The sequence below is a fragment of the Pseudomonas sp. FSO-7 genome, from assembly GCF_059579345.1.
Window position 1 is genome coordinate 1435214 of record NZ_CM184193.1, and the last position, 56541, is coordinate 1491754.

Consider the following 56541-nt stretch of genomic DNA (forward strand, 5'->3'; position numbering starts at 1 on the left):
GGTGTCGCGGTCGTCCTTGTATTTCTCGTAGACCAGGCCAAGGCGTGCGTCATCACTGTAATTCCAGCCCAGCTTGGCCAGCACGTTGTTGGCGCGCACGTCTTCCGGGTTGGCGGCGGTGCGGTCCAGGCCGGTGCCGTTATGGCTGCCGTAGGATTCGGTTTCGTGACCGTCACGCTGGCTGTAGTGCAGCAGACCGTCGAAGGGGCCGCTGCGGCCGGCGACGGTGGCGGACTTGAGCCAGCTCTCGTCGGCGGAGCTGTAGCCGGTCTTCAGGCGCGCGCCAACGTCCTCGCCCGGCTTGATGATGTCGTCCGGGTCAAGGGTGAAGTAGCTGACGGCACCGCCAATGGCGTTGCTGCCGTACAGCACCGAGGCCGGGCCGCGGAGGATTTCCACGCGCTTGATGATTTCCGGGTCGACGTAATTGCGCTGGGTCTTGGCGTAGGGGCCGTTGAAGAAACCGCCGGGCACTTCCACGCCGTCGACCTGGGTCAGGATCCGGTTGCCGTCGATGCCGCGAATGTTATAGCCGCTGATGCCACCGCGCTGGCCCGCACCGCCCACCGACACGCCCGGTTCATAGCGCACCAGGTCCTTGAGGGTATTGACGTTGTTGCGGTCCAGTTCCTGGCGGTCGTGGACGGTGACCGTGCTCGGGACGCTGGTGATGTCCTGTTCCTGGCGGGTGGCGCTGATGGTCACCTGTTGCAACTCCAGCGCGCTGCCGCTGCTTTGCTTTTCCAGGACGATGCTGTTGTCGCCCAGTTTGCGGTAGCCCAGGTGGGTCCCCGCCAACAGGCGCTCCAGGGCTTTTTCCGGCGGCAGCGAGCCGTTCACCCCGGGCGACGCGACGCCTTCGGCCAGTTCCGCCGGCATGCCGACTTGCCAGCCGGTGACGGCGGTGAAGGCATTCAAGGCCGAGACCAGCGGCTGTCGGGCGATGGCAAAGGTGTAGTCGCCCATGTTGCGGGCTGGGGATTGTACGGTATTGGCGGCCAGGGCGAGCGGCGCGGTGCCGGCCATCAGGATGGCGGCGGTGAGCAGTGACAGCGTGCAAGAGGGGGCAACAAGAAACCGGCAAGTAAGGCGAGAGGACATCGATAGCGCTCCGTGTCGCATCTGTTATAGGTGCAGATCGCATCGCTGGATGCGAATCAATTGCATTGGCTATAACGAGACGAACCAGCGGAGCCTATCGAGTAAAAATAATTCTCATTTAGTTCAAGATCACCAGCGCCGGGAACTCCTGAAGCCGCGCCGAGGTGATATGGGCCAGGGAGCGGACCACGTCCAACGGCTGATCGAGGCGGTAATTGCCGGTCACCGCGACATTGGCCAACTGTTCGTTACTGTTGATGATCCAGCCGGGGTAGTAGCGGCGCAGCTCGGCCAGTACCTGGCTCAGCGGCCGGTTCTCGAACACCAGCCGCCCCTGGACCCAGGCCAGGTCCGTGTTGGCATCGAGCCGGGCCGGGCGGTCGAAGCCGTTGGGGCCGATGCGGATGCTTTCCCCGGCCGACAGCCGCACGTGGGTGTCGTTGCGGTTGGCCCGCAGGTCCACATCACCGCGCTGCACTTGGACCTGGGCCACGCCGTCGAGGTAACGCACGGCGAACGTGGTGTCGCTGACGCTGGCGGTGACCGGGCCGGCATCGATTTCCAGGGGCAGGGTGCGGTTGCCCGGCACTTCGAAGAAGGCCTCGCCTTTGTACAAGCGGGCCACATGCCGTTGTTCGTTGAACGTGCTGGAGAACGCCGAGTCGGTGTTGAGCAGGACCTTGGAGCCATCCTCCAATTGCAGGCGCTGGCGCTCACCGACCACCGTCAGGTGATCGGCCTGGAAATGCAGGGGCAGGTCGCTGAAGTTGAACAGGCCGAGAAACACCACGGCGGCGGTGGCCAGGGGTTTCCAGTGGGCGCGAAGGCGCGACAGCGCGGTGACCTTGGGCGCGGTTTCAAGTCGGCGGGCACTCTCCATCACCTGTGGGCCGTTCCAGATCGCCTGGGCCCGAGCGAACGCCTCGCCGTGACGTGGATCGGCCGCCAGCCAGGCCTGGAACTGCCGCGTCTGTTCCTCGCTGGGGCTGTCCAGCAGAATCAGCCAGTCCAGCGCCTGCTCCATGGCATGGGCGGTTTCCGGCGTCGGCGCAGGAGAAGGGGGAATGTCCGTCACGGTGAGTTCTCGTATTAGCGGCCAGCACAAGCTACAAGCCGCAGGCAGTAGGAGGCAAGCCTGCACGCAGCTTGAAGTTTATAGGCTGCGTTCAGCCACACCCACACAGATCGCCATGATCAGTTTCAGTTCCTTTTGCACCGTGCTCAGGGACACGTCCAGCCGTTCGGCGATTGCCTGGTAACGGTAGCCATGCAGGCGGCTGAGGATGAAGATCTGCTGTTGTCGCGGGCTCAGGGCCTGCAGGCTGACGTCCAGGCGCTCGAGCAGTTGTTGGGCATGGGCGGCGTCCTCGGCACTGCTCTGGAGAGCGGCGACGTTATGGACGACCTCCAGCGGTACGTCATCCAGCAGGGTTCGGGACTGGATGCGCCGGGCACGCAGATGATCCAGCGCCAGGTTGCGGGCGGTCTGGAAAACAAAGGGTTCGAGGTGCTCGACCGTGCGTTCGGCCAATGCGCGGGTGACGCGCAGGTAGGTTTCCTGAAGCAGGTCTTCGGCGGTACTGGGGTTGCTGACCATGCGCTCGAGGGTACGCAGCAGCGGCGTGCGCTGGGCGAGGAAGACGTGATGAAAGCGCGATTGACTCACGGTAGGGCCCGATCCGGTTTGAGTTGATGATAATGCTTATCATCTACGTTGCGGGTCAAGCCTTCATTTCACCAGCGTTGAAACCCTGTGGGAGCGAGCTTGCTCGCGATGACGGAGTGCCAGTCGCCATTGATGTTGGCTGATACACCGCTATCGCGAGCAAGCTCGCTCCCACAGAAAAGCTCAAGACTGCCGTGTCGGTTACTCGGCGTTACACAATGCCAGGCAGTTATCCAGCATGCGGTTGGAGAAGCCCCATTCGTTGTCATACCAGGCCAGTACCTTGAGCAGCTTGCCGCTGGCCTTGGTGTGGTTGGCGTCGAAGATCGACGACAGCGGGTTGTGGTTGAAATCGCTGGAGACCAGCGGCAGGGTGTTGTAGCCGAGGATCTTCGAATGCTGGCTGGCCTGGCGCAGCAGTTCGTTGACTTCTTCGGCCGACGCTTCGCGCTTGAGCTGCACGGTGAGGTCGACCAGGGACACGTTGATCACCGGTACGCGCACCGCCATGCCGGTCAGCTTGCCGGCCAGTTCCGGCAGCACCAGGCCCACCGCTTCGGCGGCGCCGGTCTTGCTCGGGATCATGTTCTGGGTGGCCGAACGGGCGCGGTACGGGTCGCTGTGGTAGACGTCGGTCAGGTTCTGGTCGTTGGTGTAGGCATGGATGGTGGTCATCAGACCGCTTTCGATGCCCAACTCGCGGTGCAGCACCTGGGCCACCGGGGCCAGGCAGTTGGTGGTGCACGACGCGTTGGAGATGATCTGGTGGGACTGGCGCAGGATATCGTGGTTCACGCCGTACACGACGGTGGCATCGGCGCCCTTGGCCGGGGCCGAGATGATCACCTTGCGGGCGCCGGCGCTGATGTGCGCGGCGGCCTTGGCACGGTCGGTAAACAGGCCGGTGCATTCGAACACGACGTCGATCTTCTCGGCCGCCCAAGGCAGTTCGGCCGGGTTGCGGATGGCGCTGACCGAGATGCGGTCGCCATTGACCGTCAGGCTTTCGTGGTCGTGCTGGACGTCGGCATCGAAGGTGCCATGCACGGTGTCGAACTTGAGCAGATGGGCATTGATGGCACTGTCGCCCAGGTCGTTGATGGCGACGATCTGCAGGTCGCGACGATAGCCTTGGGTATACAGTGCACGGAGGACGTTGCGGCCGATGCGGCCAAAACCATTGATTGCGATTCGAAGAGTCATTAACTGCGCCGCCGTCGATTTGTTGTTGGAATTACAAGATTATTCGCATAAAAATAGAAAACAAGCCTTTTTAATGGCAATATTTTGTTTTATCTACAACGAGTGACCTGAATCAACTGGTCCGAATGGTCAAAAACCGTCTGTCGCCTCGCCTTCCACACAGCGTGGGGCGGGCTTTTGACCAGCATAGACAATCAGGTCGCCACACCCGTTAGCCTGGAGTTCTACACATGCATCCCCGCGTTCTTGAGGTCACCGAACGGCTTATCGCCCGCAGCCGCGCCACGCGTGAGGCTTACCTTGCATTGATCCGTGGTGCTGCCAGCGACGGGCCGATGCGCGGCAAGCTGCAATGCGCCAACTTCGCTCACGGCGTGGCGGGTTGCGGCACCGAAGACAAGCACCACCTGCGGATGATGAACGCCGCCAACATCGCCATCGTGTCGTCCTATAACGACATGCTCTCGGCCCACCAGCCCTACGAAACCTTCCCGGAACAGATCAAGAAAGCCCTGCGCGAGATCGGCTCGGTCGGCCAGTTCGCCGGTGGCACGCCGGCGATGTGCGATGGCGTGACCCAGGGCGAGGCGGGGATGGAACTGAGCCTGCCGAGCCGCGAAGTGATCGCGCTCTCCACGGCGGTGGCGCTGTCCCACAACATGTTCGACGGCGCACTGATGCTCGGCATCTGCGACAAGATCGTCCCGGGCCTGATGATGGGCGCGCTGCGCTTCGGTCATTTGCCGACGATCTTCGTGCCCGGCGGGCCGATGGTCTCGGGCATTTCCAACAAGGAAAAAGCCGACGTGCGCCAGCGCTACGCCGAAGGCAAGGCCACCCGCGAAGAGCTGTTGGAATCGGAGATGAAGTCCTACCACAGCCCCGGCACCTGCACCTTCTACGGCACCGCCAACACCAACCAGTTGCTGATGGAAGTAATGGGTCTGCACCTGCCGGGCGCCTCGTTCGTCAACCCGAACACGCCACTGCGCGATGCCCTGACCCGTGAAGCGGCGTTTCAGGTGACGCGCCTGACCAAGCAAAGCGGCAACTTCATGCCTATCGGCGAAATTGTCGACGAGCGCTCGCTGGTCAACTCCATCGTCGCGTTGCACGCCACCGGCGGCTCCACCAACCACACCCTGCACATGCCGGCTATCGCCATGGCGGCGGGTATCCAGCTGACCTGGCAGGACATGGCCGACCTCTCCGAGGTGGTGCCGACCCTGAGCCACGTCTACCCGAACGGCAAGGCCGACATCAACCACTTCCAGGCGGCCGGCGGCATGTCGTTCCTGATCCGTGAGTTGCTTGAAGCCGGTTTGCTTCACGAAAACGTCAACACCGTGCTCGGTCACGGCCTGAGCCGATACACCCAGGAGCCGTTCCTCGAGGATGGCGAGCTGGTGTGGCGCGACGGCCCGATCGAAAGCCTCGACGAAAACATCCTGCGCCCGGTGGCCCGTGCTTTCTCGCCGGAAGGCGGATTGCGGGTGATGGAAGGCAACCTGGGTCGTGGGGTGATGAAGGTCTCGGCCGTGGCCTTGGAAAACCAGATTGTCGAAGCCCCGGCCATGGTCTTCCAGGACCAACAGGACCTGGCGGATGCGTTCAAGGCCGGTCTGCTGGAGAAGGATTTTGTCGCGGTGATGCGCTTCCAGGGCCCGCGCTCCAACGGCATGCCGGAACTGCACAAGATGACGCCATTCCTCGGTGTGTTGCAGGACCGTGGCTTCAAAGTGGCGCTGGTGACCGACGGGCGCATGTCTGGTGCGTCGGGGAAAATCCCGGCGGCCATTCATGTCAGCCCCGAAGCTTATGTCGGTGGTGCGTTGGCCCGAGTGCAGGAGGGCGATATCATCCGTGTCGATGGCGTCAAAGGCACCTTGGAGTTGAAGGTGGACGCTGAGGAATTCGCCGCGCGCACGCCGGCCAAGGGCCTGTTGGGTAACAACATCGGCACCGGCCGCGAGCTGTTCGGTTTCATGCGCATGGCCTTCAGCTCGGCGGAGCAGGGCGCCAGCGCCTTCACTTCTGCCCTGGAGACGCTTAATTGAAACTGGCTTTGGTCGGTGATATCGGTGGGACCAACGCACGCTTCGCGCTGTGGAAAAACCACACCCTGGAAAACATCCAGGTGCTGGCAACGGCGGACTACGCCTGCCCGGAAGATGCCATTCAGGTGTACCTGAGCGGCATGGGCCTGAAGCCGGGCGCCATCGGTTCGGTGTGCCTGTCGGTAGCCGGCCCGGTGAGCGGCGATGAGTTTCGCTTTACCAATAATCACTGGCGCCTGAGCAACTTGGCGTTCTGCCAGACCCTGCAGGTGGAGAAGCTGTTGCTGGTCAACGATTTCTCGGCCATGGCCTTGGGCATGACCCGCTTGCGTCCCGATGAGTACCGGGTCGTGTGCGAGGGCACCCCGGAGCCGATGCGGCCGGCGGTGGTGATCGGGCCGGGCACCGGGCTGGGTGTCGGTACGCTGCTGGATCTGGGGGAGGGCCGTTTCGCGGCGTTGCCGGGGGAAGGTGGCCATGTCGACCTGCCCATGAGTAGCCCGCGGGAAACCCAGCTGTGGCAGCACATCTACAACGAGATCGGCCACGTCAGCGCCGAAACCGCCTTGAGCGGCAGCGGTCTGCCGCGGGTGTACCGGGCCATTTGCGCCGTGGACGGCCATGTGCCGGTACTCGATACCCCCGAGTCCATCACCGCGGCCGGCCTGGCTGGCGACCCCATCGCCCTGGAAGTGCTCGAGCAATTCTGCCGCTGGTTGGGACGCGTGGCCGGCAACAACGTGTTGACGCTGGGCGGACGTGGTGGCGTCTACATCGTCGGTGGCGTGGTCCCGCGCTTTGCCGACTTCTTCCTCGAAAGCGGTTTCGCCCGCTGCTTCGCCGACAAGGGCTGCATGAGCGATTACTTCAAGGGCATTCCAGTCTGGCTGGTGACCGCGCCATACTCCGGCCTGATGGGCGCGGGCGTGGCGTTGGAGCAATCGACCCCCGTTTAAAGTTGAAATGTGGTCTCCTGTGGGAGCGGGCTTGCTCGCGAAGGCGGTGTGTCAGACAACGGAAATGTTGAATGACACGCCGCCTTCGCGAGCAAGCCCGCTCCCACAGTGGTTTAGCGGTGTTTGTAGTCCTCATCCATCAGGCATAATCGCCCCCAATCCAAACAACAAGGACGAGGCCCGTGAGTTCAGTAAACAAATCGATTTTGTTGGTCGACGACGACCAGGAGATTCGCGAACTGCTGGACACCTACCTCAGCCGTGCGGGGTTCCATGTACGGACCACGCCCGACGGTGCCGGGTTTCGCCAGGCGTTTAACGATGCGCCGAGCGACCTGGTGATCCTCGATGTGATGCTGCCCGATGAAGACGGCTTCAGCCTTTGCCGCTGGGTTCGCCAGCACCCACGTCAGGCCCATGTGCCGATCATCATGCTCACCGCCAGTTCCGACGAGGCCGACCGGGTCATTGGTCTTGAGCTGGGCGCCGATGATTACCTGGGCAAGCCTTTCAGCCCGCGTGAATTGCAGGCGCGTATCAAGGCGCTGCTGCGCCGGGCGCAATTCGGCCAGGAACGTTCCGGCGGTGAAGTGCTGGCCTTCGATGAATGGCGGCTGGACATGGTCAGCCATCGGCTGTTCCACGCCGACGGTGAAGAAGTGATTCTCTCCGGTGCCGACTTCGCCCTGCTCAAGCTGTTTCTCGATCATCCCCAGGAAATCCTCGACCGTGACACCATCGGCAATGCGACCCGTGGCCGTGAACTGATGCCCCTGGACCGGATCGTCGACATGGCGGTCAGTCGCCTGCGCCAGCGCCTGCGTGACACCGACAAACCGCCGCGGCTGATTCGCACGGTGCGTGGCAGCGGTTATCAACTGGCGGCCAGTGTGGTTGCCAGCAATGGTCATTGACTGGATCAGGAAAGTCGCCCGGCGGGTACCGGTACCACGCTCGCTGCTGGGCCGGATGCTGCTGCTGACCTTGCTGGTGGTGTTGTTCGCCCAGACCCTGTCCAGCCTGATCTGGGTTTCGCAACTGCGCGCCACCCAACTCGAAGGCCTGGTCACCAGCGCCCGCAGCCTGGCCCATTCGATGAACGCCAGTGTCAGTTATTTGCGCTCGCTGCCGGTGGCTTACCGGCCGCTGGTGCTCGACCAGTTGCGCAGCATGGGCGGCACGCGGTTTGTCGTCACCCTCAACGACAAACCCCTGGGCATGGACGTGCTGCCGGTCACGCCGCGCAAGCTGGCGGTGCTCAAGGCGGTGGACGAGGTGCTGCGCCAATCCCTGGGCAGTAGCGCCGACATCTCCGTGCAGTTTGTCAGCCCCGATGACCTGCGGATTTTCAACGCCGGGCTCAAGCTCGACGAACTGCCCCGTTCGTGGGCCCACTACGCCTTGACCCTCGAACCGGTGAACCCGCCGGTGCTGGTCACGCAGATCCAGATGGCGCCGGGGGAATGGTTGTACATCGCCTCGCTGCTGCCCGAACCCTACACCAGCCTCGAAGAACAGGACCTGCCCAAGCAACAGGTCGGTTTCATCGTGCTCACCAGCAGCCTGTTGTTGCTGTTCATCGGTTTGCTGGTGCACTGGCAGAGTCGCCCCCTCAAGCGTCTGGCCCGGGCTGCGCGGGACATGTCCCTGGGCGCCGAAGTGGAACCGGTGGCCGAGGGCGGTGGCAGCGAAGTGGTGGAAGTGGGGCGAGCGTTCAATGCCATGCGCGAGCGCATCAGCCGTTACCTGACGGAACGCAGCCAGTTGTTCAGCGCGATTTCCCACGATTTGCGCACACCGATCACTCGATTGCGTCTGCGGGTCGAGCTGCTGGAGGACGAAAACCTGCAAGCCAAGTTCGGCCGTGACCTGGATGAGCTGGAGCTGTTGGTCAAAGGCGCGTTGCAATGCGTCAAGGACACCGACATCCACGAAAACATCGAGCCGGTGGACCTCAACCATGTGCTCGATTGCCTGGTCGAACCTTACCTGGCACCCAACGGCAACGGCCGGGTGACCCAGGATGGCCGGGCGCTGGCGCCGTATCCGGGCAAGCCGCTGGCCCTCAAGCGCTGCATCGGCAACCTCATCGACAATGCCTTGAAATACGGGCAGAACGCCCACCTGCACATCGATGACGATGAAACCGCCTTTATCCTGCACGTTGACGACGAAGGCCCCGGGGTGCCGGAACAGCGCCTGGAGCAAGTCTTCGAACCGCACTTCCGTCTCGCCGGGCAACAGCAGGGTTATGGCCTGGGCCTGGGCATCGCCCGCAACATCGCCCACAGCCATGGCGGCGAGGTGAGCCTGCAGAACCTGCGCGAGGGTGGGTTGCGAGTGACCTTGCAGTTGCCTCGCAGTGTGGATTGATCAGACCGCGTTATCGTTCATCGCGAGCAAGCTCGCTCCCACAGGCGTTTTGTGACCGCCGCAGACCCAGTGTGGGAGCGAGCTTGCTCGCGATGGCGCCAGTAACCTCACCTCATCTCCCAGGTAAATGTCACAAGTTGGTGACATAACTCGCCCCTTTCGTTACCTGCCACCCGCCATCCCTTGTTTAGACTCCCTGCGTCAAAACAACAAAAAAAGGTACCCCTTGATGGACACCTTTCAACCGGCCTTCAGCAGTTGGCTGAATGCCCCTGCCCACCAGCAATGGCTTGCCGATGAAGGCTTGCGGCTGCTGGCGTTCGCCAAGGCCTCGAAGCTGCCGGACGGCTTTGGCAACCTGGATGAGCTTGGGTGCCTGCCGGCCGATGCCCGGGCCGAGACCATGAACACCGCGCGCATGATCCACAGCTTCGCCATGGCCCACATCCAGGGCTTGCCGGGGTTCGCCGAGCTGGTGGACCACGGCATCCAGGCCCTCAATGGCCCTTTGCGCGACGCCGAGCACGGCGGCTGGTTCGCCACGACGCGGCCGGATGAGGACGGTGCCGGCAAGGCGGCCTACCTGCATGCCTTCGTCGCCCTGGCGGCCAGTTCCGCAGTGGTGGCCCAGCGTCCTGGCGCTCCGGCGTTGCTGGACGCAGCGGTGCGGATCATCGATGAGCATTTCTGGTGTGAGGAGGAGGGCGCCCTGCGCGAATCCTTCAATCGCGACTGGAGCGAGGAGGAGGCCTATCGCGGCGCCAACAGCAACATGCACGCCACCGAAGCCTTCCTGGCCCTGGCCGATGCCACCGACGATCCTCGTTGGCTGGTGCGTGCCCTGCGCATTGTCGAACGGGTGATCCACGGCCATGCCGCGGCCAACGATTATCTGGTGGTGGAGCATTTCGACCGCCACTGGCAGCCGTTGCGTGACTACAACCAGGACAATCCCGCCGATGGTTTCCGCCCCTACGGCACCACCCCCGGCCACGGTTTCGAATGGGCGCGGCTGCTGCTGCACCTTGAAGCCGCACGGGTCCAGATCGGCATGCTGACCCCCGGTTGGCTGGCCCAGGACGCGCAAAAACTCTTCGACCAGAACTGCCGCCATGGCTGGGACGTCGATGGCGCGCCGGGCATTGTCTACACCTTGGACTGGGGTAACCGCGCCGTGGTTCGCCACCGCCTGCATTGGGTTCACGCCGAAGCGGCGGCCGCTGCCAGCGCCTTGCTCAAGCGCACCGACGAGGCGAAGTACGAAGCCTGGTACCGGTGCTTCTGGGAGTTCTGTGACAAACATTTCATCGACCGCTGCAATGGCAGCTGGCATCACGAACTCGATCCGCAAAACCGTCCCAGCGCCGATATCTGGCCCGGCAAGCCGGACCTGTACCACGCCTGGCAGGCGGTCCTGATTCCGCGCCTGCCGCTGGCACCGAGCATGGCGTCAGCCCTGGCGCGGTTATCCAGCCCTGCGCCTGTGTAACCATGTCGTGACATTTGCACGTCCCTTCGTTACCTGCGAAGGGATTCCCTCTGATTAGAATCCATGCAGCGCAAGCTCCAGACTTGCATGCATAACAACAAGAAAGGTAATTCTAGATGAATGCGATTTCTCGCCTCGCTACTGTCATTTCTCTTGCTTCCCTGCTTCCCGTCGCAGCCTTCCCTGTCACCACGCTTGCCGCCGAATCCAAAGGTTCCGTGGAAGTCGTCCACTGGTGGACGTCGGGTGGTGAAAAAGCCGCGGTCGATGTGCTCAAGGCCCAGGTAGAGAAAGACGGTTTTACCTGGAAGGACGGCGCTGTCGCCGGCGGTGGCGGTTCCACTGCCATGACCGTGCTCAAGAGCCGTGCCGTGGCCGGCAACCCACCGGGTGTCGCCCAGATCAAGGGCCCGGACATCCAGGAATGGGCGTCTACCGGCCTGCTCGACACCGACATCCTCAAGGACGTCGCCAAGGCCGAAAAGTGGGACAGCCTGCTCGACAAGAAAGTCTCCGACACCGTGAAGTACGAGGGTGACTACGTCGCCGTGCCGGTGAACATCCACCGCGTCAACTGGCTGTGGATCAACCCGGAAGTCTTCAAGAAAGCCGGCATCACCAAGAACCCGACCACCCTCGAAGAATTCTACGCGGCCGGCGACAAGCTCAAGGCCGCGGGCTTTATTCCGCTTGCCCACGGTGGCCAGCCTTGGCAGGACAGCACCGTGTTCGAAGCCGTGGTGCTTTCGGTGATGGGGGCCGATGGCTACAAGAAGGCCCTGGTCGACCTGGACAACAAGGCCCTGACCGGTCCGGAAATGGTCAAGGCGCTGACCGAGCTGAAGAAAGTCGCGACCTACATGGACGCCGACGGCAAGGGCCAGGACTGGAACCTGGAAGCGGCCAAGGTCATCAACGGCAAGGCCGGCATGCAGATCATGGGTGACTGGGCCAAGAGCGAGTGGACCGCGGCGAAGAAAGTCGCCGGCAAGGACTACGAGTGCGTGGCCTTCCCGGGCACCGACAAGGCCTTCACCTACAACATCGACTCCCTGGCGGTGTTCAAGCAGAAGGACGCGGGTACCGCGGCTGGCCAGCAGGATATCGCCAAGATTGTGCTGGGTGAGAACTTCCAGAAGGTCTTCAGCATCAACAAGGGCTCGATCCCAGTGCGCAACGACATGCTGGGCGACATGACCAAGTACGGTTTCGATTCCTGCGCCCAGACCGCAGCCAAGGACTTCCTGGCGGACGCCAAGTCCGGCGGCCTGCAACCGAGCATGGCGCACAACATGGCGACCACGCTGGCGGTACAGGGTGCGTTTTTCGATGTGGTGACCAATTACATCAACGACCCGAAAGCCGACCCGGCTGACGCAGCCAAGAAACTGGGTGCGGCGGTTCAGTCGGCCAAGTAATTAGCGCCGCGGTCCCTTTGTGGGAGCGAGCTTGCTCGCGATGACGGAGTGTCAGCCGGTCAATGAGTCAACTGACAAACCGCTATCGCGAGCAAGCTCGCTCCCACACAGGGAATGTTTTGTAGTCTTTTTCTCTTGTACTGGATCTTCCCATGAGTTCTGTTGCTGTGTTCAGCAAGGCCTCGCCGTTCGATGCATTGCAGCGCTGGCTCCCGAAACTGGTGCTGGCGCCGAGCATGTTCATCGTTCTGGTGGGCTTCTACGGTTATATCCTGTGGACGTTCGTGTTGTCGTTCACCACCTCGACGTTTCTGCCGAACTACAAGTGGGCAGGCCTGGCGCAGTATGCGCGGCTGATGGACAACGACCGCTGGTGGGTGGCGAGCAAGAACCTGGCGCTGTTCGGCGGCCTGTTCATTGGCATCACCCTGGTGATCGGCGTGCTGCTGGCGGTGTTTCTCGACCAGCGCATTCGTCGCGAAGGTTTCATCCGCACCATTTACCTGTACCCGATGGCGCTGTCGATGATCGTCACCGGTACGGCCTGGAAATGGTTGCTCAACCCGGGCATGGGCCTGGACAAATTGTTGCGTGACTGGGGTTGGGAAGGCTTCCGCCTGGACTGGCTGATCGACCCGGACCGCGTGGTGTACTGCCTGGTGATCGCGGCGGTGTGGCAGGCCTCGGGCTTCATCATGGCGATGTTCCTGGCCGGCCTGCGGGGTGTCGATCAATCGATCATCCGTGCCGCGCAGATCGATGGCGCGAGCATGCCGCGCATCTATTGGAAAGTGGTGCTGCCGAGCCTGCGTCCGGTGTTCTTCAGCGCTGTGATGATCCTGGCGCACATCGCGATCAAGAGCTTCGACCTGGTGGCGGCGATGACGGCCGGTGGCCCGGGTTATTCCTCCGACCTGCCGGCGATGTTCATGTATTCCTTCACCTTCAGTCGCGGCCAGATGGGCATGGGCTCGGCCAGTGCAATCCTGATGCTCGGTGCGATCCTCGCAATCATCGTGCCTTACCTGTACTCCGAGCTGAGGACCAAGCGTCATGACTAGTCTCGCTGCCAAACCTTCCATCAGCCTGAGTCGCATCGCGATCTACGCAGTGCTGATCCTCGCCGTGCTGCTTTACCTGGTGCCGTTGGTGGTCATGCTGTTGACCAGCTTCAAGACGCCGGAAGACATCAGCACCGGCAACCTGCTGAGCTGGCCGACCGTGGTCAGCGGCATCGGCTGGGTCAAGGCCTGGGCCACGGTGGACGGCTACTTCTGGAACTCGATCAAGATCACCGTCCCGGCGGTGCTGATCTCCACCGCCATCGGTGCCTTGAACGGCTACGTGTTGTCGATGTGGCGTTTTCGCGGTTCGCAGTTGTTCTTCGGCCTGTTGCTGTTCGGCTGCTTCCTGCCGTTCCAGACCGTCCTGCTGCCAGCCTCGTTCACCCTCGGCAAGATGGGCCTGGCCAGTACCACCACGGGCCTGGTGTTCGTGCACGTGGTCTACGGCCTGGCGTTCACCACGCTGTTCTTCCGTAACTACTACGTGAGCATTCCCGATGCACTGGTGAAGGCGGCGCGACTGGACGGTGCGGGTTTCTTCACCATTTTCCGGCGGATCATCCTGCCGATGTCCACCCCGATCATCATGGTTTGCCTGATCTGGCAGTTCACGCAGATCTGGAACGATTTCCTGTTCGGTGTGGTGTTCTCCAGCGGTGATTCGCAACCCATCACCGTGGCGCTGAACAACCTGGTCAACACCAGCACCGGGGCCAAGGAATACAACGTGGACATGGCGGCGGCGATGATCGCCGGGCTGCCGACCCTGCTGGTCTATGTGGTCGCAGGCAAGTATTTCGTGCGCGGCCTGACGGCCGGCGCAGTCAAGGGGTAATCATGGCAACGCTTGAACTTCGCAACGTAAACAAGACCTATGGTGCCGGCCTGCCGGACACCCTGAAGAACATTGAGTTGTCGATCAAGGACGGTGAGTTCCTGATCCTCGTCGGCCCTTCGGGCTGCGGCAAGTCGACGCTGATGAACTGCATCGCGGGCCTTGAGACCATCACCGGCGGCGCGATCATGATCGGTGACCAGGATGTCAGCGGCATGAGCCCGAAGGATCGCGACATCGCCATGGTGTTCCAGTCCTACGCGCTGTACCCGACCATGAGCGTGCGCGAGAACATCGAGTTCGGCCTGAAAATCCGCAAGATGAACCAGGCGGCCATCGACGAAGAAGTCAATCGCGTGGCCAAGCTGCTGCAGATCGAGCACCTGCTCAATCGCAAGCCCGGCCAGCTTTCCGGCGGCCAGCAACAGCGCGTGGCCATGGGCCGGGCCCTGGCGCGGCGGCCGAAGATCTACCTGTTCGACGAACCGCTGTCCAACCTCGACGCCAAGCTGCGAGTCGAGATGCGCACCGAAATGAAGCTGATGCACCAGCGCTTGAAGACCACCACGGTCTACGTCACCCACGACCAGATCGAAGCCATGACCCTGGGCGACAAAGTGGCGGTGATGAAGGATGGGATCATCCAGCAGTTCGGCACCCCGAAAGACATCTACACCAACCCGACCAACCTGTTCGTGGCGAGCTTCATAGGTTCGCCACCGATGAACTTCATCCCGCTGCGCCTGCAACGCAAGGACGGCCGCCTGCTGGCGCTGCTCGACAGCGGCCAGGCCCGTTGCGAACTGCCGATGGGTATGCAGGACGCCGGCCTGGAAGACCGCGAAGTGATCCTGGGCATGCGCCCGGAGCAGATCATGCTGGCGGGCAGCGAGCCCAATGGCTTGCCGACCATTCGCGCTGAAGTCCAGGTCACCGAGCCTACCGGGCCGGACACCCTGGTATTCGTCAATCTCAACGACACCAAGGTCTGCTGCCGCCTGGCGCCGGACGTGGCACCGCAGCCCGGGGAAACCCTGACGCTGCAATTCGATCCGTCGAAAGTGCTGCTGTTCGACGCCCAGTCCGGCGAACGCCTTGGGGTGGCCGGTCAGCCGCAAACCGATGCCCGGACTGCAAACGTAGCGCAGTTCAAGGGCCGGTGAAGAACAAGTGTGGGAACAAGCTTGCACCCACAGGGAAGGAGTATGCGGTGGATGGGGACATTCGCCGCAATCGTTGTAAACCGCGTTAGATAAAAACAGTTAATAACAATAAATAAAGACGAGGATGTAGGGATGAAAAAGAAAAACAATGCCCAGCTAATCTGCCAGTTGTCAGCCGTTGCGGCGATGATGCTGGCCGGTAGCGCACACGCTGCCGACGCGTTCAGCGCCGATTCGCAGTGGATGACGGGTGACTGGGGTGGCGAGCGGACCAAGCTGATCGAGCAAGGTATCGATATCAAGGCAGACTACGTCGGTGAAATGGGCGCCAACCTGCATGGCGGCTACAACAACGACAAGACGGGGCGTTACTCCGACCAGTTTGGCCTGGGCGTGGCGCTGGACCTGGAAAAACTGTGGGGTTGGGATAACACTCAGGCCAAGATCCAGCTCACCAATCGTAATGGCGAGAACATCTCCAACGACCGTGTTGGCGATCCGCGTGCCGGGACCTTGAGTTCCTCCCAGGAAGTCTACGGTCGTGGCCACATGGTCCGTCTGACCCAGTTGTGGATCAAACACCAGTTCCTCGATAACAAACTGGACGTCAAGGCCGGTTACTTCGGCGAGGGTGAAGACTTCAATACCTTCCCTTGCGAATTCCAGAACCTGGCCTTCTGCGGCTCCCAAGTGGGTAACTGGGCGACCGGTATCTGGTACAACTGGCCGGTCAGCCAGGCCGCTATCCGCGTGAAATACAACATCACGCCTGAGTTCTATGCGCAGATCGGTGCGTACAACCAGAACCCTTCGCAACTGGAGCACGGCAACGGCTTCAAGCTCAGCGGCAGCGGTACCAAGGGCACTGTCATCCCGGTCGAGCTGGTCTGGTCGCCGAAGGTCAACAACCTGCCGGGCGAATACCGTGTTGGCTACTACAAGAGCACGGCCAAGGCTGATGACGTCCGTGAGGACGACAACGGCGACGATGCGGCGACCACCGGTAACGCCTATCGCAGCCACAGCAGCAAGCACGGCTACTGGTTCGTGGCGCAGCAACAGCTCACGACCCACAACGGCGACGCTTCCCGTGGCCTGAACATCGCAGCCAACGCGACCTTCCACGACAAGGACACCAACGTCGTCGATAACTACCAGTCGCTGATGTTCGTGTACAAGGGGCCATTCGACGCGCGTCCTAAAGACGACATCGGCATCGGCTTCGCCCGCATCCATGTCAACGAAGACGTGAAGAAAAACGCTGAGCTGACCAACGCTGCCAATGGTGTGTCTGACTACAACGATCCACTGTTCGCGCCGTTGCGTAGCACTGAGTACAACTACGAGCTCAACTACGGGATCCACGTCACCAACTGGCTGACCGTACGTCCTAACCTGCAATACATCACTCACCCAGGTGGTGTGGATGAAGTCGACAACGCGCTGGTGGCCGGCCTGAAAATTCAGTCGGTGTTCTAACGTTGTTGCGATAAGCTCCTCTCTATGTGCGCATATTTGCGGACGGCCAAGGCTGTCCGCTTTTTTTTGCGGAGTGTGTTTGGCTAGCGCAGAACCTGTGGCGAGGGAGCTTGCTCCCGCTCGGCTGCGAAGCAGTCGTAAACAAGGCCAATGCGGTCTGGCTGAGGCACCGCAGTGAATGGCTTTGGGGTCGCTTCTTAACCCAGCGGGAGCAAGCTCCCTCGCCACAAAAAACGCGTGTACCAACGTTGAGTATTGAATGATTTCCAGGACCGCGGCCCATGCATGAGCATCCGCTACAACGCTTTTTCAGATCCTTGCGCGAACGCCCGGTGTTCGCGTGGGAGCGCTATCGGCAGCGCGATGTGTTGGTGATCGATCACCCGTTGTGCCAAGCGGTGTTCAGTCGCCAGGGCGCGCAGTTGCTGCACTTTCAGCCACGAGGCCAGAAGCCGTGGCTGTGGTGCGCGGCCAAATGGCCACACGTCGGCGCGATCCGCGGCGGGGTGCCGGTGTGCTGGCCGTGGTATGGCCGCCATCCCAGCGAAAACGCCTGGCCATCCCACGGTTGGGCGCGGTTGATCGATTGGAAACTGCTCGACAGCCGCAATGATGAAGAGGGTGTGCATTTGCATTGGCAGCTGCAATTGTGCGACTGGCAAGTGGACCTGTATGCCGACCTGGGTGAGCGCATGGAACTGCGCCTGAGCACCGAGCATCAGGACAGCTTGCCATGCCAGTTGAGCCAGGCCTTGCACGCCTATTGGCGTATTGGCGACGTCGGCGAGGTAGCGCTGTCTGGGCTCGAAGGCGCCCAGGGCTATGACCAGTTGAGCCGTGCGGTTTGCCAGCAGGAAGGCGAGTTGCGGGTCGAGGGCGGCTGCCAGCGGGTGTTCCAGCATGAGGGCGAATTGCAGCTCAAGGACCACGCCTGGCAGCGCCAATTGTGCATCGACACGGGCGACAGTGCCGACACCGTGGTCTGGCATCCCGGCACGCGGCCGTTGTTGGGGGTGAGCTGGGATGAGGTCAGTGAATTCGTCTGTGTCGAAGCGGCCAGCGGCGGCACCGACAGCCTGTGCCTGGCGCCGGGGGAGCGGGCGCATTTGAGTTTGCAGGCGCGGGTAGGGGCTTAGTTCGGGATCTGGAGTGTTGCTGCTGGCCCCATCGCGAGCAAGCTCGCTCCCACAGGGGGCTTGTGAACGGCAAAGATCCAGTGTGGGAGCGAGCTTGCTCGCGATAGCGGTTTATCAGGCGACAAGATACCCAAGGTCGAATCAGTTGAACTCATCCCCCACCGGATACCGGCTGGCATTCAGGCTTTCCTTGATCTTGCGCAGGTGCGGCTGGAAGTCCACACCCCGACGCAGGGTCATGCCGGTGGCGAGCACGTCCAGCACGGTGAGTTGGATGATCCGCGAGGTCATCGGCATATAGATGTCCGTGTCTTCGGGCAGGGGGATGTTCAGGCTCAGGGTACTGGCCTTGGCCAGCGGCGAGCCTTCGGCGGTCAGGCCCAGCACCGACGCACCGTTTTCCCGGGCGATGCGCGCCACTTCCACCAGCTCGCGGGTGCGGCCGGTGTAGGAAATGATCACGAACAGCTCGCCGGTATGGGCCACCGAGGCGATCATCCGCTGCATCAGCACATCGGCGTGAGCGGTCACCGCCAGGTTGAAGCGGAAAAACTTGTGCTGGGCATCCAGGGCCACCGGGGCGGAAGCGCCGAGGCCGAAGAAATGGATCTGCCGGGCCTGGATCAGCAGGTCCACGGCGCGACTGATCAAATTGGGATCAAGGGCCTGGCAGGCGCTGTCCAATGAGGCAATGGCACTGCCAAAGATCTTGCGGGTATAGGCTTCCGGATTGTCATCGGCCTCCACCGCGCGGCTGACATAAGCGGCGCCGCTGGCCAGGCTCTGGGCCAATTGCAGCTTGAGCTCCGGGTAACCGCTGACGCCGAACGAGCGGCAGAAACGGTTGACGGTCGGTTCGCTGACGGAAGCCGCCTGGGCGAGGGCGGCGATGCTGAAGCGGGTCGCCTGCTGCGGGTTGAGCAGGATGATCTCGGCCACCTTGCGTTCGGCCTTGTTCAGGTCTTCAAGGCGACTCTGGATCTGTTCCAGTAAATTTCGCACGCGGTCCATACAAGATTCCTAGGAAGACGGGTCTTTGATACGACCCTTTGCGGTGGCCTATCCTACTGATGGCTCCGGCGGACCACCACTCGGAATCGGTATTTTCGAAAAATGTTGTGGTTATTACTACATTTTTCCTTGAGTGATACCTTGAAAAAAGGTATTTGTAGTTTAACTTGATAAAAGAACAAACATCATGCCTTCGATTACGGTTGAACCGTGCACCTTTGCCTTGTTCGGCGCGTTGGGCGATCTGGCCTTGCGCAAGCTCTTTCCTGCCCTGTATCAGCTCGATGGCGCCCAATTGTTGCACGAGGACACGCGAATCATTGCGTTGGCCCGTGAGCCCGGCGGTGAGCAGCAGCACCTGGCATTCATCGCCGCCGAGCTGCGCCGATATGTCGGCGAAAAAGACCTGGACGAAACCGTACTCGAGCGCTTCCTGGCCCGTTTGACCTACCTGCACGTGGATTTCCTCAAGGCCGACGATTATGTCGCCCTGGCCGAAGCGGCCGGTTCGGCCCAGCAGGTCATTGCCTATTTCGCCACCCCGGCGGCGGTGTATGGGGCGATCTGCGAGAACCTGGCGAAGGTCGGCTTGAGCGAGAACACCCGAGTCGTGCTGGAGAAACCCATTGGCTCGGACCTGGAGTCGTCGCGCAAGGTCAACGACGCCGTGGCGCAGTTCTTCCCGGAAAACCGCACCTATCGTATCGACCACTACCTGGGCAAAGAGACGGTCCAGAACCTGATCGCGCTGCGGTTCGCCAACAGCCTGTTCGAAACCCAGTGGAACCAGAACTACATTTCCCATGTGGAAATCACCGTGGCCGAGAAGGTCGGGATCGAAGGCCGCTGGGGCTATTTCGACAAGGCCGGCCAGCTGCGGGACATGATCCAGAACCACCTGCTGCAGTTGCTGTGCCTGATCGCCATGGACCCTCCGGCCGACTTGTCCGCCGACAGTATCCGCGACGAGAAGGTCAAGGTGCTCAAGGCCCTCGCGCCGATCAGCCCGGAAGGCTTGACCACCCAGGTGGTGCGTGGCCAGTACATCGCCGGCCACAGCGAGGGCAAGTCGGTGCCTGGCTACCTCGAAGAACCCAATTCCAATACCCAGAGCGACACCGAGACGTTCGTCGCCCTGCGTGCCGATATTCGCAACTGGCGCTGGGCCGGGGTGCCGTTTTACCTGCGCACCGGCAAACGCATGCCGCAGAAGCTGTCGCAGATCGTCATTCACTTCAAGGAACCGTCCCACTACATCTTCGCGCCCGAGCAGCGTTTGCAGATCAGCAACAAGCTGATCATCCGCCTGCAACCGGACGAAGGGATTTCCTTGCGGGTGATGACCAAGGAACAGGGCCTGGACAAGGGCATGCAATTGCGCAGCGGTCCGCTGCAACTCAACTTCTCCGACACCTATCGCAGCGCACGGATTCCCGATGCCTACGAGCGGTTGTTGCTGGAAGTCATGAACGGCAATCAGAACCTGTTTGTCCGTAAAGATGAAATTGAAGCCGCGTGGACGTGGTGTGACCAGTTGATCGCCGGGTGGAAGAAGTCCGGCGATGCGCCCAAGCCGTATGCGGCCGGGTCCTGGGGGCCGATGAGCTCCATTGCACTGATCACGCGGGATGGGAGGTCATGGTATGGCGATATCTGAAGTGAAACTGCCGCAGGGCGTCAGCGCCCACGAATTCAAGAACCCGGTGCTGTTGGCCGAAGGCCTGGCGCTGAACGTGGCCGAGCAGTTGCGCAATGCGATCGATGCGCGCGGCACGGCGACCCTGGTGGTGTCCGGTGGCCGCAGCCCGGTGGCGTTTTTCCAGCACCTGGCCAAGCAGGCGCTGGACTGGTCCAAAGTCGTGGTCAGCCTGGCTGACGAGCGCTGGGTACCGGTTGAGCACGCCGACAGCAACGCCGGTCTGCTCAAGCGTTACCTGTTGCAGGGGGCCGCGGCCAAGGCCCAGTTCCTGAGCCTCTACAGCGCCAGCGCCCACCTGGAAGCGGCGGCCGAACAGGCCGACCGCTTGCTGGTCGAGCTGCCGCCCATCGACGTGCTGGTATTGGGCATGGGCGATGACGGGCACACCGCCTCGCTGTTCCCCAACAGTCCGAACCTGGCCCAAGCCCTGGACACCCATGGCGCACGCCGCTGCTGGCCGATGCTGGCGCCGACCGTGCCGCACCAGCGCTTGACCATGAGCCGCGCCTTGCTGGCTTCGGCGCAACACAAAGTGCTGTCGATTTCCGGTCAGTCGAAATTGACCACCCTGAACGCTGCGGTGGCGGGTGACGATGTCGCCGAAATGCCGATCCGCGCGTTTTTGCAACCTACGTTAGAGATTTACTGGTGCCCATGAACCAAGGATCAGCCGCTATGACAAACCCATCCCCGACCGTTTCCATGGCGGACAAAGTTGCCCTGATCGACAGCCTCTGCGCCAAGGCGCGGATCCTGCCGGTGATCACCATTGCCCGTGAACAGGACATCCTGCCGCTGGCCGATGCCCTGGCCGCCGGTGGCCTGACGGCGCTGGAAGTGACGCTGCGTTCCCAGCACGGCCTCAAGGCCATCCAGGTGCTGCGCGAGCAGCGTCCGGAACTGGTGACCGGCGCCGGCACGGTGCTCGACCGCCACATGCTGGACGCCGCCGAGGCGGCCGGTTCGCAGTTCATCGTCACCCCGGGCATCACCCGCGATCTGCTCGAGGCCAGTGTCTACAGCTCTATCCCGTTGCTGCCAGGCATCAGCAACGCGTCGGGGATCATGGAAGGCTACGGCCTGGGCTATCGCCGCTTCAAACTGTTCCCGGCCGAAGTCAGCGGCGGCGTCGCGGCCATCAAGGCCTTGGGCGGTCCGTTCGGCGAAGTGAAATTCTGTCCGACCGGCGGCGTGAGCCCAGCCAACATCAAGAGCTACATGGCGTTGAAAAACGTGATGTGCGTGGGCGGAAGCTGGATGCTTGATCCGGAGTGGATCAAGAACGGCGACTGGGCCCGCATTCAGGAATGCACCGCCGAGGCCTTGGCGCTGCTGGACTGATTGTTTTACCGAACCTCGTTGGGTGTTCTACGGTTTTACGGTGCGCTTGGTCGGCGCACCGTTTTTTTTGCCTGGGTTTTTTTGCCGGCACAGATTTCCTGTGGCGAGGGAGCTTGCTCCCGCTGGGCTGCGAAGCAGTCCTGAAACCTGTCACCGCGGTCCTCCAGGTCAGTCTCATCGTGCCTTTTTGGGGCTGCTGCGCAGCCCAGCGGGAGCAAGCTCCCTCGCCACAAGGGACTAGGTACGGCTCAGTTCAAGCAGCGCCTGGGTCAACCGCTCGATATCACTGGCCAAGGTAATCAGCCCCGGGGTGATGCGGATGCACGGCCCGACGCTGGTCTGGCGCACCACGGTGAAGATCCCATGCTCAGTGAGCAGTCGATCGGCCATTGCCTGCTGGTCCGTATGGGCGGTGAAGCGCATCGCCGTGATGCCGCAATAGAGACGCCGGTCATCCGGGGTCATGACTTCGATGCCCGGCACATCGCGCACGGCATTTACCCACAGGTCGCGCAGGTAACACAGGCGCGTGCCTTTGGCCAAGGCGCCGCCCAGGCTCCGGTGTTCTTCGAAGACCAGGGGCAGGGTGAGCAAGGCCGGGATGTTGGGCGTGCTGTGGGGCGTGCGCGAGCGGACGTCGCTGGCGGGGTAGCTGTCTTCGTCCATGTCCGGGTCGATGTCGGCCAATCGCTGTGGGGCGATGTACAGGAAACCCTGGGAGAGCGGGCCGCCGATCCACTTCTGCAGGTTGAACCCGGCAAATTCGATTCCGAGTTTCTTCAGGTCGAAATCGATCTGGCCCAGGGCGTGGGCACCGTCGAGGATGATATCGACGGCAAACTCCCGGGCGTTCTCGGCAATGGCCTGGACCGGCATCACCAGCCCGGTGAGATGGTTGACGTAGGTCAGCGCCATCAGCTTGAGGCGAGGGTAGCGAATGAACGCTTCGCGATAAGTGCCCACCAGGCTTTCGAAACTGGCGGGGTGCTGATGGACGATTTCGATCACCTCCACGCCACGCTGGCGGGCCAGCCAACGCATGGCGCTTTTGACCGAGGCATATTCCACGTCACAGATCAGCACTTGATCGCCCGGTTTGAGGCCGTTGTAGTTGCGAATCAAGGTTTGCAGGGCATCCACCGCGCTGTTGGCCAACGTCACGCTCTGGGGGGAGGCGTGGATCAGCCGGGCCACCTGTCGCCGAATGGCTTCGCCGTGTTCCTGGTCGAAATGCTGGCGCACGTACACGGAGTTGCCGCGGTTGATGAATTCGATGTTGCGTTGGTACTCCTCCACCACAGTGCGGGACATGCGCCCGAAGTAGCCGTTTTCCAGATTGAGCGGCCCGGCGGGGTCGATGTCGTAGCGGTCGACAAAGGTTTGCCAGAAAGCTTCATCGTGGGCGCGCAGCGTGTTTTCGGGCATGGCGGGTCTCAGTCAGTCAATGGCGAGGTTTGGGTAGGCCATGTTTGGCGCGCAGTGGGTCCAGCAGGTCGGACAAGCCGTTGTGGTCGATTTCCTGCATCAATGCCAGCAAACCGCCCAGTTCACCCTTGGGAAAACCCTCACGGGCGAACCAGTTCAGGTACTGACCCGGCAGGTCGGCGAGGATTCGGCCCTTGTATTTACCGAAGGGCATTTGACGTGTGACGAGCAATTCGAGCTTTTCCGGATTCATGGCAATCGTCTTGATTCAAACCTGCCTCGAAAATACAGGCATTCTGCATGCAGGCCAAATGACAGATCATGCAAATAGCGCGGATACAGATTTTCTGTTGTTTATTAACTGTTTGATTTTTAACTGTTTTTAAAGAAGGTTGTGGCTGGCATGGCCGATGCAATATCCCTTGCAGGTTTTCTATTCACCCGCAAAGGAACTGAAAAATGACTGACATCAACAAAGAATCCATCTCCGTCTTGAACGACCTGATCGAGACCAGCAAGGATGGCCAGGAAGGCTTCAAGACCTGCGCTGAAGACATCAAGCATCCTGAACTCAAGTCGCTGTTCGTTCAACGTGCCGCCGATTGCGCAACCGCCGCAGCCGAACTGCAAGCGGCGGTTCGCGCCCTCGGTGGTGATCCGGAAACTTCCACCAGCGTCGCCGGTGACCTGCACCGTCGTTGGGTGGACGTGAAAGCCATGTTCACCGGCAAGGACGAGGAAGCGGTACTCAACGAAGCCGAGCGTGGTGAAGACCATGCGCTCAAGGCCTACAAGGACGCGCTGGAGAAAATCACCAAGCACAACCTGGTCGGTATTCGTGATCTGGTTGAACGCCAGTACCACGGTGTGCAACGCAACCATGACCAGGTCAAGGCTTTGCGTAACCAGGCCCGTGCGCGTGCCAGCTAACAACGCGTCCTGATCCAAAAAACGCCAGCTTTCCTGGCGTTTTTTTGGTGCGCCCAGCATGGGCGCAATCTTGTGGGTGAAAGTCCCGCCGTAAGCTGACCACAGCGAATGAAGTGAAGCGCAACTGCATGAGGGCGACCGAGTGTGGGGAGGAAGCGTGGAGCGAAGCCGTGAGCCGATGAACAAGAACCGGATATAAGGCGAAGCCGACCAGGGTGAGCGGGCCAAAAACCGCGAAACTCTTGTGGTCAAAGGGCGGCTGCGTAGATCCGGCGGCTGTGCGGTGAAGGATTGCGTTCTTACCTGGGGAGATCTCGCCTTATGCCTGAAAGGGCGACGGTGCAAACCGGAGCGAGAAGTCAGCAGAGGCCGTAGTAGTCTTTTTTTCTTTTTTGACGAAGGGCCGAACGAGAGAAAGCGTCATAGGCCATGTTGATGCGAAAGACCGGAAGTCAGATGCCTGCCAAACGCGGGGCGGATGGGAGGGACGCGAGCGGTGAAGCCGTGAGTGCCTCCATCAGCGACGAGGTCAATTGCCCGCAAGATGAATCCTACAACGCAGGGCAAGGGCTGCTGGAACGGGCCTTTGCGAGAGCGAACCTGAAACGGGCTTGGAGACGAGTCAGGGCCAACAAAGGAGCTGCTGGAGTCGACGGTTTGGACATTGAACAGACCGCCAAACTTTTGCAGTCCCGATGGCCTGTGATCTGCGAACAGCTTCTTTCAGGCGTCTACCGGCCCAGTCCGGTACGGCGCGTGGTCATTCCCAAGCCTGACGGCGGTGAACGCGAGTTAGGCATTCCAACGGTCACCGACCGGTTGATTCAACAAGCGCTGCTGCAAGTCCTGCAACCACTGCTCGATCCAACCTTCAGTGAACACAGCTACGGCTTTCGTCCGGGGCGCAGTGCGCAGGACGCCATCCTGGCGGCTCAGCGCCATGTGTCTGCGGGGCTCAAGGTGGTAGTGGATGTTGATCTGGAGAAGTTCTTCGACCGGGTCGACCACGACATCTTGATGGATCGCTTACGCAAACGGATAGCAGATCAGGCGGTCATTCGCCTGATCCGTGCGTATCTGGATGCGGGAACGCTGATCAATGGCGTGGTCGAGAAAAGCCGCCTGGGGACGCCGCAAGGCGGCCCGCTGTCGCCGTTGCTGGCGAACGTGCTGCTGGACGAAGTGGATCGAGAGCTTGAACGCCGAGGTCATAGTTTTGTGCGCTATGCCGATGATGCGAATGTGTACGTTCGCAGTCAGAAGGCCGGGCAGCGAGTGATGTCCTTGCTCAAGTGTCTGTATGAAAAGCTGCACTTGAGCGTCAACGAGAGCAAGAGTGCGGTGACGAGTGCGTTCGGTCGCAAGTTTCTGGGATACGCCTTCTGGGCCTCTCAGGGCGAAGCCAAGCGAGCCGTCTCATTTAAAGCGCAAAAGCAGTTCAAGCAGCGAATACGCTGGCACACCCGACGCTCATGTGGCCGTAGTTTGCAGCAGATCGTCGATGATCTGCGCCCTTACATTCTGGGTTGGAAAGCTTATTTCGGACTGTCGCAAACCCCAGCCGTCTGGCGCGAGCTGGACGAATGGATACGGCACCGATTACGAGCAATCCAGCTCAAGCAATGGAAGCGCGGAACGACGACCTACCGGGCGTTGCGGGCACTGGGGGCGAGTGTGGAAGTCGCGAGGAAGATCGCGGGGAATGCTCGCCGTTGGTGGAGCAACAGCCGGTATGAGCTGAACCGTGTGCTGAGTATCGCCTGGTTCGACAGCTTGGGTTTACCGCGTCTCTCCTGACCTCAATCTCTCGAACCGCCCGGTGCGGACCCGCATGCCGGGTGGTGTGGCAGGGGAACGGCCTATGAAGGCCGTCCCCTATGCCGATTGGGGGCGACTCAGATTGAAGGTGAACACTGTTGTGGCGAGGGGATTTATCCCCGCTGGGTTGCGAAGCAACCCCCTGTGTTCGGGCTGACACCGCGCAGTGATACAGAGGGACTGGGGCTGCTGTGCAGCCCAGCGGGGATAAATCCCCTCGCCACAAGGTCAGGTCGAGGCATTTCAACTCAGCGCCAGACAGAAACAGTGTTTGTTAAATCCATCAATAATCAGCTCTGGACTCTAATAGGTAGCTAGCTAATAATTGCATCGCCTATCCCCCCGCATTGCATCTATTGTTACTGGCGTCCCCCAAAGAGTTTTTCGCGTGCCCATTACCTTCCAGGCCTTGTTCGCCCCCGACCGCCTCGCTTTGCAGTTCGCCATCAAGACCGTGCTTGGCGCCGGGCTGGCGTTGTGGCTGGCGCTGCGCTGGGGGTTGGAGCAGCCGTCATGGGCGCTGATGACGGCGATCATCGTCGCCCAGCCACTGTCCGGGATGGTGGTGCAGAAAGGGTTGGCGCGATTGGTCGGCACGTTGGTGGGCACCGTCATGTCGGTGGTGTTCATGGGCCTGTTTGCCCAGGCGCCCTGGTTGTTCCTGCTGGCCCTGGCGCTCTGGCTGGGCCTGTGCACGGCCTGTTCGACGCTGTTGCGCAGTGCCTGGTCGTATTCATTCGTGTTGGCCGGCTACACGGTGGCGATCATTGCCCTGCCAGCCCTTTCCCATCCGCTGGGGGTGTTTGATCAAGCGGTGGCACGCTGCACCGAGATCAGCCTGGGCATCGTCTGCGCCACGGCGGCCAGTGCCTTGCTCTGGCCGTTGCGGGTCGAGCGGCAACTGGCTGGTCAGGCCCTGGCTGCCTGGCAGAGTGGCATGCAGGCAGCCCGTGCGACCCTGGCGGGCGATGCCCAGGCCCGTAAGGGGTTGCTGGAAATCCTGGGCAGGATCGTCGCGGTGGATGCCCAGCGCGAACATGCCTGGTTCGAAGGCAGCCGGGGTCGACAGCGCGCTCGGGCTATCAGCGGCTTGAGCCAGAAGTTGCTGATGTTGCTGCGGCTTTCGCGCTCGGTGCGCCGGCAGTGGAAACAGCTCGACCCCGAGGAAACTGTGGCGCTCCAGCCGTGGATGAACGAGGTGCGGCAAGCCCTCGACGCCGACAGTGCGACCCTGCAAGCCTTGCGTCCCCGGGTATGGGATGCGTCCCACGACCCGCAGATCAGCGCGGCGCAAAGTTACTGCCTGGCGCGGTTCGCCTTGTTGCTCGATACCGCCCTGGCCGCCTGCGCAGCCTTGACGGCGGTGCAGGAGGGCAGGGAGGCGGCGGATCCACCCCGAACCTTGACGCCCCATCGCGACTTGTCCCTGGCTATGGTCTTCGGCGCTCGCAGCGCCCTGGCGTTCCTGGTCGTTGCCTGTTTCTGGCTGGCGACCGCCTGGCCCGCCGCATCGGGCGCGATGCTACTGACGTGCGTGGTGTGCAGCCTGTTCGCCAGTCGCGAAAACGGCGCGCAGATCGGTATGAGTTTTCTGCGGGGCATCTTTTTGGCCGTGCCGACGGCGTTCGTGATCGGCGAGCTCATACTCCCGCAGTGGAGCAGTTTCGCGATGCTGTGCCTGGCCATGGGCGTGCCGTTGTTTTTCGGGGCATTGGGCATGGCCAAGCCGCAGATCTTCGCCACGGCGACGTCGTTCTGCCTGCATTTCGTGGTGCTGATATCGCCACTCAACACCATGAAGTACGACGTCGCGGCGTTCTTCAACAACGCCCAGGCCATGATGATTGGCGTGGGCGCGGCGGTGCTGGCCTTCAATCTGCTGATTCTGCGCAATCCGGCCTGGCACAGCCGCCGCCTGCTGGCCGCGACCCTTCACGACCTGGTGCGCCTGACCCATCGCCGCCTGCAGGGGGCCGAGAGTTGGTTCGGCGGGCGCATGGCCGACCGGCTGTTGCAGCTGGCCAGGCATTACCCTGAACTGCCGGTGCAGGCGCGTAGCCGTTGGGATGATGGTTTGCTTGGCCTGGACATGGGCGATGAGCTGTTGCATTTGCGCCTGAGCCTGGCCGTCGCCCAAGTGCCCGATACCCGGGCGCAGCGACGTTATTTCGAAGCGCTGGAGCAGGTGCTCGAGCGCGGTCCGGCCGGCGGCCAGGCCGATGCGCTGGCCCCGGCGAGCGCCGAGTTCCTGAATGTGTTGTCGACCCAGCCGCCCAGCGACGCCCTGAAGCTGGCCCAGGGCGCGGTGGTGCAATTGCAAAACAGTTGGCGCGCCTGGTGCAGCCAGCACGAACCTGAACGACGGGAGCACAGCCATGGGCTTGCGTGAGTGGTCGATGGGCGGGGTGTTGCTCAGCCCGTTCCTGATTTATGTGGTGCTGGCGCTGCTGGTGACCGGCGCGCTGCGCCTGTTGCTCAGCCTGGTGCCGGCCGGGCGGTGGATCTGGCATGAAGCCTTGTTCGACTGCGCCCTGTATGTCTGTGTCCTGACTGTCATTACCGTGGTCCTCGGGCCGCTATAGGAGTTGAACATGCGTACCTCCGTACGTGTCGCCGTCACGCTGTGCATGGTGGCCGTGGCGATCTTCGCCGGCTTTCACCTGTGGCAGTACTACATGCTCACGCCCTGGACCCGCGATGCGCGGATCCGCGCCGACGTGGTGGTGATTGCACCCGACGTGTCGGGCTGGGTGCGTGAGCTCAAGGCGGTGGATAACCAGCAGGTCAAGGCCGGCGATCTATTGCTGAGCATCGACCGCGAGCGTTTCGAGGCGGCGGTGGAGAAGGCCCGGGCCGTGGTCCAGACACGCCAGCAGCAACTGAGTCTGCGCGAACACGAAGCCAGTCGCCGCGCCGCCCTGGGGCCCCAGGCCATCAGTGCCGAACTGCGGGAAAACGCCCAGATCAACGCCGGCATCGCCCGCGGCGAACTGCGCGAAGCCCAGGCCGAGGCCAAGGTCGCCGAGCTCAACCTGGCCCGCAGCCAGGTCCTGGCCCCGCGCAGCGGCCACATCACCAACTTGCGCCTGGCCGAAGGCAACTACGTGAATGCCGGGCAGCCGGTGATGGCGCTGATCGACGACTCGACGTTCTATGTGCAGGCCTATTTCGAAGAAACCAAATTGCCCAGGATTCGTGTGGGCGATCCGGTCAAGGTCTGGCTGATGAGTGCCGGCCATGCGCTGGAGGGGCATGTCGAAAGCATCAGCCGCGGCATTACCGACCGCAACACCAACCCCGATGCGCAGTTGCTGGCGGAGGTGGAGCCGACCTTCAACTGGGTGCGCCTGGCCCAGCGGATCCCGGTGCGGATCAAGTTGGACAAGGTGCCGGAGGGCGTGAACCTGAGCGCCGGGATGACGGCGAGCGTGCAGGTGCGCGAAGACCAACCATAAATGTGGGAGCAAGGCTTGCCCGCGATGAAGATGACTCGGTCTCTCAGGGAACCGAGGCGCCTGCATCGCGAGCAAGCTTTGCTCCCACACAGTGGCTCGCCACAGTTCATTCGCTTTAGAGGGGGTAATCAGCCGACAGTGATCGCCGGCAGCGTCGGCAAAGTCACGGTCTGCTGCTTGCGCGGGGCGAGGATTTCGGCTTCGCCGTCCACCACCAGCTCGTCGCGCTGGTTGAATACGCGTGTGGCGATACGCACTCGGAACTTCGGCAGTTTTTCCAGGATTTCCAGGCGCACGGTCAGGGTGTCGCCGATTTTCACCGGTTTCTGGAAGCTCATCTGCTGGCCGATATAGATCGTGCCCGGCCCAGGCAGCTCGCACGCCACCGCCGCGCTGATCAGCGCACCGCTGAACATGCCGTGGGCGATGCGCTCCTTGAACATGCTCGCCGCCGCGAATTCGGCGTCCAGGTGCACCGGGTTGTGATCGCCCGACATTGCCGCGAACAGCTGGATGTCGCGTTCCTCGACGGTCTTGCTGTAGCTGGCGGTCTGGCCGATTTCGAGGGCTTCGTAAGGGGTGTTGGTAACCTGGGTCATCTGTTTCAGATCCTGTGGAATAAAGAAAAACGCTGCAAGCCTACTCGCTGCGGGGCGGCCGCTTGTGGTCCAAGGCCTGGGCAATCCAAGCCAGCACGTCAGCGGTCACTTCATCGCGGTTGGTTTCATTGAACAATTCGTGCCGGGCCTGCGGGTAGATCGTCAATTGCAGGTGCTGGCTGCCGGCGTCGCGCAGGGCGTCGGCCAGATCCTTCAGACGCTTGCCTTCGCTCACCGGATCACATTCGCCACCGATCACCAGCAGGGGCAGGCCCGGATCGATCTGGGCGAGATTGGACGCTTTGCTGATTTGCTGCAAGCCGCCGAGCAGGTCGACCCACAGTTGATTGGTGCAGCGAAAGCCGCACAGCGGGTCGTGGACGTACTTGGCGACTTCGGCCGGGTCACGGCTGAGCCAGTCGAAAGGGGTACGCGTGGGTTTGAATTTCTTGTTGAAACTGCCGAACGACAGCCACTCGATCAAGGCACTGCGCCCCGTCGCACCCTGGCGCCGACGTTCGAAGCGGGCGATCAGGCGAGCGCTGCGGTAGAGCGCCACCGGTTGGAAGTTCGAGCCGCTGAGGATCGCCCCGTGCAGGCTGGCGCTGTGATGCAGCAGGTAACCTTGGGCGATGTAGCTGCCCATGCTGTGGCCCAGCAGCAGGATGGGCGTATCGGGATGTTGCTGGCCGATGTGATGGTTGAGGCTGGCCAAATCACCCACGACCTTGGCCCAGCCGTCCTCGTCGGCGAAGTGGCCGAGAATCGCTTCCTCGCCGGTCTTGCCATGGCCGCGCAGGTCCATCGCGTAGACACCGTAGCCTTCCTCGCACAGCGCCTGGGCCAGGCGGGCGTAGCGGCCGCTGTGTTCGGCCATGCCGTGGGCCAGCATGATCACCGCCAACGGGGCGGTTTCGGGCAGCCACTGGTTGACGAACAGGCGGCTGTGGTCGGTCGCGGTCAGCCAGAACGTTTGGTGGATCATGGCGATTCCTTTGCACAAAGTCAGACGCAGCGTTGCTGCATTGTATAGCGCATCCGTTGCGTCTCGCCTGTTCAGACCACAAGGCGGGAATATTCACACAATCTATGACGCAGGTTGCCATATTTGCCTGATTGGCCATAGCTGCTAGTGTCCCAGAAGCTCCGCCTCTGCAAGCGATACAGACGCGGCCCGGATATGCTCAGGTAAAGAGGACAAAAACAATGCAGCCTGATTTCTGGAATGACAAACGCCCAACCGGCGTGCCCCTGGATGTCGACCTCGGGGTCTACAAGTCGGTGATCGAGGTGTTCGAGCGTTCCTGCAAGAAATTCGCCGACCGCCCGGCGTTCAGCAACATGGGGGTGACCCTCACCTATGCCGAACTCGAGCGCTACAGCGCAGCCTTCGCCGGTTACCTGCAAACCCATACCGACCTGGCGCCGGGTGATCGTATCGCGGTGCAGATGCCCAACGTCCTGCAGTACCCGATCGCCGTGTTCGGTGCCTTGCGCGCCGGGCTGATCGTGGTCAACACCAACCCGCTGTATACCGCGCGGGAAATGCGTCACCAGTTCAAGGACTCCGGTGCCCGGGCGCTGGTGTACCTGAACATGTTCGGCCAGAAAGTCCAGGAGGTGTTGCCCGATACGGACCTGCAGTACCTGATCGAAGCGAAGATGGGCGACCTGATGCCCACCGCCAAGGGCTGGCTGGTCAACACGATGGTGAGCAAGGTCAAGAAAATGGTCCCGGCCTATTCGCTGCCCCAGGCCATTTCCTTCAAGAGCGCCTTGCGCCTGGGACGCGGCCAGGGCATCAAGCCGCTGAACGTCAGCCTCGACGATATTGCGGTATTGCAATACACCGGCGGCACCACCGGGTTGGCGAAGGGCGCGATGCTGACCCACGGCAACCTGGTGGCCAACATGCAACAGGCCCGGGCCTGCCTGGGACAGCTCGGCGATGACGGCCAGCCGCTGCTGCGCGAAGGCCAGGAGGTCATGATCGCGCCACTGCCGCTGTACCATATCTATGCATTCACGGCGAACTGCATGTGCATGATGGTGACCGGCAACCACAACGTGCTGATCACCAATCCACGGGACATCGGCGGCTTCATCAAGGAACTGAAGAACTGGCGTTTCTCGTTGCTGCTGGGGCTCAACACGCTGTTCGTGGCGTTGATGGACCATCCGGATTTCAAGACGCTGGATTTTTCCCACCTCAAGGTCACCAACTCCGGCGGCACCGCGTTGATCAAGGCCACCGCCGAGCGTTGGCAGCAGATCACCGGCTGCGGCATCACCGAGGGGTATGGCTTGACTGAAACCTCGCCGGTGGCGAGTGCCAATCCTTATGGCGGCAAATCCCGGCTGGGCACGGTGGGGATGCCGGTGCCGGGCACGCTGATGAAAGTGATCGACGACGAGGGCGTCGAGCAGCCCCTGGGCGAGCGTGGCGAGCTGTGCATCAAGGGCCCGCAGATCATGAAAGGCTATTGGAACAAGCCCGAGGCCACGGCCGAAGTGCTGGACAGCGAGGGCTGGTTCAAGTCTGGCGATATCGCGGTGATCGACCCGGACGGCTTTGTGCGCATCGTCGACCGCAAGAAGGACATGATCATCGTCTCGGGCTTCAATGTGTACCCCAATGAAATCGAAGACGTGGTGATGGCCCACCCCAAGGTGGCCAACTGCGCGGTGATCGGCGTGCCGGACGAACGTTCGGGGGAGGCGGTGAAGTTGTTCGTGGTGGCCCGGGAAAGTGGAGTCAGCCTTGAAGAACTCAAGGCCTACTGCAAGGAGAACTTCACTGGCTACAAGATCCCCAAGCACATCGTGTTGCGGGACTCATTACCGATGACACCGGTGGGCAAGATCCTGCGGCGGGAGCTGCGGGAGATCGCCTGATTAGAGAAGACCCTGGAAACCCTGTGGGAGCGAGCTTGCTCGCGATAGCGGTAGATCAGTGACAGAGTTATTGGCTGACACACCGCCATCGCGAGCAAGCTCGCTCCCACAGTTTCTTGCGTATCCAGAGCGATTTAGCGGGATTTGGAATTTTTACTCTAAAAATGACCATTGAATGGTCATGAGTCATGTTTATGACTGTGGGGGTTGTTTTTGGCTCTAGGCGACCCTCGGCAAAGCTGCTACTCTCGGCGCGCTTTTGTGACTTCTCGGCCTTGATTCAAGCCAGATTCACCAATAAACACACACCAATAATAATCGCATCAAATGCGGTGAGAATTCGCGTTGCTGAGGAGTGGGCTTCCATGATCGAAGACTTTTGGAAGGATAAGTACCCAGCTGGGATTGCTGCCGACATCAATCCAGACGAGTATCCGAATATTCAGGCGGTGTTGAAGCAGTCCTGCCAACGCTTTGCCAACAAGCCGGCGTTCAGCAACCTCGGCAAGACGATCACCTACGGTGAGCTCTACGAGTTGTCCGGGGCGTTTGCCGCGTACCTGCAACAGCATACCGATTTACAGCCGGGCGATCGAATCGCCGTGCAACTGCCCAACGTTCTCCAGTACCCGGTGGCGGTGTTCGGTGCGATCCGTGCCGGGCTGATCGTGGTCAACACCAACCCGTTGTACACCGCGCGGGAAATGGAACACCAGTTCAACGACTCCGGTGCCAAGGCGTTGGTGTGCCTGGCGAACATGGCGCACCTGGCCGAAACCGTGGTGCCGAAGACGGGTGTCAAGCACGTCATCGTCACCGAAGTCGCCGACCTGCTGCCGCCGCTCAAGCGCCTGTTGATCAACAGCGTGATCAAGTACGTCAAGAAGATGGTCCCGGCTTATCACTTGCCCAAGGCCGTCAAGTTCAACGATGTGCTGAGCAAAGGCCACGGCCAGCCGGTGAACGAAGCCAACCCCACCAGTGACGATGTGGCCGTGCTGCAATACACCGGCGGCACCACCGGCGTGGCCAAGGGCGCGATGCTCAGCCACCGCAACCTGGTGGCGAACATGCTGCAGTGCAAGGCGCTGATGGGCTCCAACCTCAATGAGGGTTGTGAGGTGCTGATCACGCCGCTGCCGCTGTACCACATCTATGCCTTCACCTTTCATTGCATGGCGATGATGCTGATCGGCAACCACAACATCCTGATCAGCAACCCGCGCGACCTTTCGGCGATGGTCAAGGAGCTGTCGAAGTGGAAGTTCAGCGGTTTTGTCGGCCTCAATACGCTGTTCGTGGCCCTGTGCAACAACGAAGCCTTCCGCAAGCTGGACTTCTCGGCGCTGAAAGTCACCCTGTCTGGCGGCATGGCCCTGCAACTGGCCGCGGCCGAGCGCTGGAAAGCGGTGACCGGCTGCCCGATCTGCGAAGGTTATGGCATGACCGAAACCAGCCCGGTGGCTACCGTCAACCCGATCCAGAAAATCCAGGTCGGTACCATCGGCATTCCCGTGCCGTCGACGCTGTGCAAGGTGATCAATGACGCGGGCGTCGAACAGCCATTGGGCGAAATCGGCGAGTTGTGCGTGAAAGGTCCGCAGGTCATGAAGGGCTACTGGCAGCGCCAGGAAGCCACTGACGAGATCCTCGACAGCGAAGGCTGGCTCAAGACCGGTGACATTGCGCTGATCCAGCCGGACGGCTACATGCGCATCGTCGATCGCAAGAAGGACATGATCCTGATCTCCGGTTTCAACGTGTACCCCAACGAGCTGGAAGATGTGCTGGCCACCCTGCCGGGCGTGCTGCAATGCGCGGCCATCGGCATACCGGACGAGAAGTCTGGCGAGGCGATCAAGATCTTCATCGTCGCGCGGCCGGGTGTCACGCTGACCAAGGAACAGGTGATGGAACACATGCGTGCCAACGTCACTGGCTACAAGGTGCCCAAGGCCGTGGAATTCCGCGATGCCTTGCCGACCACCAACGTCGGCAAGATCCTGCGGCGCGAGTTGCGGGATGAAGAACTCAGGAAACTGGGGTTGAAAAAGTAAGATCGCAGCCAATAAAAGGCCCCGTCGATGCGGGGCTTTTTATTGCGCGGCAATGTCTGGGGCGTGGCAGCTTTTGTGGCGAGGGAGCAAGCTCCCTCGCCACAACAGCGCCTCTGCAACACTAACCTGTGTAGAGAGCCTTACAACCTGAACTGCGCAAAATCCAGGTTGGTGCCACCCGGCCGCATATCCTGCAGGTAGGAATCCTTGTCGGCGCTCAATTCCAGGCTCAGGGCTGCCTTGCGTTTGCCTTGGTTGCGCACTTCCAGGCCTTCCATTTTTTCGCGCAGGAACACGGTCGGCACCTTCAGGTGCAGCAGCTCATCGGTGGCCGGCGTGTGCAGCAGCAGGTGGATCCATTCGTACTGACCGATGGCCAGGCGTGCCACCGGGATATCGAACCAGAAGATGTTGCGGTTGCGGTTCAATTCGCTGAAGTGGCAGTTATTGACGCCCAGTACGGCGCCGCCCAGTTCTTGGTTTCTGCGGGCGATGGCCTGCTTTTTATCGAGTTTCATAACGTTCCTACGAGATTGGAGCTTCAGGCCGCAGCCTGAATACGTGGGGCATTCTCGGGGGTGGATCGGCAAACATAAAGCGCAACCTGCATCTGACGATGAAATGCGCTGCTGAAAAAATGAAACTCCCCGCAAACGGCCTCGGTCAACCCTTATGTAATGACTTTTCGTACAGTTGTTAACAGGAGAGACATCATGGGTAGCACAAGCGATAAAGTGAAGGGCGTTGCCAACGAAGCCGTCGGCAACATCAAACAAGGCGTCGGCAAGGCCACCGACAATGACCGCATGCGCGCCGAGGGCGTGGTCCAGGAGAAAAAAGGTGAGGCCCAGCAAACCGTGGGCAAGGCCAAGGATGCACTCAAGAAAGGCGTTGACAAGGCATAACCGGCCTGTTGAAAAAGCGATTGGAACGGCCATCCACGGGTGGCCGTTTTCATGTCGGCTCGAACTTGCTCCGGGGAAATTGTTCCAAAGTCGCCAAACAGGTTACTTTTGTCTTGGATAGCAACCCCGTGAGTCGCCAGGCGACCTTCCTTTTTTGCGGCGAAAGGAGACGCACATGATGTTCCCGGCCTTGAAAGGCTTGCCTTTGCATCGTGTGATGATGCGCACCGTGACCGAGTTTCTCGACGACGAGATGTCGACCTACGCCTCGGCATTGGCCTACCAGATGCTGTTTTCGCTGTTTCCGTTCATTCTCTTTCTGATCGCGTTGATCGGCTTCCTGCACCTGCCGGACTTCTTCTCCTGGCTGCGCCTGCAATCGGAGCTGGTGCTGCCACCCCAGGCCCTGGAGCAGGTCAACCCAGTGATCGACCAACTCCAGCAATCCAAGGGCGGCTTGTTGTCGGTAGGTATCGTCATTGCCTTGTGGACCGCTTCGGCGGGCGTGCGGCTGATGATGAGCGCAATGAACGCCGCCTATGACGTCGTGGAAGGTCGTCCGGCCTGGAAGCGCTTTCCGCTGTCGATCTTCTACACCGTCGGCATCGCCGGCATGCTGCTGGCCGCTGCGGCGCTGATGGTGCTCGGGCCGCAGGTGATGGGATGGATTGCAGCCCAGGTCGGCTTGGAAGAGTTCATCGTCACGCTCTGGACGATCGTGCGCTGGCCGGTGATCGTGTTCTTGCTGATGGTGGCCGTGGCGCTGATCTATTACGTGATGCCCGACGTCAAGCAGGAGTTTCGTTTCATCACGCCGGGGTCGGTGCTGGCGGTGGTGGTGTGGATCATCGCCTCCCTGGGTTTCGCGTTTTACGTCAAGACCTTTGCCAACTACAACGCCATGTATGGCAGCATCGGTGCGATCATTGTGCTGTTGCTGTACTTCTACATTTCTTCGGCGGTGCTGTTGCTCGGCGCGGAGATGAATGCGGTGATCGAGCACATGTCCACCGAGGGCAAGGACCCGGGCGAAAAGAGCCCGGGTGAGCACGAAAAACAGCACGTGTCGGGCCTGGGCCGCGACCATTCCATTCCTCACACCCACCCTGACGAAGCCCGACCATGATCCGTGACATCCTGAAAATGGGCGACGAACGCCTGCTGCGAATCGCCCCGCCGGTGCCCGCCGAAATGTTCGACAGCCCAGAATTGTGGCAATTGATCGACGACATGTTCCAGACCATGGAAAGCGTCGGCGGTGTCGGTCTGGCGGCGCCGCAGATCGGCGTCGATCTGCAGTTGGTGATCTTCGGTTTCGAGCACAGCGAGCGTTACCCCGACGCCGAGGCGGTACCCCAGACCATCCTGATCAACCCGCTGATCACCCCCCTGGGCCCGCAGATGGAAGAGGGCTTCGAAGGTTGCCTGTCTGTGCCAGGCTTGCGTGGGGCGGTGGATCGCTACCAGCACATTCGCTACGAAGGCTTCGATCCCAAGGGCGATCCGATCGTGCGTTACGCGTCGGGCTTTCACGCGCGGGTGGTGCAGCATGAATGTGATCACCTGATCGGGCGCTTGTACCCGTCGCGCATTACGGATTTCAGTAAGTTCGGCTTTACCGAAGTGATGTTCCCGGACCTGGACCCGACTGCAGACGATTGATACCCCACCACCAAACTCTGTGGGAGCGAGCTTGCTCCCACAGTGGGCTCTGTCGATCTTTAGGGTTTTGTAGGCTCCAACCCCATCGCAATCATCGGCTTGCTGCGCGCATACCGGCTCAGACGCTCAGCCATGGCATAAGGCAGTTCGGGATCGAAGCTGAACCCGCGCCGCTCATAAAAGCCGCGCAAATCCGGGTGGCAGAACAGCCACACCGGTCCTTCGACACCCTTCACCGCTTCAGCGATCAACCGCGCCGCAATCCCTTGTTCGCGATACGCCGGGTCGACCAACAACCCCGTCAACCAATGCCCGCCCGAGACCGGACGCAGGCACAGCGCTGCGACGACTTCATTCCGACGCGCCACCCACAGCTGCGCTTCCCGTACCGCTTTCATCGAGGATTGGTGGGCGCGGTAAAACTTGTTCATCAGCGGCCACAGCGGCTCTTCGAGCTGTGTGTAATGGATTTGGGACATGGCAGGGTCGCGGGCGATAAGGGGAGGGCGATTATAAAAGAACGCAGGAGCGGCGATAGGTGTATACCTGACTTCACATCCCGTATGACTGGAGTACGTATCATGGCCAAAGGCATGGATTCAAAAAAAGCGGCAAAGAAAAAACCGGCGAAGACGGCCGATGAGAAGCGCGCCGACAAAAAAACCAAGAAGGTGAACCTGTTCGGTCATTGAGTCGGTACCGCTTCGGCGGGCCTCAGGATTGAGCTGGGGCGGTCACCCCAGCTCAATCGCTGCGCCCTGTGCCGAGGCTCAAAGCGAGGCGAGAAACATGTCCGTGGCCGAGGCTTTGTCGTCCGTGCGACTCTCCTGAACCTTTTCCACTTGTGCCATCGCTGACTTGTCCTGCATGCGCTGGGCAATCTCCTGGCTGACTGCCATTTGCTTCTCGGGCGGCATCGCCTCGAACTCTTCCTCGGTAATACCCATCTCTTCGAGAATGCTGTCGCGCAGACGCTCTTCGGGCGTCTTGCTCATGTAGTCCTTGAACGCTGCCGTGGCGGAGCCGCCAAGGGTCGTGGTCTCTTCAGGCATTGACGAAGCCACGGTCTGCAGTTGCACGCGGGTCTTGGCGAACGCCTCATCCACCTTGTCGCTGATGGCGGTGGCGGCATTGACCTGTTGCGTGGCGCGTCGGGTGAAGGAATCCTGGACCTGGACCTGGGCACTGCCCTGGCTGGCCTGGGCCTGGACGTTATCGCGCAACGCCTGCAACGCGGCGCTTTGCAGGCCGCTGGCGGCTTCGGCGGTGGGATCCTCGCCCGGGCGTTTGAGTGGCAAGACCATCGCTTGCTGTTTGGCACTGACCAACATGATGAACACCTGTAGGTAATGGCTGAGCGATGGGCAGGAGCAATTCCCATGCCGTTGCTTCGAGGGCCCTATTCCAAGGGCTGTGGACAAGCGTATGGCGAGCGGGGCGGCCAACCCTTGCCGTCGGACGGCATGGATCGACCGCTTGAGCATGGCGCTCAGGTGCTTTCGCGGACCTTGAGTTCGAAGCCCATGTCCACCACCGGCTGGGCGATGCGGTTGCCGGCCATCAGCGTCAGCATCTGTTCGGCGGCGCGGCGACCGATGGCTTCCCTTGGGGTGCTGATGCTGCTCAGGCGCGGCACCATGTGGGCCGAGGCGGGCAGGTCGTTGAAGCCCAGGACCGAGACCTGCTCGGGGATCTTGATGCCGCAGCGCAATGCCTCGAACAAAGCGCCGTGGGCCAGGTCGTCGTTGCCGAAGAAGATCGCATCGACGTCCGGGTGGCTGTCGAGCAATTGCAGGAACAATTCGCCACCCAGGCCCACCGAGGATGGGCGCGGGGTCAGCAGTTCCAGGTCCGGGTCATACAAACCGGCTTTCTGCAGGGCGCGGCGAAACCCTTCGCCGCGCAGCAGGGTACGTTGGTCCAGTTGCGCGCCGATGTAGGCCAGACGCTTGCGGCCCTTGGAAATCAAGTGCTCGGCCGCCGTTTCGCCGGCCTTGAGCTGGGAGAAACCGACGCAGTTGAGCCCGGCACCGGGGTCCAGTTCCATCATGTACACGCACGGAATGTTACTGGCCTCGATCATGCGCCGGGCGCTTTCGGTGCGGTCGAAACCGGTCAGCAGCAACCCCCGTGGCTGATAGGCCATGTAGTTGCGCAACAGGTCTTCTTCCTCGTCCCGGGAGTAGTGGTAGTTGCCGATCACCACTTCGAAGCCCTTGGGCCGTAGCACCCGATGGATGGCTTCCAGGGTGTCGATGAACAACAGGTTGGACAACGACGGCACCAGCACCACCACCGAATGGCTCTGGGCCGAAGCCAGGGCGCGGGCGGCGGGATTGACGACGTAGTTGAGTTCCGCGGCGGCCTGGCGGACTTTTTCCACCAGTTCCGAGGCGACGGTGCTGACGCCGCGCAGGGCACGGGAGGCGGTGATGGGGCTGACACCGGCCAGGCGTGCGACTTCGTTGAGCGTGGGGCGACCGGTGGTGCGAGTATTCTTATCGTTTTTAGGGGCGGTCATCAGGGCGGCTTGCCAAACAAAAATCAAGGTACTAAGGTAGCGCTGTCTCGACGCCGCTGCAAATGCGTGAGCGGGGGTTGCCTGATCTCCCGTCCGTTGGTGTCGTGAACGAACATGCTGCAACCACAAAAATGACAAGAAGGCGTCGGCAACTTCTGCTTTTGCTGCGGTGTCATAACTGGCAAAGGTAGCGCTGTCTGCGCGCTGAGGTGTTACATGAACAATCCCATCACCGCCCTGGTCATCATGGGCGTTGCCGGTTGCGGCAAAACTTGCGTCAGCCAGGCCCTGTGCCAATTGAGCGGCGCCACCGCCATCGAAGGCGACACGTTCCACCCTGCGGCCAACATCCAGAAGATGAGCGCTGGTATCCCCTTGAACGACGACGACCGTGCCGGCTGGCTCGACAGCCTGTGCGACGAGTTGCGCCGTGTCGACGCCACGGGCGAGCGCCCGGTGCTGACCTGCTCGGCCCTCAAGCACAGTTATCGCGAGCGTCTGCGCAGCGCCTTGCCAGGCCTGGGCTTCGTATTCCTTGAATTGACCCCCGAAGTGGCCGCCGACCGGGTTTCCCACCGTCCTGGCCATTTCATGCCGTCGACCCTGATCGACAGCCAGTTCGCCACCCTTGAATCCCCTGTCGGCGAGCCCCTGACCCTGGCTCTGGACGCGTCCAGCCACAGCGTTGACGAACTGGCACAGCAGGCTTACGTCTGGTGGTTGGCCCACGGTTTGAAGCTTGCCAGTTGAGTTTCAAAAATTTGCGTCAGAAAGATAGCGCTGTCCCGACGGCTCATCAATAACTGCTTCAATAACAACAACAAATCAGGAGACACCTCCCATGTTCGGCATGTCCCACGAGACGTTTCTACTGCTTGATGCAGTGGTCACGGTGATCGGACTCATCGTCCTCATCACCAAGTTCAAATTCCACCCGTTCATTGCACTGACCATCGCCGCCGCGTTCCTCGGCCTGACGTCGGGCATGCCGACCGGCACCATCATCAAGGCGTTCCAGGACGGCTTCGGTGGCGTGCTGGGCTTTGTCGGCATCATCCTGGCGCTGGGCACGATGCTCGGCAAGATGATGGCCGAGTCGGGCGGGGCCGATCAGATCGCCCAGACCCTGATCCGCGCCTTCGGCAAGGACAAGGTGCAGTGGGCCATGATGTTCGCCGCGTTCCTGGTGGGTATCCCGCTGTTCTTCGAAATCGGCTTCGTGCTGCTGATCCCGCTGGTGTTCATCGTTGCGCGTCGCACCGGCGTGTCGATCATCAAGATCGGTATCCCGCTGCTGGCCGGCCTTTCCGCGGTCCACGGCCTGGTGCCGCCGCACCCGGGGCCGCTGCTGGCGATCGGCATATTTGGCGCTGACATCGGCAAGACCATTCTTTATGGTCTGATCGTCGCGCTGCCGACCGCTATCATTGCCGGGCCGATTTTCGGTACGTTCATTGCCAAGCACATCCCCGGCCATCCTAACCAGGAGTTGGTGGACCAACTGGCCCGCGAGACGAACTCCGCCGAGCTGCCAAGTTTCAGCATCACCTTGATCACCGTGCTGTCGCCGGTGTTCCTGATGCTGCTCAAGACCTTTGCTGACGTAGCGCTGCCGGACGGCAACCTCTTCCGCGTCTGGATGGACATGATCGGTCATCCGATCTCGGCCTTGCTGCTGGCGCTGTTGCTGTCGCTGTACACCTTCGGCTACAAGCAGGGCATCGGTTCCAGCCAGATGCTCAAATGGCTGGACGCCAGCCTCGCGCCGACCGCCGCGATCATCCTGATCATCGGTGCCGGTGGTGGCTTCAAGCAGATGCTGGTCACCAGCGGCGTGGGCGATGTGATCGGTCACATGGCGGTGAGCGCGCAGATCTCGCCGATCCTGCTGGCGTGGCTGGTGGCTGCGGTGATCCGTATCGCCACAGGTTCGGCGACGGTGGCGACCATTACCGGTGCCGGGATCGTGGTGCCGGTGGTGGGGATGATGCCGGGTGTGAACCGTGAGCTGCTGGTGCTGGCGACCGGTGCCGGTTCGTTGATCCTGTCCCACGTCAACGATGCGGGCTTCTGGCTGGTCAAGCAGTACTTCAACATGACCGTGGCCGAGACCTTCAAGACCTGGACCGCGATGGAAACCATCCTGTCCGTGGTGGGCTTGATCTTTATCCTGCTGCTGTCGCTGGTGGTCTAAGCAACAACGCATAACCCACTGTGGGAGCGAGCTTGCTCGCGATGGCGGACTGACAGTCGATACCTTCGCTGACTGTTATGCCGCTATCGCGAGCAAGCTCGCTCCCACATTGGTTTCTGGTGATCAGCTTGGTTTTGTGTCAGGCGCCAGGTTTGTTTATCAACCCATCCGCCCGAAACATCCCACGGATCCCACGCACCGCCTGGCGAATCCGGTCCTGGTTCTCGATCAGCGCAAAGCGCACGTGATCGTCCCCATACTCCCCGAACCCCACCCCCGGCGAGACGCAGACCTTGGCTTCGGCCAGCAGTTTCTTGGCAAATTCCAATGAGCCCAGGTGCGCATAGGCCTCGGGAATCTTGGCCCAGACGTACATCGAGGCCTTGGGATTTTCCACCATCCAACCCAGTTCATGCAGGCCCTTGACCAGCACGTTGCGGCGCTGGCGGTACTGCTCGGCGATGTCGCGCACGCATTGCTGGTCGCCTTCGAGGGCGGCGATGGCGGCCACTTGCAGCGGGGTGAAGGTGCCGTAGTCGTGGTAGCTCTTGATCCGCGCCAGGGCGCTGACCAGTTCCGGGTTGCCCACCATGAAACCGATGCGCCAGCCGGCCATGTTGTAGCTCTTGGACAGGGTGAAGAACTCCACCGCGATGTCTTTCGCGCCCGGCACTTGCATGATCGACGGGGCTTTCCAGCCGTCATAGACGATGTCGGCGTAGGCCAGGTCGTGGATCACCAGCACGTCGTACTGCTTGGCCAGGGCGATGACCCGCTCGAAGAAGTCCAGCTCCACGCACTGGGCGGTGGGGTTGGAGGGGAAGCCGAGGATCATCATCTTCGGCTTGGGAATCGAGCCGCGGATGGCCCGCTCCAGTTCGTCGAAGAAATCCACCCCTGGCACCAGCGGCACCGAACGCACCTGGGCGCCGGCGATCACCGCGCCGTAGATGTGGATCGGATAGCTGGGGTTGGGCACTAGCACCGTGTCGCCCTGGTCCAGGGTCGCCAGCATCAGGTGGGCCAGCCCTTCCTTGGAGCCAATGGTGACAATGGCTTCGGTTTCCGGGTCGATGTCCACCTCATAGCGGTCCTTGTACCAGCGCGAAATGGCGCGGCGCAGGCGCGGGATGCCTTTGGAGGTGGAGTAGCCGTGGGTGTCTTCACGCTGGGCGACGGTGACCAGTTTTTCCACGATGTGCGGGGGCGTGGCGCCGTCGGGGTTACCCATGCTCAAGTCGATGATGTCTTCGCCGCGCCGACGCGCAGCCATCTTCAGCTCGGCAGTGATATTGAATACATACGGGGGGAGTCGATCGATGCGCGCAAAGCGGCGCGGCGAACCTTGTTCGGCCATTGTTGCCTCGAGATACGTGAGCGCCCGGAACCGTCCGAGCGACGTTGGCCACTGCGGTGGCCTGCGGCGCAAGATAATCGGGCGGATGTCGGATTGTCCAGTAGCCGCGCCCAACTATTTTCGACGACACTGTCGACCTCGCCGCGCAGCCATCAACGATGGCTGCGGGCAGTTGAATTCGCCGCACCCCAATCGAACGGAATGAATGATGGAATTTTCCAGCGGTTTCCTGCTGAGTCTCTCCCTGTGCCTGGACATTGGCGTGGCCAATATCGCGATGATCACCCTGGCGATGCAACGCGGCTATTTCCAGGGCTTCGCCTTGGGCCTGGGCACTTGCGTGGGCGATCTGATCTACGCCGTCCTGGCCTTGGCCGGCATGACCGTGCTGCTGCAATACGAGGCGGTGCGCTGGGTGCTGTGGGTCGGCGGCTCGGTGTTGTTGCTGTACTTCGCGGCGAAAATGATCCACTCGGCGATCTATCACAGCGCGGTACTGGCCGAGGCCGGCGAGGTGCAGGGCAACTCATCGCGTCAGGAGTTCTTGCGCGGAATTTTCCTGGCCATGTCATCGCCCAGCGCCATCCTCTGGTTCGCGGCGGTGGGCGGTACGCTGATCGCCCGTTCGGGTGGCGGAACCTTGCTCAGTTCGGCGCTGTTCCTCAGTGGTTTTCTCTGCGCCGGGCTGCTGTGGTGCGCGGCCCTGTGCCTGGCGGCGACCCAGGGCGGCAAATTGTTGGGGGATAAACTGTTGCGGTACTCCTATTGGGCATCCGCCGCGATCTTCTGCTATTTCGCGGTGTACGTGATTGTTTCTGGCTACAACGAGTTTGTAGGGAAAGTCGTCACCAGCGCCCTGCCTGGCATCTGACAAGCGAAACGGCCCTGGCAATTACGGTTTGGCTTCTATACTGCCAAGCCCGACTTCACGTTTTGCTGGAGTGTTGCCGCATGGAAAAGCCCAAACGCGATTACACAGCCGTACCACGCTTTGAACAGGGACGTTTTCAGCTCATCGCCGGTTTTGGTGCTCGGTTTACCCAGGACACTGCCCAAGACATCCCTTTGCTCTGGGAAAAGTTCCTGCCCTGGCTCGGCAAGGTGCCAGGGCAGAAAGATGAAGTGACCTACGGCGTGTGTTGCAACCCGGACGAGGAGGGTGGGTTCGAATACATCGCCGGCGTGGAAATCAGCCGGCTCGACGATTTGCCGCCACAATACCGTTGGATCGAGATCCCGCCCGGGCCCTACGCCGTGTTCGAACACAGGGGCCCGCTGAAGACACTGCCGCAAACCTTCCAATACATCTGGAACGAATGGTTACCGCAGTCCGGCCACGAAGGGGCCTGCACACCGGAATTCGAACGCTACAGCGAAGACTTCAACCCCAGGACCGGCCAAGGCACCCTGGAGATATGGATCCCGCTCAAGCCGAGTTGAGCGTCGCGGCTTCAGTACAGGCTGGCCTGCACCCGTGCGGGCGCTTCACGGTCGTAAGTCTCGGCATCGAACTGCCCATCATTCAAGCGCTTGTGGATTGCCCCGGCGCTGGGCAGGGCCGAGCGTTCAAGGTGGCGAGCCGGATTCCACAGGTCTGAACGCACGATGGCTTTGGAGCAATGGAAAAACGCCGCTTCGACCGACACCAGCAGCACCGTGCGAGCTGGTTTGCCGTTGACCGCAAAGCGCTCCAGCAGTGCGGGTTCGGCGCTGATCCGGGCGGCACCGTTGACCCGCAAGGTCTCGCCAATCCCGGGAATGAGGAACAGCAGCGATACCCGCGGATCGTGCAGAACGTTGCGCAGGGTGTCGATGCGGTTGTTGCCGGGACGATCCGGCAAGGCCAGGGTGCGTTCGTCGAGGATCTGCACGAAACCCGGCACATCGCCCCGGGGCGAGCTATCGAGGCCATCGGGCCCTGCCGAACCGATGACCACCAGCGGTGAAGCCCGGATCATCGCCTGATAATCCTCGTTCAGGAAGGGAATCTGTTTACGCACTGCCCGTTCGTGGGGCAGGCCATAAAGGGCTTCCAACTGTTCAATCGACGTCAACATCATCCATTCATCCTGAGTCTATTGGGCAAGTTCTTTCAAAACACCAACCCCATCCGCCGCTCATAACCGATGCGGCCCTTGTAGGCTTCGCCACTGTCGACCCAGCCCAGCCGGGTGTACAGGCCGATGGCCAAGTCGTTGTCGGCGTCGACCGAAAGTTCCAGCCCACGGATTTCCGGCCAGGCGGCTCGTGCCACGGCGGGCAGCGCCTGCAGGCAGGCCTTGCCATAGCCTTTGCCCTGGGCTCGGTGGTCGACTTGCAGGGCATGCAGGGTGGCGCTGTGTTCGTTGGCCCAGGCGGGCAGTACCGGCGGGCGCTTGAGCAGCAGGAAGGCCACGGGCACCTCTCCAGCCAATAGCGCAAAGCCTTTGACTCCGGGGCCGGGCTTGGACAGCAGCGTGTGCAGGGCGCCATGGATATCGCCGGCGAACTTGATCTGTTCGGGGTGGATTGCGATGGCGCTGACCTGTTCGCGTTGCAGCGGGGTCAGGTCTTCGTAGGGGACGAGCTGAGGAGTCACAAAAACGTCCGTTGTTTGCCGACAGAATAGGACCTGGATTCTAGCGAATTTTTTTCTTTGGATTATTTTTGTTGGATTGTCGATTCGCTGTTTCTCCAAACGACAAAGGGTGCCTTCAACAAAAAACTGCGGAGAATCACCATGAATACCCAAGCCACTGAAACCCAGATCCAGGCCCTGATCGACACTTATCGCCAAGCCGTCATGGCCAAGGACGTTGAAAAAGTCATGGCGCTCTATGACGAAGACATTGTCTCGTTCGACGCCATCCAGGCCCTGCAATTCAAGGGCAAGGCCGCTTACCGGGCCCATTGGCAAGCCTGTATGGAAATGTGCCCCGGCCCGCACAAGTTCGACTTTCATCAGGTCAGGATTACGCCGGCCGACAACATTGCCTTCGCCCATTGGCTGGCCTATTGCGGCGGCACCAACGAAAAAGGCGAGGAACAGGCCTGCTGGATGCGTGTGACGGCCTGCTACCAGCGTGTAGCCGGACAGTGGCGGATCGTCCACGAACATTGGTCCGCTCCGTTCGACCCGATGGCCGGGACGGCGCTGTTCGACCTGCAGCCCTGATCGTCGGTTTTTTCGCCGAGCGTCATTCTGCCGTTCATAGTTGATCAGTCCGATCGCGGAGCCTTCCATGAAGTACCTATGCCTGGTGTATAGCAACGAACACACACTGCACAACTCGCCCGACAGCCCGGAGGACGCCGAGTGCATGGCCTATGCCGAATCGATCCAGGGCAGTGGACGCATGCTGGCCGCCGAGGCGTTGGAGTCGGTACAGACCGCCACCACGGTGCGCATGTGCGGCGGCAAGCTGTCGATCACCGACGGCCCATTCGCCGAGACCAAGGAGCAACTGGCGGGCTTCTACCTGATCGACGCCAAGGATCTCAACGAAGCCATCCAGGTCGCCGGCAATATCCCGGCGGCCCGGGTCGGCTGTGTCGAAGTACGACCGGTACGCCAACTGAACCCCTGAACAACAATCACAAACAGGATTTCATTCATGAACCTTACAGCTGCCCCTTACGCGTTATCCATCAGCCGGGTCATTGACGCCCCGCGCCAGAAGATCTTCCGCGCCTGGACCGAGCCGGGCTTGCTCGTCCAATGGTGGGGTCCCCATGGCATGACCACGCCGGAGTGCGAAATGGACCTGTGGGTCGGCGGTCAGTTTCGCACCCTGATGCGCGCCCCCGATGGCAGTGAATACCCGACCATGGGCGTGTTCCTGGAAATTTTTGCCCCGCAGCGCCTGGTGTTCACTGATGCGTTCCTGCCCGGCTGGATTCCCTCTGGCAAGGCTTTCATGACCGCTGAAGTGCTGCTGGATGAGGTGGACGGCAAGACCCGTTACACCGCCCGGGCACTGCACTGGAACGAGGAGGATCGCCAGGCACACGAAGCCATGGGCTTCCATGACGGTTGGGGGCAGAGCCTGGACCGGCTTGAGACGCTGGTTACCCAAGGCATGCCCGACTGATGTCGGTCGAAACGGTCAAGGCGCGGGTCGAGCAGGTTTATCGGCAGGATTCGCGGCGGATCCTGGCGACGCTGATTCGCCTGCTGGGGGACTTCGATCTCGCGGAAGAGGCCTTGCACGAGGCCTTTTTCGTGGCGGTCGAGCGCTGGCAGCGCGACGGTGTGCCGGACAACCCGCGGGCCTGGCTGGTGTCTGCCGGGCGCTTCAAGGCCATCGACAGTTTGCGAAGGCGCGCGCGTTTCGCCGCGTCCCGACCGATGTTGATGGCTCAACTCGAGGCGCTGGAGCAGGACCCGTGGAGTGACGAGGACGTGGAAGACGATCGCCTGCGGCTGATTTTTACCTGTTGTCACCCGGCCCTGGCGGCGGATGCCCAGGTGCCCCTGACGCTGCGGGAAGTCTGCGACCTGACCACCGAGCAAATCGCCCGGGCATTCCTCGCCGCCCCGGCGGCCATTGCCCAGCGCATCGTGCGGGCCAAGGCGAAAATCCGCGATGCCAGGATCCCCTATCAGGTGCCGTCCCGCGCGGAACTGCCGGAGCGGCTGGACAGCGTGCTGCGGGTGATCTACTTGGTGTTCAACGAAGGGTATTCAGCCTCGATGGGGGCCGAGCTGACCCGCGAAGACCTGACCCGCGAAGCCATCCGTCTCGGGCGTCTGCTGATGGAGTTGCTGCCTGAGGCCGAGGTCATGGGGTTGCTGGCGTTGATGCTGCTGCACGAGTCCCGGCGACCGGCGCGAACGTCGTCGACCGGTGAGCTGATCCTGCTGGATGAACAGGCGCGATCCTTGTGGGACGCCGAGCTGATCGCCGAGGGCTGCGCATTGGTGGAAGCCGCGCTGAAGACTCGACGGTTCGGACCGTACTGCCTGCAAGCGGCGATTGCGGCGGTGCATGCCGAAGCGTCGACGGCAGAGGAGACCGATTGGCCGCAGATCGTCGGGCTTTATGATGTGCTGCTGCGGGCCGTGCCGTCGCCGGTGATCGAACTCAACCGCGCCGCCGCCCTGGCCAAGCGCGACGGGCCGGAAGCCGGCTTGCGCCTGGTCGAGGCGATCCTGGGGCGTGGGGAGTTACTCGACTATCACTTGGCCTACTCGGCGCAGGCAGAGTTCTGTCGCCAATTGGGACGATTGGACGAGGCGAGGGCGGCGTATCGACGCGCGCTTGAGTTGACGCAGCAATTGCCGGAACGGCTGTTTATCGAAGGGCGGCTTGCGGGGTTGCAGTGATGAGCCACCAAACGACGAAACTCCTGTGGGAGCGGGCTTGCTCGCGAAGGCTGAGTGTCAGGCTACACCAATGTTGACTGTGCCGACGTCTTCGCGAGCAAGCCCGCTCCCACAAGGGAGTTGATGGCTGATCGCGCATTTTTGAAACCCCAGAAACCACTGTGGGAGCGAGCTTGCTCGCGATAGCGGTGGACCAGCCAACATCAATGTCGGCTGATAGACCCCCATCGCGAGCAAGCTCGCTCCCACAGGTTTTGTGGCTTGGCTGGCTGCGTTAACCCTCAACCAGCCAACGTTGATCAGAACTCGTGATCAGCGTTGTCCGGGTTCAGGTCGCTGATGCCCAGTTTGCCCGCAGCCTGTTCGATCGAACCGGTCTGCTTGACCAGTGCGGCGATGGCATCGCGCACGATCTGGTTGCCGGCGGTGTTGCCGGCGGCGATCAGTTGGTCGTAGTGCTCACCCTTGTTGGCGTGATCGACCATGACCTGGATCTTGGCCTCGGTGTCGGCCAGGTCGGCCTTGAGCGCGGTGTCCGCGGCCGGGTCGGCCTTGGCGACCAGGGACGACAGGCTGGCGCCGGTCATCTTGCTGCCGTCGACACGGGTGTACTCGCCCAGGTACACGTTACGCACACCCTTGGCATCGTAGAAATGCGAGTTATGAGTGTTGTCGCTGAAGCAATCCTGCTCGTCTTCTGGCGAGTTGGCTTCCAGGGACACCTTCATACGCTCGCCCGCCAGTTCACCCAGGGACAGGCTGCCCATGCCGAACAGCATCTTGCGCAGGCCGCTTTCGGCCGGCTCGGCTTCCAGGGTGGCGCGGTAGTTGTCGGCCACGTTCGGCTTCCAGTTGCCGACCATTTCCTGCAGGTCATTGACCAGCAGTTGGGTCACGGACTTGAGGTAGGCACGACGACGGTCGTTGTGGCCGCCAGTGGCGCCGGCGCCTTCCAGGTAATCCGACGCTGGGCGATTGCCGGCACCCGGACCAGTGCCGTTGAGGTCCTGGCCCCACAGCAGGAATTCGATGGCGTGGTAGCCGGTGGCGACGTTGGCCTCGGAACCGCCCAGCTCGTTCAGGCTGGCGAGTTTTTCCGGGGTGATGTCCTTGACGTCGACCTTGTCTTCGCCCACCTGGACTTCGGTATTGGCGATGATGTTCGCGGTCGCGCCCGGGTTACCCAAGGCGTGCTCGTAGGATTTGTCGACGTAGTCGATCAGGCCTTCGTCCAGGGGCCAGGCGTTCACTTGGCCTTCCCAGTCGTCGATGATGGTGTTGCCGAAGCGGAACACTTCGCTTTGCAGGTACGGCACGCGTGCGGCGACCCAGGCAGCCTTGGCGGCTTTCAAGGTCTCGGCGTTCGGCTTGGCCAGGAACGCGTCGACGGCGGTTTGCAGGGTCTTCGCAGTGGATTCGGCATCGCTGTAGACGGCATAGACGATGTCGGCATAGTGCGCGACAACGGCCTTGGCGGCGGCTTCGTCGATTTTGCCAGCGGCAGCAGGGGCGACCGGTGCCGCAGTGCTCGCGGCCGGCGTTGGCGCTTGCGGCGCGGCGGCCTTGTCTTTGCCTTCGCCGCAACCGGCGAGGGAAATAGCGATGGCCAACAGACTGGCGGTAGCCAGGGGCATACGAATCATGGCGAACATCCTGCTTCGGTGATGGATGGGACGGGCGCGAGGGTGCGCAAAAACTGCGACATAATGCGAAAGATTTGCATTATGTGTAAAGGGTTATGGTTGTAAATATTTCTATTTAATGATGCGGATCACCCCCTCTCGGCGGCGTCCGTAGGCGCTGTCGAGCGAAGCGAGGCTGCGATCTTTCCCCTGTCGCTTGAATCCCAAGCGAAAACAAAGGATCGCAGGCTTCGCCAGCGCCTACAGGGGCTTGGTGCCCAGGAGAGGAATCAGATGATGGACACCTTGGCGCGCTCGGCCTGCTTCAGGTAAAGGCCCAACTCCCGTGCCGGCAGCGGTTTGCTGTAGTAGTACCCCTGACCTTCGTGGCAGCCCTCGGCGATGATGTAGGCTTCCTGCTCGACCGTCTCGACGCCTTCGGCAATGACCTGCATCCCCAGGCTTTTGCCCAACTGGATGATGGCCCGGACGATGGTTGCGTCGTCTTCGTCGTCGAGCAGGTCCTGGACGAAGCTCTTGTCGATCTTTTGTCCAGCGGCAGGCTCTTGAGATAGCTCAGGGACGAATAGCCGGTGCCGAAGTCATCGATGGCAATCAGCGCCCCGGAGCGGCGCAGGCTCAGCAGGTGCTGGGCCGCAGTGGTGATGTCTTCCATCAGGCCGGTCTCGGTGACTTCCAGCTCCAGGCTGCGCGGCGGCAGTCGGTACATCTGCAGGAGATTGTTCACCACCCGCGGCAGTTCGGCGTGGTGCAGTTGCACCGTCGACAGGTTGACCGCCATGCGCAGGTCGAGGAAACCCTGGTCGTGCCATTCGCGCAATTGCCTGCATGCCTGGTCCAGCACCCATTCACCAATGGCGATGATGGTGCCGTTCTGCTCGGCCAGGGGAATGAACAGGTCCGGTGGCACCAGGCCGTGCTCGGGATGGTGCCAGCGGATCAGGGCTTCGGTGCCTACCACCCGCAGGTCGCGGTAGCTGATCTGTGGCTGGTACACCAGGCTGAATTGCTCGCGGGCCAGGGCCTCGCGCAGGTCTTTTTCCAGTTCGCGACGGCGGCGCATCTCGCTGTCGACGCTGGCAATGTAGAACTGATAGCGATTGCGCGAGCGGCTTTTGGCCAGGGTCATGGTCTGCTCGGCTTTCTGCAACAGTTTCTCGGTGCTGTCGCCGTCTTCGGGGAAGAGGGTGATGCCGATGGTGGCCCGCAGGCGGATTTGCTGGTCGTCGATGGCGAACGGCGCTTCCAGGTCATCGAGGATGCTCTGGGCCAGTTCGGCGGCCTCGTACGGCTGTTCGATGTCGGCCTGGACCAGGGCGAATTGGTCGCCCCCCAGCCGTGCCAGTGCGCCGAGCCGACCGCTGTGGGCCCGCAGTCGATCGGCCAGGGCCAGCAGCAATTGGTCGCCGGTCTGATAGCTGAACTGTTCGTTGATGCCCTTGAAATCATCCAGCCCCACACACAGCACCGCCACCCGACGTTGCAGGCGTCCGGCGTCCACCAGGATCTTGTCCAGTTGCTGTTGAAGCTGCTGGCGGTTGGGCAGGCCAGTGAGAAAGTCGTACTGGGCCATTCGCAGCAGGCTGTTTTCCGCTTCGTGGCGCAGGTGCGTGTTGCGCTCGATGGATTCGAGCAGTTGGTTGGCCGTGTTGATCCACAGGCCCAGCTCGTTTTGCTCGTGGCCGCGCAACTGCGGGATTTTGTGCGCGCTGGGGCGATCGGGGTTGATTTCGGTCAGGTGCTCGATGATCCGCGACAACGGCTTGGTCAGCAGCCAGTGATAGACCAGGTACAGCACCAGGCCCATGGCCAAGGCCCGCAGCATCCCGGAGATGAAGATGATCACCGAGCTGACGATGAAGCCCTCGCCGTAGGTGGCGGTGTCGAGGGTAATGCTCAGGTCGCCGTAATATTCGCTGTAGGGGCCACGTCCCACCAGTTGCGTGGTGAAGGTGCGCTCCTTGCCCAGGATCAGGTCGGTCAGCCAGCGGCTTTCGGAGTGCTGCAGGGGCCGGGCTTTTTCGGCGAGCATGGTTTCGCGGGGATGGCCGATGGAAGCCATGCGCACGGCTTCGTCCTGGAACAGGCCTTCGATCACCTGCATGCCCATTTCCCGGTCCAGGCTGTAGACGGCCTGGGTCGATGGATCGCGGAACATGTCGAGGATACGCTGGGCGTCACTGGCGACGGCCTGGTTGGTTTTGTAGGCATCGAACACGATTTGGGCGCAGCTCAAGACCACGCCAACGATCAATGCCGAGAGGAGCACGACCCGGAGCAACTTCACAGACAAGCTGTTCTTGAGTTCCAGCTTCAAAGAGTGGTTCCTTGTTCCGTGCGGGTAGCGTCAAGTTGCCATGAGTATTGGCAATCCTGTGATGTCAGTCAAAGGGACAATCAAACACAAGGGTTTTCGCTTGAAACCTGACCGATATACGTTTTTTCCAGAGTGATTGCTCTACGACCATTGTGTCGGTTGAAAGGCACCGCAACTTGAGGCCCGCCGGGATTTTTTCTTGGGTTCCGGACGCGAGGCATTTTGCTTGCGCTCAATTTTGCCGCGCCCAAAAAAAACCCGGCATGGCGCCGGGTTTCTTTGGTCTGGCATCGAGCTTAGGCAGTGAAGGCTTTGCCTTCGAACTGCTCGGCGACGAATTTCCAGTTGACCAGGTTCCAGAACGCTTCGACGTACTTCGGACGAACGTTGCGGTAGTCAATGTAGTAGGCGTGTTCCCACACGTCGCAGGTCAGCAGCGGGGTGTCACCGTTGGTGAGTGGGTTGCCGGCGCCGATGGTGCTGGCCAGGGCCAGGGAACCGTCAGCCTTTTTCACCAGCCAGCCCCAGCCGGAACCGAAGGTGCCGATGGACGTCTTGCTGAACTCTTCCTTGAACTTGTCGAACGAACCGAAGGCTGCATTGATGGCGTCAGCCAGCGCGCCGGTAGGTTGACCGCCGGCGTTTGGCGCCAGGCAGTTCCAGTAGAAAGTGTGGTTCCAGACCTGAGCGGCGTTGTTGAAGATACCGCCCGAGGAAGTCTTGACGATTTCTTCCAGGGTCTTGCCTTCGAACTCGGTGCCAGGCACCAGGTTGTTCAGGTTCACGACGTAGGTGTTGTGGTGCTTGTCGTGGTGGTATTCCAGAGTCTCTTTGGAGATGTGCGGCTGCAGTGCATCGTGTGCATAGGGCAGCGGCGGCAATTCGAAAGCCATGGTGATTCTCCTAATCAGGTCAGTTGCGGTGAGCGCAAGGCCGATCACGGGCGGCCAGACTAGCGCCGGGGAGTTTGTACTCTTTGCGGCGCAGGAGTCGGATCATAGCACCAGGGGGGCGGCATAACCACGCAACAACTGTGTGGAATAGAGGCTCCAGAGCGGTTTGGAATAATCAGCCGGAGACAATCAGTTGCATCGCCACGGTAAACATCATCACCGCCACCAACAGGTCCAGGATCCGCCAGGTGCTTGGCCGGGCCAACCAGGGGGCCAGCCATGCGGCGCCGATGGCGAGCGTGAGGAACCACAGCAGCGAGGCACTGGCGGCGCCCATCACATAAGCGCCGGGCACGCTTTGCTGGGCACCGAGGGAGCCGATCAGCAGCACCGTGTCGAGGTAGACATGGGGGTTGAGTAGCGTGACCGCCAGCGCGCTGAGCAACACCGCCCGCAACGAGCGCACGGCCTGGTTTTCACCCTGTTGCAGGCTTTGCTTCGAACAGGCCCGGCGCAAGGCCAGGCTGCCGTACCAGAGCAGGAACGCCGCGCCGCCCCAACGGGCAATCGACAGCAGCAACGGACTCTGGGCCAGCAAGGTCGCCAAGCCGAAAACCCCGGCGGCGACCAACAGGGCGTCGCAGGCGATGCACAGCGCCGCGACCGGCAAGTGGTGCTCGCGGCGCAGGCTCTGGGCCAGCACGAATGCGTTCTGGGTGCCAATGGCCATGATCAGCCCGAGGGCCACCAAGAGCCCGTTCACATAGCTTTGCCACATCGTTTTATCCCCCGGTCAGTTGATGAATTGCTGGCCATTCTCCGGTGGCGAGCTGTATAAGAAAAACCAATATTGCTGATTGCTCATTAGGGAAACTGATGTTCGATTACAAATTGCTCTCTGCCCTGGCCGCCGTGGTCGAGCAGGCCGGTTTCGAGCGCGCGGCCCAAGTGCTGGGCCTGTCGCAATCGGCCATTTCCCAACGGATCAAGTTACTGGAGGCGCGGGTCGGCCAGCCCGTTCTGGTACGTGCCACACCGCCGGCGCCGACGCAAATCGGTCGTCGGTTGCTCAACCACGTGCAACAGGTGCGGCTGCTCGAGCGCGACCTGCAGAGCCTGGTGCCAGCGCTGGATGAAGAGGGGCTGCCGGAGCGTCTGCGCATCGCCTTGAACGCCGACAGCCTGGCGACCTGGTGGGCACTGGCCGTAGGCGATTTCTGCGCTGAACATCAGCTGTTGCTCGACCTGGTGGTGGAAGACCAGACCGTTGGCCTCAAGCGCATGCGCGCCGGTGAGGTGGCGGCCTGTGTCTGCGCCAGCGAACGCCCGGTGGCGGGCGCCCGCAGCGTCCTGCTGGGGGCGATGCGCTACCGGGCGATGGCCAGCCCGGCCTTCATCGCCCGGCATTTTCCCGACGGTGTGCGGGCCGATCAACTGGCCCGTACGCCGGCATTGGTGTTTGGCCCGGATGATTTCCTGCAGCACCGCTACCTTGCGTCCGTAGGCGTGGAGGGCGGTTTCGAGCATCATTTGTGCCCCTCATCCGAAGGTTTCATCCGTCTTGCCGAAGTGGGGCTGGGCTGGGGACTGGTGCCAGAGCTGCAAGTGTGCGAACAGCTGGAACGAGGCGTGCTGGTGGAATTGTTGGCAGATAAACCGATCGATGTGCCGCTGTACTGGCATCATTGGCGCAACGGTGGGCAGTTGCTCGGCTTATTGACCGAGCGATTGATCGCAGCGGCAGGCAGCACGCTGCAAGCGGTCAGTGACAAGCGCTTGGCTTGACGCTTATGGCTTGTAGCTCGAATCTGATTTTTAGGAGCATGCATGAAGATTTTGGTCACCGGCGCGAGCGGCTTCATTGGCGGGCGCTTTGCGCGTTTCGCCCTGGAGCAGGGCCTGGATGTACGGGTCAACGGTCGCCGGGCCGAGGGTGTGGAACATCTGGTACGGCGCGGTGCGCAGTTCGTCCAAGGCGATCTGAGCGACCCGCTGCTGGCCCGCGACCTGTGCGTGGATGTCGAGGCCGTGGTGCATTGCGCCGGCTCCGTGGGGCTGTGGGGCCGCTACCAGGATTTCCACCAGGGCAATGTCCAGGTCACGGAAAATGTCGTCGAGGCTTGTCTCAAGCAGAAGGTGCGACGCCTGGTTCATCTGTCCTCGCCGTCCATTTACTTCGACGGCCGTGACCACCTCGGGTTGACCGAAGAGCAAGTGCCCAAGCGCTTCAAGCACCCTTACGCCGCCACCAAGTACCTGGCCGAGCAGAAAGTCTTCGGCGCTCAGGAGTTCGGCCTCGAAGTGCTGGCCCTGCGCCCGCGTTTCGTGACCGGTGCCGGTGACATGAGCATTTTCCCGCGCCTGTTGAAAATGCAGCGCAAGGGACGACTGGCCATTGTCGGCAACGGCTTGAACAAGGTGGATTTCACCAGTGTGCAGAACCTCAACGAAGCGTTGCTCAGCAGTCTGCTGGCCACCGATTCAGCCTTGGGCAAGGCCTACAACATCAGCAACGGCGCACCGGTCCCGCTGTGGGATGTGGTCAATTATGTGATGCGCCAGATGGAAGTCCCA

53 protein-coding genes and 1 pseudogene (2 of these 54 only partly in view) are annotated in these 56541 nt (G+C 61.5%); 34 read left to right on the forward strand and 20 right to left on the reverse strand.

Going from position 1 to position 56541, the window contains the following annotated elements; all coding sequences use genetic code 11:
* The 4 genes from AC515T_RS06215 to gap all read right to left on the reverse strand — a co-directional run.
* A protein-coding gene (locus AC515T_RS06215; protein WP_496531815.1) for a TonB-dependent receptor crosses the window boundary here: on the reverse strand, nt 1-1101 show its start. 1497 nt of this gene lie to the left of the window's left edge; 1101 of the gene's 2598 nt are visible here — the first part of the coding sequence; the start codon lies at nt 1099-1101; the stop codon falls past the left edge of the window.
* A gap of 118 nt (nt 1102-1219) precedes the next feature.
* Entirely contained in the window at nt 1220-2125 is a 906-nt protein-coding gene (locus AC515T_RS06220) for a FecR family protein (RefSeq protein ID WP_496533082.1), read from the reverse strand.
* Nucleotides 2126-2254: 129 nt separating this feature from the next.
* Entirely contained in the window at nt 2255-2767 is a 513-nt protein-coding gene (locus AC515T_RS06225) for an RNA polymerase sigma factor (protein ID WP_496531816.1), read from the reverse strand.
* A gap of 201 nt (nt 2768-2968) precedes the next feature.
* Entirely contained in the window at nt 2969-3970 is a 1002-nt protein-coding gene (gene gap / locus AC515T_RS06230; protein WP_047228368.1) for a type I glyceraldehyde-3-phosphate dehydrogenase, read from the reverse strand.
* 230 nt (nt 3971-4200) lie between these two features.
* Here gap and edd point away from each other — a divergent pair, with 230 nt between their 5' ends.
* The 11 genes from edd to AC515T_RS06285 all read left to right on the forward strand — a co-directional run bounded on the left by edd (nt 4201) and on the right by AC515T_RS06285 (nt 17940).
* Nucleotides 4201-6027, forward strand: a complete 1827-nt coding sequence (edd, locus tag AC515T_RS06235) for a phosphogluconate dehydratase (protein WP_496531817.1) — start codon at nt 4201-4203, stop codon at nt 6025-6027.
* Entirely contained in the window at nt 6024-6983 is a 960-nt protein-coding gene (locus AC515T_RS06240; protein WP_496531818.1) for a glucokinase, read from the forward strand. The genes edd and AC515T_RS06240 overlap by 4 nt, the downstream gene beginning before the upstream one ends.
* Nucleotides 6984-7165: 182 nt before the next feature.
* The gene (locus AC515T_RS06245; RefSeq protein WP_496531819.1) at nt 7166-7897 is read left to right on the forward strand and encodes a response regulator; all 732 of its coding nucleotides are present in this window, start codon (nt 7166-7168) and stop codon (nt 7895-7897) included.
* Complete coding sequence (locus tag AC515T_RS06250) at nt 7887-9356, forward strand: ATP-binding protein (protein ID WP_496531820.1); 1470 nt, start codon at nt 7887-7889, stop codon at nt 9354-9356. Before AC515T_RS06245 ends, AC515T_RS06250 begins: the two co-directional genes overlap by 11 nt.
* 229 nt (nt 9357-9585) lie before the next feature.
* Complete coding sequence (locus AC515T_RS06255) at nt 9586-10845, forward strand: D-mannose isomerase (RefSeq protein WP_496531821.1); 1260 nt, start codon at nt 9586-9588, stop codon at nt 10843-10845.
* Nucleotides 10846-10961: 116 nt separating this feature from the next.
* Nucleotides 10962-12263 carry an ABC transporter substrate-binding protein gene (locus tag AC515T_RS06260; RefSeq protein ID WP_496531822.1) on the forward strand — a complete coding sequence of 434 codons (1302 nt, stop codon included), beginning with the start codon at nt 10962-10964 and terminating at the stop codon, nt 12261-12263.
* 152 nt (nt 12264-12415) lie between these two features.
* A complete protein-coding gene (locus AC515T_RS06265) occupies nt 12416-13324 on the forward strand; it encodes a carbohydrate ABC transporter permease (protein ID WP_003198535.1) in 909 nt (302 codons plus the stop codon).
* The gene (locus AC515T_RS06270) at nt 13317-14162 is read left to right on the forward strand and encodes a carbohydrate ABC transporter permease (RefSeq protein ID WP_003198539.1); all 846 of its coding nucleotides are present in this window, start codon (nt 13317-13319) and stop codon (nt 14160-14162) included. Before AC515T_RS06265 ends, AC515T_RS06270 begins: the two co-directional genes overlap by 8 nt.
* A 2-nt stretch (nt 14163-14164) precedes the next feature.
* Entirely contained in the window at nt 14165-15325 is a 1161-nt protein-coding gene (locus tag AC515T_RS06275; RefSeq protein WP_496531823.1) for an ABC transporter ATP-binding protein, read from the forward strand.
* A gap of 132 nt (nt 15326-15457) precedes the next feature.
* Nucleotides 15458-16804, forward strand: coding sequence for a carbohydrate porin (locus AC515T_RS06280; RefSeq protein ID WP_496531824.1), 1347 nt, complete (start codon nt 15458-15460; stop codon nt 16802-16804).
* 281 nt (nt 16805-17085) lie between these two features.
* Nucleotides 17086-17940 (forward strand): D-hexose-6-phosphate mutarotase, encoded by an 855-nt coding sequence (locus AC515T_RS06285; RefSeq protein WP_496531825.1) that lies wholly within the window; start codon nt 17086-17088, stop codon nt 17938-17940.
* A 141-nt stretch (nt 17941-18081) separates the two neighbouring features.
* On the opposite strand, the gene AC515T_RS06290 is transcribed toward AC515T_RS06285, so the two are convergent.
* A complete protein-coding gene (locus AC515T_RS06290; RefSeq protein WP_170842276.1) occupies nt 18082-18942 on the reverse strand; it encodes a MurR/RpiR family transcriptional regulator in 861 nt (286 codons plus the stop codon).
* A 196-nt stretch (nt 18943-19138) separates the two neighbouring features.
* On the opposite strand from AC515T_RS06290, the gene zwf reads away from it, so the two are divergent.
* The 3 genes from zwf to AC515T_RS06305 are packed head-to-tail and all read left to right on the forward strand — an operon-like array spanning nt 19139 to nt 21991.
* Nucleotides 19139-20608, forward strand: coding sequence for a glucose-6-phosphate dehydrogenase (zwf, locus tag AC515T_RS06295; protein WP_496531826.1), 1470 nt, complete (start codon nt 19139-19141; stop codon nt 20606-20608).
* Complete coding sequence (gene pgl, locus AC515T_RS06300; RefSeq protein WP_496531827.1) at nt 20595-21308, forward strand: 6-phosphogluconolactonase; 714 nt, start codon at nt 20595-20597, stop codon at nt 21306-21308. Before zwf ends, pgl begins: the two co-directional genes overlap by 14 nt.
* A 17-nt stretch (nt 21309-21325) precedes the next feature.
* The gene (locus AC515T_RS06305; RefSeq protein ID WP_496531828.1) at nt 21326-21991 is read left to right on the forward strand and encodes a bifunctional 4-hydroxy-2-oxoglutarate aldolase/2-dehydro-3-deoxy-phosphogluconate aldolase; all 666 of its coding nucleotides are present in this window, start codon (nt 21326-21328) and stop codon (nt 21989-21991) included.
* A gap of 237 nt (nt 21992-22228) precedes the next feature.
* Here AC515T_RS06305 and AC515T_RS06310 read toward each other — a convergent pair whose 3' ends face one another.
* Nucleotides 22229-23416, reverse strand: coding sequence for an aminotransferase class V-fold PLP-dependent enzyme (locus AC515T_RS06310; RefSeq protein ID WP_496531829.1), 1188 nt, complete (start codon nt 23414-23416; stop codon nt 22229-22231).
* Between the two features lie 16 nt (nt 23417-23432).
* Nucleotides 23433-23669 carry a DUF3820 family protein gene (locus tag AC515T_RS06315; RefSeq protein WP_053119117.1) on the reverse strand — a complete coding sequence of 79 codons (237 nt, stop codon included), beginning with the start codon at nt 23667-23669 and terminating at the stop codon, nt 23433-23435.
* 206 nt (nt 23670-23875) lie between these two features.
* On the opposite strand from AC515T_RS06315, the gene AC515T_RS06320 reads away from it, so the two are divergent.
* The 5 genes from AC515T_RS06320 to AC515T_RS06340 all read left to right on the forward strand — a co-directional run bounded on the left by AC515T_RS06320 (nt 23876) and on the right by AC515T_RS06340 (nt 29619).
* A complete protein-coding gene (locus tag AC515T_RS06320; protein ID WP_496531830.1) occupies nt 23876-24346 on the forward strand; it encodes a PA2169 family four-helix-bundle protein in 471 nt (156 codons plus the stop codon).
* A 429-nt stretch (nt 24347-24775) separates the two neighbouring features.
* The gene (ltrA, locus tag AC515T_RS06325; RefSeq protein WP_496529475.1) at nt 24776-26143 is read left to right on the forward strand and encodes a group II intron reverse transcriptase/maturase; all 1368 of its coding nucleotides are present in this window, start codon (nt 24776-24778) and stop codon (nt 26141-26143) included.
* Between the two features lie 409 nt (nt 26144-26552).
* Nucleotides 26553-28553: an FUSC family protein gene (locus AC515T_RS06330; protein ID WP_496531831.1), complete on the forward strand. Its 2001-nt coding sequence runs from the start codon at nt 26553-26555 to the stop codon at nt 28551-28553.
* Nucleotides 28540-28746, forward strand: a complete 207-nt coding sequence (locus AC515T_RS06335; protein ID WP_053119123.1) for a DUF1656 domain-containing protein — start codon at nt 28540-28542, stop codon at nt 28744-28746. Before AC515T_RS06330 ends, AC515T_RS06335 begins: the two co-directional genes overlap by 14 nt.
* Nucleotides 28747-28755: 9 nt before the next feature.
* Nucleotides 28756-29619, forward strand: coding sequence for an efflux RND transporter periplasmic adaptor subunit (locus AC515T_RS06340; protein ID WP_305482889.1), 864 nt, complete (start codon nt 28756-28758; stop codon nt 29617-29619).
* 128 nt (nt 29620-29747) lie between these two features.
* Here AC515T_RS06340 and AC515T_RS06345 read toward each other — a convergent pair whose 3' ends face one another.
* Nucleotides 29748-30218, reverse strand: a complete 471-nt coding sequence (locus tag AC515T_RS06345; protein ID WP_014336929.1) for a MaoC family dehydratase — start codon at nt 30216-30218, stop codon at nt 29748-29750.
* A gap of 40 nt (nt 30219-30258) precedes the next feature.
* Nucleotides 30259-31203 carry an alpha/beta hydrolase gene (locus tag AC515T_RS06350; protein ID WP_496531832.1) on the reverse strand — a complete coding sequence of 315 codons (945 nt, stop codon included), beginning with the start codon at nt 31201-31203 and terminating at the stop codon, nt 30259-30261.
* Nucleotides 31204-31424: 221 nt separating this feature from the next.
* Here AC515T_RS06350 and fadD2 point away from each other — a divergent pair, with 221 nt between their 5' ends.
* Both fadD2 and fadD1 read left to right on the forward strand, forming a co-directional pair.
* Nucleotides 31425-33113 carry a long-chain-fatty-acid--CoA ligase FadD2 gene (fadD2, locus tag AC515T_RS06355; RefSeq protein ID WP_496531833.1) on the forward strand — a complete coding sequence of 563 codons (1689 nt, stop codon included), beginning with the start codon at nt 31425-31427 and terminating at the stop codon, nt 33111-33113.
* Between the two features lie 365 nt (nt 33114-33478).
* Complete coding sequence (gene fadD1 / locus AC515T_RS06360; protein ID WP_305470038.1) at nt 33479-35170, forward strand: long-chain-fatty-acid--CoA ligase FadD1; 1692 nt, start codon at nt 33479-33481, stop codon at nt 35168-35170.
* 140 nt (nt 35171-35310) lie between these two features.
* Here the strand turns inward: fadD1 and AC515T_RS06365 are convergent, their stop codons facing one another.
* Nucleotides 35311-35688, reverse strand: a complete 378-nt coding sequence (locus AC515T_RS06365; protein WP_030139341.1) for a hypothetical protein — start codon at nt 35686-35688, stop codon at nt 35311-35313.
* A gap of 195 nt (nt 35689-35883) precedes the next feature.
* On the opposite strand from AC515T_RS06365, the gene AC515T_RS06370 reads away from it, so the two are divergent.
* From AC515T_RS06370 to def, 3 genes are all read left to right on the forward strand, one after another.
* Nucleotides 35884-36075, forward strand: a complete 192-nt coding sequence (locus AC515T_RS06370; protein ID WP_212797252.1) for a CsbD family protein — start codon at nt 35884-35886, stop codon at nt 36073-36075.
* Between the two features lie 175 nt (nt 36076-36250).
* On the forward strand, nt 36251-37201 hold the full coding sequence (locus AC515T_RS06375; protein ID WP_496531834.1) for a YihY/virulence factor BrkB family protein: 951 nt from the start codon (nt 36251-36253) through the stop codon (nt 37199-37201).
* The gene (gene def / locus AC515T_RS06380) at nt 37198-37737 is read left to right on the forward strand and encodes a peptide deformylase (RefSeq protein WP_496531835.1); all 540 of its coding nucleotides are present in this window, start codon (nt 37198-37200) and stop codon (nt 37735-37737) included. The genes AC515T_RS06375 and def overlap by 4 nt, the downstream gene beginning before the upstream one ends.
* Nucleotides 37738-37796: 59 nt before the next feature.
* Here the strand turns inward: def and AC515T_RS06385 are convergent, their stop codons facing one another.
* The 3 genes from AC515T_RS06385 to gntR form a co-directional block, all read right to left on the reverse strand.
* Nucleotides 37797-38216: a GNAT family N-acetyltransferase gene (locus AC515T_RS06385; RefSeq protein WP_496531836.1), complete on the reverse strand. Its 420-nt coding sequence runs from the start codon at nt 38214-38216 to the stop codon at nt 37797-37799.
* Between the two features lie 291 nt (nt 38217-38507).
* The gene (locus tag AC515T_RS06390; protein WP_496531837.1) at nt 38508-39068 is read right to left on the reverse strand and encodes a hypothetical protein; all 561 of its coding nucleotides are present in this window, start codon (nt 39066-39068) and stop codon (nt 38508-38510) included.
* A 158-nt stretch (nt 39069-39226) separates the two neighbouring features.
* The gene (gntR, locus tag AC515T_RS06395) at nt 39227-40258 is read right to left on the reverse strand and encodes an HTH-type transcriptional regulator GntR (protein WP_496531838.1); all 1032 of its coding nucleotides are present in this window, start codon (nt 40256-40258) and stop codon (nt 39227-39229) included.
* 216 nt (nt 40259-40474) lie between these two features.
* On the opposite strand from gntR, the gene AC515T_RS06400 reads away from it, so the two are divergent.
* Nucleotides 40475-41008, forward strand: coding sequence for a gluconokinase (locus tag AC515T_RS06400; RefSeq protein ID WP_305482897.1), 534 nt, complete (start codon nt 40475-40477; stop codon nt 41006-41008).
* A gap of 91 nt (nt 41009-41099) precedes the next feature.
* Complete coding sequence (locus AC515T_RS06405; protein WP_122566821.1) at nt 41100-42452, forward strand: GntP family permease; 1353 nt, start codon at nt 41100-41102, stop codon at nt 42450-42452.
* Between the two features lie 139 nt (nt 42453-42591).
* On the opposite strand, the gene alaC is transcribed toward AC515T_RS06405, so the two are convergent.
* Nucleotides 42592-43809, reverse strand: a complete 1218-nt coding sequence (gene alaC, locus AC515T_RS06410) for an alanine transaminase (RefSeq protein WP_109755768.1) — start codon at nt 43807-43809, stop codon at nt 42592-42594.
* Nucleotides 43810-44017: 208 nt separating this feature from the next.
* Between alaC and AC515T_RS06415 the strand changes: the two genes are divergently transcribed.
* Both AC515T_RS06415 and AC515T_RS06420 read left to right on the forward strand, forming a co-directional pair.
* Complete coding sequence (locus tag AC515T_RS06415; protein WP_496531839.1) at nt 44018-44680, forward strand: LysE family translocator; 663 nt, start codon at nt 44018-44020, stop codon at nt 44678-44680.
* Between the two features lie 80 nt (nt 44681-44760).
* Complete coding sequence (locus tag AC515T_RS06420) at nt 44761-45249, forward strand: GyrI-like domain-containing protein (RefSeq protein WP_496531840.1); 489 nt, start codon at nt 44761-44763, stop codon at nt 45247-45249.
* 11 nt (nt 45250-45260) lie between these two features.
* Here the strand turns inward: AC515T_RS06420 and AC515T_RS06425 are convergent, their stop codons facing one another.
* Both AC515T_RS06425 and AC515T_RS06430 read right to left on the reverse strand, forming a co-directional pair.
* Complete coding sequence (locus AC515T_RS06425) at nt 45261-45866, reverse strand: pyridoxamine 5'-phosphate oxidase family protein (protein ID WP_122566883.1); 606 nt, start codon at nt 45864-45866, stop codon at nt 45261-45263.
* Between the two features lie 35 nt (nt 45867-45901).
* Nucleotides 45902-46387 (reverse strand): GNAT family N-acetyltransferase, encoded by a 486-nt coding sequence (locus AC515T_RS06430; protein ID WP_496531841.1) that lies wholly within the window; start codon nt 46385-46387, stop codon nt 45902-45904.
* A gap of 141 nt (nt 46388-46528) precedes the next feature.
* Between AC515T_RS06430 and AC515T_RS06435 the strand changes: the two genes are divergently transcribed.
* The 4 genes from AC515T_RS06435 to AC515T_RS06450 all read left to right on the forward strand — a co-directional run bounded on the left by AC515T_RS06435 (nt 46529) and on the right by AC515T_RS06450 (nt 49114).
* Complete coding sequence (locus AC515T_RS06435) at nt 46529-46963, forward strand: YybH family protein (RefSeq protein WP_496531842.1); 435 nt, start codon at nt 46529-46531, stop codon at nt 46961-46963.
* Nucleotides 46964-47030: 67 nt separating this feature from the next.
* The gene (locus AC515T_RS06440) at nt 47031-47375 is read left to right on the forward strand and encodes a YciI family protein (protein WP_496531843.1); all 345 of its coding nucleotides are present in this window, start codon (nt 47031-47033) and stop codon (nt 47373-47375) included.
* Nucleotides 47376-47402: 27 nt separating this feature from the next.
* Nucleotides 47403-47879, forward strand: coding sequence for an SRPBCC family protein (locus tag AC515T_RS06445; protein WP_496531844.1), 477 nt, complete (start codon nt 47403-47405; stop codon nt 47877-47879).
* Nucleotides 47879-49114, forward strand: a complete 1236-nt coding sequence (locus AC515T_RS06450) for an RNA polymerase sigma factor (protein ID WP_496531845.1) — start codon at nt 47879-47881, stop codon at nt 49112-49114. Before AC515T_RS06445 ends, AC515T_RS06450 begins: the two co-directional genes overlap by 1 nt.
* A 299-nt stretch (nt 49115-49413) precedes the next feature.
* On the opposite strand, the gene AC515T_RS06455 is transcribed toward AC515T_RS06450, so the two are convergent.
* The 4 genes and pseudogenes from AC515T_RS06455 to AC515T_RS06470 form a co-directional block, all read right to left on the reverse strand.
* Complete coding sequence (locus tag AC515T_RS06455) at nt 49414-50757, reverse strand: imelysin family protein (protein ID WP_496531846.1); 1344 nt, start codon at nt 50755-50757, stop codon at nt 49414-49416.
* Nucleotides 50758-51026: 269 nt separating this feature from the next.
* Nucleotides 51027-53074: pseudogene (locus AC515T_RS06460) on the reverse strand (putative bifunctional diguanylate cyclase/phosphodiesterase).
* Nucleotides 53075-53370: 296 nt separating this feature from the next.
* The gene (locus AC515T_RS06465; RefSeq protein WP_496531847.1) at nt 53371-53967 is read right to left on the reverse strand and encodes a superoxide dismutase; all 597 of its coding nucleotides are present in this window, start codon (nt 53965-53967) and stop codon (nt 53371-53373) included.
* 175 nt (nt 53968-54142) lie between these two features.
* Complete coding sequence (locus AC515T_RS06470) at nt 54143-54745, reverse strand: LysE/ArgO family amino acid transporter (protein ID WP_496531848.1); 603 nt, start codon at nt 54743-54745, stop codon at nt 54143-54145.
* A gap of 98 nt (nt 54746-54843) precedes the next feature.
* Here AC515T_RS06470 and AC515T_RS06475 point away from each other — a divergent pair, with 98 nt between their 5' ends.
* Together AC515T_RS06475 and AC515T_RS06480 are read left to right on the forward strand one after the other, a co-directional pair.
* Complete coding sequence (locus tag AC515T_RS06475; RefSeq protein ID WP_496531849.1) at nt 54844-55752, forward strand: LysR family transcriptional regulator ArgP; 909 nt, start codon at nt 54844-54846, stop codon at nt 55750-55752.
* 42 nt (nt 55753-55794) lie between these two features.
* Nucleotides 55795-56541 carry the 5' portion of an NAD-dependent epimerase/dehydratase family protein gene (locus AC515T_RS06480; protein WP_496531850.1) on the forward strand. The gene runs 246 nt beyond the window's last position, so 747 of the gene's 993 nt are visible here — the first part of the coding sequence; its start codon is at nt 55795-55797; the stop codon falls past the right edge of the window.

What these genes read in the sequence shown, in the direction of transcription:
- AC515T_RS06385 (WP_496531836.1), bottom strand. Translation starts at nt 38,216, where the DNA reads ATGTCCCAAATCCATTACACACAGCTCGAAGAGCCGCTGTGGCCGCTG.
- AC515T_RS06250 (WP_496531820.1), top strand. Translation starts at nt 7,887, where the DNA reads ATGGTCATTGACTGGATCAGGAAAGTCGCCCGGCGGGTACCGGTACCA.
- AC515T_RS06265 (WP_003198535.1), top strand. Translation starts at nt 12,416, where the DNA reads ATGAGTTCTGTTGCTGTGTTCAGCAAGGCCTCGCCGTTCGATGCATTG.
- AC515T_RS06310 (WP_496531829.1), bottom strand. Translation starts at nt 23,416, where the DNA reads ATGCCCGAAAACACGCTGCGCGCCCACGATGAAGCTTTCTGGCAAACC.
- AC515T_RS06400 (WP_305482897.1), top strand. Translation starts at nt 40,475, where the DNA reads ATGAACAATCCCATCACCGCCCTGGTCATCATGGGCGTTGCCGGTTGC.
- AC515T_RS06375 (WP_496531834.1), top strand. Translation starts at nt 36,251, where the DNA reads ATGATGTTCCCGGCCTTGAAAGGCTTGCCTTTGCATCGTGTGATGATG.
- AC515T_RS06315 (WP_053119117.1), bottom strand. Translation starts at nt 23,669, where the DNA reads ATGAATCCGGAAAAGCTCGAATTGCTCGTCACACGTCAAATGCCCTTC.
- gntR (WP_496531838.1), bottom strand. Translation starts at nt 40,258, where the DNA reads ATGACCGCCCCTAAAAACGATAAGAATACTCGCACCACCGGTCGCCCC.
- edd (WP_496531817.1), top strand. Translation starts at nt 4,201, where the DNA reads ATGCATCCCCGCGTTCTTGAGGTCACCGAACGGCTTATCGCCCGCAGC.
- AC515T_RS06260 (WP_496531822.1), top strand. Translation starts at nt 10,962, where the DNA reads ATGAATGCGATTTCTCGCCTCGCTACTGTCATTTCTCTTGCTTCCCTG.
- alaC (WP_109755768.1), bottom strand. Translation starts at nt 43,809, where the DNA reads ATGGCCGAACAAGGTTCGCCGCGCCGCTTTGCGCGCATCGATCGACTC.
- gap (WP_047228368.1), bottom strand. Translation starts at nt 3,970, where the DNA reads ATGACTCTTCGAATCGCAATCAATGGTTTTGGCCGCATCGGCCGCAAC.
- AC515T_RS06305 (WP_496531828.1), top strand. Translation starts at nt 21,326, where the DNA reads ATGACAAACCCATCCCCGACCGTTTCCATGGCGGACAAAGTTGCCCTG.
- AC515T_RS06445 (WP_496531844.1), top strand. Translation starts at nt 47,403, where the DNA reads ATGAACCTTACAGCTGCCCCTTACGCGTTATCCATCAGCCGGGTCATT.
- AC515T_RS06440 (WP_496531843.1), top strand. Translation starts at nt 47,031, where the DNA reads ATGAAGTACCTATGCCTGGTGTATAGCAACGAACACACACTGCACAAC.
- fadD2 (WP_496531833.1), top strand. Translation starts at nt 31,425, where the DNA reads ATGCAGCCTGATTTCTGGAATGACAAACGCCCAACCGGCGTGCCCCTG.
- AC515T_RS06280 (WP_496531824.1), top strand. Translation starts at nt 15,458, where the DNA reads ATGAAAAAGAAAAACAATGCCCAGCTAATCTGCCAGTTGTCAGCCGTT.
- AC515T_RS06370 (WP_212797252.1), top strand. Translation starts at nt 35,884, where the DNA reads ATGGGTAGCACAAGCGATAAAGTGAAGGGCGTTGCCAACGAAGCCGTC.
- fadD1 (WP_305470038.1), top strand. Translation starts at nt 33,479, where the DNA reads ATGATCGAAGACTTTTGGAAGGATAAGTACCCAGCTGGGATTGCTGCC.
- AC515T_RS06345 (WP_014336929.1), bottom strand. Translation starts at nt 30,218, where the DNA reads ATGACCCAGGTTACCAACACCCCTTACGAAGCCCTCGAAATCGGCCAG.
- AC515T_RS06415 (WP_496531839.1), top strand. Translation starts at nt 44,018, where the DNA reads ATGGAATTTTCCAGCGGTTTCCTGCTGAGTCTCTCCCTGTGCCTGGAC.
- def (WP_496531835.1), top strand. Translation starts at nt 37,198, where the DNA reads ATGATCCGTGACATCCTGAAAATGGGCGACGAACGCCTGCTGCGAATC.
- AC515T_RS06270 (WP_003198539.1), top strand. Translation starts at nt 13,317, where the DNA reads ATGACTAGTCTCGCTGCCAAACCTTCCATCAGCCTGAGTCGCATCGCG.
- AC515T_RS06390 (WP_496531837.1), bottom strand. Translation starts at nt 39,068, where the DNA reads ATGTTGGTCAGTGCCAAACAGCAAGCGATGGTCTTGCCACTCAAACGC.
- zwf (WP_496531826.1), top strand. Translation starts at nt 19,139, where the DNA reads ATGCCTTCGATTACGGTTGAACCGTGCACCTTTGCCTTGTTCGGCGCG.
- AC515T_RS06475 (WP_496531849.1), top strand. Translation starts at nt 54,844, where the DNA reads ATGTTCGATTACAAATTGCTCTCTGCCCTGGCCGCCGTGGTCGAGCAG.
- AC515T_RS06425 (WP_122566883.1), bottom strand. Translation starts at nt 45,866, where the DNA reads ATGTTGACGTCGATTGAACAGTTGGAAGCCCTTTATGGCCTGCCCCAC.
- AC515T_RS06470 (WP_496531848.1), bottom strand. Translation starts at nt 54,745, where the DNA reads ATGTGGCAAAGCTATGTGAACGGGCTCTTGGTGGCCCTCGGGCTGATC.
- AC515T_RS06365 (WP_030139341.1), bottom strand. Translation starts at nt 35,688, where the DNA reads ATGAAACTCGATAAAAAGCAGGCCATCGCCCGCAGAAACCAAGAACTG.
- AC515T_RS06340 (WP_305482889.1), top strand. Translation starts at nt 28,756, where the DNA reads ATGCGTACCTCCGTACGTGTCGCCGTCACGCTGTGCATGGTGGCCGTG.
- pgl (WP_496531827.1), top strand. Translation starts at nt 20,595, where the DNA reads ATGGCGATATCTGAAGTGAAACTGCCGCAGGGCGTCAGCGCCCACGAA.
- AC515T_RS06350 (WP_496531832.1), bottom strand. Translation starts at nt 31,203, where the DNA reads ATGATCCACCAAACGTTCTGGCTGACCGCGACCGACCACAGCCGCCTG.
- AC515T_RS06320 (WP_496531830.1), top strand. Translation starts at nt 23,876, where the DNA reads ATGACTGACATCAACAAAGAATCCATCTCCGTCTTGAACGACCTGATC.
- AC515T_RS06455 (WP_496531846.1), bottom strand. Translation starts at nt 50,757, where the DNA reads ATGATTCGTATGCCCCTGGCTACCGCCAGTCTGTTGGCCATCGCTATT.
- AC515T_RS06275 (WP_496531823.1), top strand. Translation starts at nt 14,165, where the DNA reads ATGGCAACGCTTGAACTTCGCAACGTAAACAAGACCTATGGTGCCGGC.
- AC515T_RS06335 (WP_053119123.1), top strand. Translation starts at nt 28,540, where the DNA reads ATGGGCTTGCGTGAGTGGTCGATGGGCGGGGTGTTGCTCAGCCCGTTC.
- AC515T_RS06450 (WP_496531845.1), top strand. Translation starts at nt 47,879, where the DNA reads ATGTCGGTCGAAACGGTCAAGGCGCGGGTCGAGCAGGTTTATCGGCAG.
- AC515T_RS06405 (WP_122566821.1), top strand. Translation starts at nt 41,100, where the DNA reads ATGTTCGGCATGTCCCACGAGACGTTTCTACTGCTTGATGCAGTGGTC.
- AC515T_RS06285 (WP_496531825.1), top strand. Translation starts at nt 17,086, where the DNA reads ATGCATGAGCATCCGCTACAACGCTTTTTCAGATCCTTGCGCGAACGC.
- AC515T_RS06465 (WP_496531847.1), bottom strand. Translation starts at nt 53,967, where the DNA reads ATGGCTTTCGAATTGCCGCCGCTGCCCTATGCACACGATGCACTGCAG.
- AC515T_RS06435 (WP_496531842.1), top strand. Translation starts at nt 46,529, where the DNA reads ATGAATACCCAAGCCACTGAAACCCAGATCCAGGCCCTGATCGACACT.
- AC515T_RS06420 (WP_496531840.1), top strand. Translation starts at nt 44,761, where the DNA reads ATGGAAAAGCCCAAACGCGATTACACAGCCGTACCACGCTTTGAACAG.
- AC515T_RS06255 (WP_496531821.1), top strand. Translation starts at nt 9,586, where the DNA reads ATGGACACCTTTCAACCGGCCTTCAGCAGTTGGCTGAATGCCCCTGCC.
- ltrA (WP_496529475.1), top strand. Translation starts at nt 24,776, where the DNA reads ATGTTGATGCGAAAGACCGGAAGTCAGATGCCTGCCAAACGCGGGGCG.
- AC515T_RS06220 (WP_496533082.1), bottom strand. Translation starts at nt 2,125, where the DNA reads ATGGAGCAGGCGCTGGACTGGCTGATTCTGCTGGACAGCCCCAGCGAG.